Annotated in this window: 58 protein-coding genes and 1 pseudogene (2 of these 59 only partly in view); 26 read left to right on the top strand and 33 right to left on the bottom strand. The window is 68.8% G+C overall.

The features are described from left to right. On the top strand, window positions 1-454 hold the 3' portion of the coding sequence (locus ABZ824_RS23840; protein ID WP_355076592.1) for a PAS and ANTAR domain-containing protein. It extends 233 nt beyond the left edge of the window; only the last 454 of its 687 coding nucleotides appear in the window; its start codon lies off the left edge, out of view; its stop codon occupies window positions 452-454. 9 nt (window positions 455-463) lie between these two features. Here ABZ824_RS23840 and ABZ824_RS23835 read toward each other — a convergent pair whose 3' ends face one another. Next, window positions 464-1,540 (bottom strand): hypothetical protein, encoded by a 1,077-nt coding sequence (locus ABZ824_RS23835; RefSeq protein ID WP_356965402.1) that lies wholly within the window; start codon window positions 1,538-1,540, stop codon window positions 464-466. 747 nt (window positions 1,541-2,287) lie between these two features. On the opposite strand from ABZ824_RS23835, the gene ABZ824_RS23830 reads away from it, so the two are divergent. Beyond that, the gene (locus tag ABZ824_RS23830) at window positions 2,288-2,446 is read left to right on the top strand and encodes a hypothetical protein (protein WP_355076589.1); all 159 of its coding nucleotides are present in this window, start codon (window positions 2,288-2,290) and stop codon (window positions 2,444-2,446) included. Between the two features lie 468 nt (window positions 2,447-2,914). Here the strand turns inward: ABZ824_RS23830 and ABZ824_RS23825 are convergent, their stop codons facing one another. Further along, window positions 2,915-4,390: an MFS transporter gene (locus ABZ824_RS23825; protein WP_356965401.1), complete on the bottom strand. Its 1,476-nt coding sequence runs from the start codon at window positions 4,388-4,390 to the stop codon at window positions 2,915-2,917. Window positions 4,391-4,503: 113 nt separating this feature from the next. Between ABZ824_RS23825 and ABZ824_RS23820 the strand changes: the two genes are divergently transcribed. Next, window positions 4,504-5,160, top strand: coding sequence for an EthD domain-containing protein (locus ABZ824_RS23820; protein WP_356965400.1), 657 nt, complete (start codon window positions 4,504-4,506; stop codon window positions 5,158-5,160). 4 nt (window positions 5,161-5,164) lie between these two features. Here the strand turns inward: ABZ824_RS23820 and ABZ824_RS23815 are convergent, their stop codons facing one another. Further along, window positions 5,165-6,040 carry a LysR family transcriptional regulator gene (locus tag ABZ824_RS23815; protein ID WP_356965399.1) on the bottom strand — a complete coding sequence of 292 codons (876 nt, stop codon included), beginning with the start codon at window positions 6,038-6,040 and terminating at the stop codon, window positions 5,165-5,167. A 71-nt stretch (window positions 6,041-6,111) separates the two neighbouring features. On the opposite strand from ABZ824_RS23815, the gene dapA reads away from it, so the two are divergent. After that, the gene (dapA, locus tag ABZ824_RS23810) at window positions 6,112-7,047 is read left to right on the top strand and encodes a 4-hydroxy-tetrahydrodipicolinate synthase (protein WP_356965398.1); all 936 of its coding nucleotides are present in this window, start codon (window positions 6,112-6,114) and stop codon (window positions 7,045-7,047) included. Next, complete coding sequence (locus ABZ824_RS23805; protein ID WP_355076580.1) at window positions 7,044-8,582, top strand: DHA2 family efflux MFS transporter permease subunit; 1,539 nt, start codon at window positions 7,044-7,046, stop codon at window positions 8,580-8,582. The genes dapA and ABZ824_RS23805 overlap by 4 nt, the downstream gene beginning before the upstream one ends. A 75-nt stretch (window positions 8,583-8,657) precedes the next feature. On the opposite strand, the gene ABZ824_RS23800 is transcribed toward ABZ824_RS23805, so the two are convergent. Both ABZ824_RS23800 and ABZ824_RS23795 read right to left on the bottom strand, forming a co-directional pair. Continuing rightward, window positions 8,658-9,476 (bottom strand): alpha/beta fold hydrolase, encoded by an 819-nt coding sequence (locus tag ABZ824_RS23800; RefSeq protein WP_356965397.1) that lies wholly within the window; start codon window positions 9,474-9,476, stop codon window positions 8,658-8,660. Between the two features lie 19 nt (window positions 9,477-9,495). After that, the gene (locus ABZ824_RS23795) at window positions 9,496-10,050 is read right to left on the bottom strand and encodes a helix-turn-helix domain-containing protein (RefSeq protein WP_356965396.1); all 555 of its coding nucleotides are present in this window, start codon (window positions 10,048-10,050) and stop codon (window positions 9,496-9,498) included. A gap of 85 nt (window positions 10,051-10,135) precedes the next feature. Here ABZ824_RS23795 and ABZ824_RS23790 point away from each other — a divergent pair, with 85 nt between their 5' ends. Next, the gene (locus tag ABZ824_RS23790; protein WP_355076575.1) at window positions 10,136-10,852 is read left to right on the top strand and encodes an SDR family NAD(P)-dependent oxidoreductase; all 717 of its coding nucleotides are present in this window, start codon (window positions 10,136-10,138) and stop codon (window positions 10,850-10,852) included. Between the two features lie 9 nt (window positions 10,853-10,861). Here the strand turns inward: ABZ824_RS23790 and ABZ824_RS23785 are convergent, their stop codons facing one another. Then, entirely contained in the window at window positions 10,862-11,293 is a 432-nt protein-coding gene (locus tag ABZ824_RS23785; RefSeq protein ID WP_067809684.1) for an SRPBCC family protein, read from the bottom strand. Window positions 11,294-11,941: 648 nt separating this feature from the next. Here ABZ824_RS23785 and ABZ824_RS23780 point away from each other — a divergent pair. From ABZ824_RS23780 to ABZ824_RS23740, 9 genes are all read left to right on the top strand, one after another. After that, window positions 11,942-13,294 carry a sensor histidine kinase gene (locus ABZ824_RS23780; RefSeq protein WP_355076571.1) on the top strand — a complete coding sequence of 451 codons (1,353 nt, stop codon included), beginning with the start codon at window positions 11,942-11,944 and terminating at the stop codon, window positions 13,292-13,294. After that, window positions 13,294-13,719 carry a roadblock/LC7 domain-containing protein gene (locus tag ABZ824_RS23775; protein WP_355076570.1) on the top strand — a complete coding sequence of 142 codons (426 nt, stop codon included), beginning with the start codon at window positions 13,294-13,296 and terminating at the stop codon, window positions 13,717-13,719. The genes ABZ824_RS23780 and ABZ824_RS23775 overlap by 1 nt, the downstream gene beginning before the upstream one ends. Window positions 13,720-13,792: 73 nt before the next feature. After that, window positions 13,793-14,143 (top strand): DUF742 domain-containing protein, encoded by a 351-nt coding sequence (locus ABZ824_RS23770; RefSeq protein ID WP_039805398.1) that lies wholly within the window; start codon window positions 13,793-13,795, stop codon window positions 14,141-14,143. Then, window positions 14,118-14,723 (top strand): ATP/GTP-binding protein, encoded by a 606-nt coding sequence (locus ABZ824_RS23765; RefSeq protein ID WP_356965395.1) that lies wholly within the window; start codon window positions 14,118-14,120, stop codon window positions 14,721-14,723. The genes ABZ824_RS23770 and ABZ824_RS23765 overlap by 26 nt, the downstream gene beginning before the upstream one ends. Further along, complete coding sequence (locus ABZ824_RS23760) at window positions 14,720-15,991, top strand: cytochrome P450 (protein WP_356965394.1); 1,272 nt, start codon at window positions 14,720-14,722, stop codon at window positions 15,989-15,991. The genes ABZ824_RS23765 and ABZ824_RS23760 overlap by 4 nt, the downstream gene beginning before the upstream one ends. A gap of 13 nt (window positions 15,992-16,004) precedes the next feature. Continuing rightward, window positions 16,005-17,234: a cytochrome P450 gene (locus ABZ824_RS23755; protein ID WP_356965393.1), complete on the top strand. Its 1,230-nt coding sequence runs from the start codon at window positions 16,005-16,007 to the stop codon at window positions 17,232-17,234. Window positions 17,235-17,533: 299 nt separating this feature from the next. Next, window positions 17,534-18,826 carry a cytochrome P450 gene (locus ABZ824_RS23750; protein ID WP_356965392.1) on the top strand — a complete coding sequence of 431 codons (1,293 nt, stop codon included), beginning with the start codon at window positions 17,534-17,536 and terminating at the stop codon, window positions 18,824-18,826. A gap of 344 nt (window positions 18,827-19,170) precedes the next feature. Continuing rightward, entirely contained in the window at window positions 19,171-20,292 is a 1,122-nt protein-coding gene (locus tag ABZ824_RS23745) for a cytochrome P450 (RefSeq protein ID WP_356965391.1), read from the top strand. Between the two features lie 10 nt (window positions 20,293-20,302). After that, a complete protein-coding gene (locus ABZ824_RS23740) occupies window positions 20,303-21,529 on the top strand; it encodes a cytochrome P450 (protein WP_356965390.1) in 1,227 nt (408 codons plus the stop codon). A gap of 39 nt (window positions 21,530-21,568) precedes the next feature. On the opposite strand, the gene ABZ824_RS23735 is transcribed toward ABZ824_RS23740, so the two are convergent. Then, window positions 21,569-22,516 (bottom strand): hypothetical protein, encoded by a 948-nt coding sequence (locus tag ABZ824_RS23735; RefSeq protein WP_356965389.1) that lies wholly within the window; start codon window positions 22,514-22,516, stop codon window positions 21,569-21,571. Between the two features lie 60 nt (window positions 22,517-22,576). On the opposite strand from ABZ824_RS23735, the pseudogene ABZ824_RS23730 reads away from it, so the two are divergent. Next, window positions 22,577-23,836, top strand: a pseudogene (locus tag ABZ824_RS23730) (MFS transporter); the annotation flags it as partial. A gap of 430 nt (window positions 23,837-24,266) precedes the next feature. Next, window positions 24,267-24,767 carry a flavin reductase family protein gene (locus ABZ824_RS23725; protein WP_355076557.1) on the top strand — a complete coding sequence of 167 codons (501 nt, stop codon included), beginning with the start codon at window positions 24,267-24,269 and terminating at the stop codon, window positions 24,765-24,767. Between the two features lie 32 nt (window positions 24,768-24,799). On the opposite strand, the gene ABZ824_RS23720 is transcribed toward ABZ824_RS23725, so the two are convergent. Together ABZ824_RS23720 and ABZ824_RS23715 are read right to left on the bottom strand one after the other, a co-directional pair. Next, window positions 24,800-25,663 carry a TIGR03619 family F420-dependent LLM class oxidoreductase gene (locus ABZ824_RS23720; RefSeq protein ID WP_356965388.1) on the bottom strand — a complete coding sequence of 288 codons (864 nt, stop codon included), beginning with the start codon at window positions 25,661-25,663 and terminating at the stop codon, window positions 24,800-24,802. Then, window positions 25,660-26,034: a MerR family transcriptional regulator gene (locus ABZ824_RS23715; RefSeq protein WP_355076553.1), complete on the bottom strand. Its 375-nt coding sequence runs from the start codon at window positions 26,032-26,034 to the stop codon at window positions 25,660-25,662. Before ABZ824_RS23715 ends, ABZ824_RS23720 begins: the two co-directional genes overlap by 4 nt. 137 nt (window positions 26,035-26,171) lie before the next feature. Here ABZ824_RS23715 and ABZ824_RS23710 point away from each other — a divergent pair, with 137 nt between their 5' ends. Next, window positions 26,172-27,299, top strand: coding sequence for an acyl-CoA dehydrogenase family protein (locus tag ABZ824_RS23710; RefSeq protein ID WP_356965387.1), 1,128 nt, complete (start codon window positions 26,172-26,174; stop codon window positions 27,297-27,299). A gap of 10 nt (window positions 27,300-27,309) precedes the next feature. On the opposite strand, the gene ABZ824_RS23705 is transcribed toward ABZ824_RS23710, so the two are convergent. After that, on the bottom strand, window positions 27,310-28,179 hold the full coding sequence (locus tag ABZ824_RS23705) for an alpha/beta hydrolase (RefSeq protein ID WP_356965386.1): 870 nt from the start codon (window positions 28,177-28,179) through the stop codon (window positions 27,310-27,312). 64 nt (window positions 28,180-28,243) lie between these two features. Between ABZ824_RS23705 and ABZ824_RS23700 the strand changes: the two genes are divergently transcribed. Then, window positions 28,244-28,852, top strand: a complete 609-nt coding sequence (locus ABZ824_RS23700; protein WP_356965583.1) for a TetR/AcrR family transcriptional regulator — start codon at window positions 28,244-28,246, stop codon at window positions 28,850-28,852. Here ABZ824_RS23700 and ABZ824_RS23695 read toward each other — a convergent pair whose 3' ends face one another. The 4 genes from ABZ824_RS23695 to ABZ824_RS23680 all read right to left on the bottom strand — a co-directional run bounded on the left by ABZ824_RS23695 (window position 28,853) and on the right by ABZ824_RS23680 (window position 32,062). Next, window positions 28,853-29,914: an NAD-dependent epimerase/dehydratase family protein gene (locus ABZ824_RS23695; RefSeq protein ID WP_355076545.1), complete on the bottom strand. Its 1,062-nt coding sequence runs from the start codon at window positions 29,912-29,914 to the stop codon at window positions 28,853-28,855. Between the two features lie 240 nt (window positions 29,915-30,154). After that, entirely contained in the window at window positions 30,155-30,397 is a 243-nt protein-coding gene (locus ABZ824_RS23690) for a hypothetical protein (protein WP_355076543.1), read from the bottom strand. 42 nt (window positions 30,398-30,439) lie between these two features. Beyond that, window positions 30,440-30,766 carry a plasmid stabilization protein gene (locus ABZ824_RS23685; RefSeq protein WP_355076542.1) on the bottom strand — a complete coding sequence of 109 codons (327 nt, stop codon included), beginning with the start codon at window positions 30,764-30,766 and terminating at the stop codon, window positions 30,440-30,442. A 135-nt stretch (window positions 30,767-30,901) separates the two neighbouring features. Continuing rightward, window positions 30,902-32,062, bottom strand: a complete 1,161-nt coding sequence (locus tag ABZ824_RS23680) for a lipase family protein (RefSeq protein WP_355076540.1) — start codon at window positions 32,060-32,062, stop codon at window positions 30,902-30,904. Window positions 32,063-32,545: 483 nt separating this feature from the next. Here ABZ824_RS23680 and ABZ824_RS23675 point away from each other — a divergent pair, with 483 nt between their 5' ends. Further along, window positions 32,546-32,950, top strand: a complete 405-nt coding sequence (locus tag ABZ824_RS23675; protein WP_355076538.1) for a hypothetical protein — start codon at window positions 32,546-32,548, stop codon at window positions 32,948-32,950. 29 nt (window positions 32,951-32,979) lie between these two features. Here the strand turns inward: ABZ824_RS23675 and ABZ824_RS23670 are convergent, their stop codons facing one another. Continuing rightward, window positions 32,980-34,011 carry a DUF2293 domain-containing protein gene (locus tag ABZ824_RS23670; RefSeq protein ID WP_356965385.1) on the bottom strand — a complete coding sequence of 344 codons (1,032 nt, stop codon included), beginning with the start codon at window positions 34,009-34,011 and terminating at the stop codon, window positions 32,980-32,982. Between the two features lie 46 nt (window positions 34,012-34,057). Here ABZ824_RS23670 and ABZ824_RS23665 point away from each other — a divergent pair, with 46 nt between their 5' ends. Continuing rightward, window positions 34,058-34,273: a PaaI family thioesterase gene (locus tag ABZ824_RS23665; RefSeq protein ID WP_356965384.1), complete on the top strand. Its 216-nt coding sequence runs from the start codon at window positions 34,058-34,060 to the stop codon at window positions 34,271-34,273. A 47-nt stretch (window positions 34,274-34,320) separates the two neighbouring features. Here the strand turns inward: ABZ824_RS23665 and ABZ824_RS23660 are convergent, their stop codons facing one another. Continuing rightward, on the bottom strand, window positions 34,321-34,842 hold the full coding sequence (locus tag ABZ824_RS23660; protein ID WP_356965383.1) for an OmpA family protein: 522 nt from the start codon (window positions 34,840-34,842) through the stop codon (window positions 34,321-34,323). A gap of 380 nt (window positions 34,843-35,222) precedes the next feature. Between ABZ824_RS23660 and ABZ824_RS23655 the strand changes: the two genes are divergently transcribed. Then, entirely contained in the window at window positions 35,223-36,077 is an 855-nt protein-coding gene (locus tag ABZ824_RS23655; protein WP_356965582.1) for a hypothetical protein, read from the top strand. A 57-nt stretch (window positions 36,078-36,134) separates the two neighbouring features. On the opposite strand, the gene ABZ824_RS23650 is transcribed toward ABZ824_RS23655, so the two are convergent. Together ABZ824_RS23650 and ABZ824_RS23645 are read right to left on the bottom strand one after the other, a co-directional pair. Further along, window positions 36,135-36,533 (bottom strand): NUDIX domain-containing protein, encoded by a 399-nt coding sequence (locus ABZ824_RS23650; RefSeq protein ID WP_356965382.1) that lies wholly within the window; start codon window positions 36,531-36,533, stop codon window positions 36,135-36,137. Window positions 36,534-36,595: 62 nt separating this feature from the next. Further along, window positions 36,596-37,192 (bottom strand): helix-turn-helix domain-containing protein, encoded by a 597-nt coding sequence (locus ABZ824_RS23645; protein ID WP_356965381.1) that lies wholly within the window; start codon window positions 37,190-37,192, stop codon window positions 36,596-36,598. Between the two features lie 230 nt (window positions 37,193-37,422). On the opposite strand from ABZ824_RS23645, the gene ABZ824_RS23640 reads away from it, so the two are divergent. Then, window positions 37,423-38,415: an NAD-dependent epimerase/dehydratase family protein gene (locus tag ABZ824_RS23640; RefSeq protein WP_356965380.1), complete on the top strand. Its 993-nt coding sequence runs from the start codon at window positions 37,423-37,425 to the stop codon at window positions 38,413-38,415. Between the two features lie 57 nt (window positions 38,416-38,472). Here ABZ824_RS23640 and ABZ824_RS23635 read toward each other — a convergent pair whose 3' ends face one another. Next, a complete protein-coding gene (locus tag ABZ824_RS23635; RefSeq protein WP_356965581.1) occupies window positions 38,473-38,826 on the bottom strand; it encodes a RidA family protein in 354 nt (117 codons plus the stop codon). Between the two features lie 176 nt (window positions 38,827-39,002). Between ABZ824_RS23635 and ABZ824_RS23630 the strand changes: the two genes are divergently transcribed. After that, the gene (locus tag ABZ824_RS23630; protein WP_356965379.1) at window positions 39,003-39,977 is read left to right on the top strand and encodes a WYL domain-containing protein; all 975 of its coding nucleotides are present in this window, start codon (window positions 39,003-39,005) and stop codon (window positions 39,975-39,977) included. 255 nt (window positions 39,978-40,232) lie between these two features. On the opposite strand, the gene ABZ824_RS23625 is transcribed toward ABZ824_RS23630, so the two are convergent. From ABZ824_RS23625 to ABZ824_RS23585, 9 genes are all read right to left on the bottom strand, one after another. Beyond that, the gene (locus ABZ824_RS23625; protein ID WP_356965378.1) at window positions 40,233-41,003 is read right to left on the bottom strand and encodes a glucose 1-dehydrogenase; all 771 of its coding nucleotides are present in this window, start codon (window positions 41,001-41,003) and stop codon (window positions 40,233-40,235) included. A 75-nt stretch (window positions 41,004-41,078) separates the two neighbouring features. Continuing rightward, on the bottom strand, window positions 41,079-41,921 hold the full coding sequence (locus ABZ824_RS23620; protein WP_356965377.1) for a helix-turn-helix transcriptional regulator: 843 nt from the start codon (window positions 41,919-41,921) through the stop codon (window positions 41,079-41,081). Between the two features lie 27 nt (window positions 41,922-41,948). Then, window positions 41,949-43,184 carry a cytochrome P450 gene (locus ABZ824_RS23615; RefSeq protein WP_356965376.1) on the bottom strand — a complete coding sequence of 412 codons (1,236 nt, stop codon included), beginning with the start codon at window positions 43,182-43,184 and terminating at the stop codon, window positions 41,949-41,951. Then, complete coding sequence (locus ABZ824_RS23610) at window positions 43,181-44,452, bottom strand: cytochrome P450 (protein ID WP_356965375.1); 1,272 nt, start codon at window positions 44,450-44,452, stop codon at window positions 43,181-43,183. Before ABZ824_RS23610 ends, ABZ824_RS23615 begins: the two co-directional genes overlap by 4 nt. Next, window positions 44,449-45,021: an ATP/GTP-binding protein gene (locus tag ABZ824_RS23605; protein WP_356965580.1), complete on the bottom strand. Its 573-nt coding sequence runs from the start codon at window positions 45,019-45,021 to the stop codon at window positions 44,449-44,451. The genes ABZ824_RS23610 and ABZ824_RS23605 overlap by 4 nt, the downstream gene beginning before the upstream one ends. A 52-nt stretch (window positions 45,022-45,073) precedes the next feature. Beyond that, window positions 45,074-45,439 (bottom strand): DUF742 domain-containing protein, encoded by a 366-nt coding sequence (locus tag ABZ824_RS23600; RefSeq protein ID WP_355076479.1) that lies wholly within the window; start codon window positions 45,437-45,439, stop codon window positions 45,074-45,076. Then, window positions 45,436-45,852: a roadblock/LC7 domain-containing protein gene (locus tag ABZ824_RS23595; protein WP_355076477.1), complete on the bottom strand. Its 417-nt coding sequence runs from the start codon at window positions 45,850-45,852 to the stop codon at window positions 45,436-45,438. The genes ABZ824_RS23600 and ABZ824_RS23595 overlap by 4 nt, the downstream gene beginning before the upstream one ends. Continuing rightward, a complete protein-coding gene (locus ABZ824_RS23590; protein ID WP_356965374.1) occupies window positions 45,849-47,231 on the bottom strand; it encodes an ATP-binding protein in 1,383 nt (460 codons plus the stop codon). The genes ABZ824_RS23595 and ABZ824_RS23590 overlap by 4 nt, the downstream gene beginning before the upstream one ends. A gap of 485 nt (window positions 47,232-47,716) precedes the next feature. Beyond that, window positions 47,717-48,133, bottom strand: coding sequence for a hypothetical protein (locus tag ABZ824_RS23585; protein WP_355076474.1), 417 nt, complete (start codon window positions 48,131-48,133; stop codon window positions 47,717-47,719). Between the two features lie 175 nt (window positions 48,134-48,308). Between ABZ824_RS23585 and ABZ824_RS23580 the strand changes: the two genes are divergently transcribed. After that, complete coding sequence (locus tag ABZ824_RS23580; protein WP_355076705.1) at window positions 48,309-48,716, top strand: TIGR03668 family PPOX class F420-dependent oxidoreductase; 408 nt, start codon at window positions 48,309-48,311, stop codon at window positions 48,714-48,716. A 95-nt stretch (window positions 48,717-48,811) separates the two neighbouring features. Next, the gene (locus ABZ824_RS23575) at window positions 48,812-49,243 is read left to right on the top strand and encodes a nitroreductase/quinone reductase family protein (protein WP_356965373.1); all 432 of its coding nucleotides are present in this window, start codon (window positions 48,812-48,814) and stop codon (window positions 49,241-49,243) included. Window positions 49,244-49,268: 25 nt separating this feature from the next. Here ABZ824_RS23575 and ABZ824_RS23570 read toward each other — a convergent pair whose 3' ends face one another. The 5 genes from ABZ824_RS23570 to ABZ824_RS23550 form a co-directional block, all read right to left on the bottom strand. Then, on the bottom strand, window positions 49,269-50,486 hold the full coding sequence (locus ABZ824_RS23570; protein ID WP_356965372.1) for an MFS transporter: 1,218 nt from the start codon (window positions 50,484-50,486) through the stop codon (window positions 49,269-49,271). Then, on the bottom strand, window positions 50,486-51,127 hold the full coding sequence (locus ABZ824_RS23565; protein ID WP_355076469.1) for a GntR family transcriptional regulator: 642 nt from the start codon (window positions 51,125-51,127) through the stop codon (window positions 50,486-50,488). Before ABZ824_RS23565 ends, ABZ824_RS23570 begins: the two co-directional genes overlap by 1 nt. A gap of 296 nt (window positions 51,128-51,423) precedes the next feature. Beyond that, window positions 51,424-52,833, bottom strand: coding sequence for an amidase (locus ABZ824_RS23560; protein ID WP_356965371.1), 1,410 nt, complete (start codon window positions 52,831-52,833; stop codon window positions 51,424-51,426). 117 nt (window positions 52,834-52,950) lie between these two features. Next, window positions 52,951-54,396 (bottom strand): amino acid permease, encoded by a 1,446-nt coding sequence (locus ABZ824_RS23555; protein WP_356965370.1) that lies wholly within the window; start codon window positions 54,394-54,396, stop codon window positions 52,951-52,953. Between the two features lie 162 nt (window positions 54,397-54,558). Beyond that, a protein-coding gene (locus ABZ824_RS23550) for a proline dehydrogenase family protein (RefSeq protein WP_356965369.1) crosses the window boundary here: on the bottom strand, window positions 54,559-55,308 show its 3' portion. 207 nt of this gene lie beyond the right edge of the window; only the last 750 of its 957 coding nucleotides appear in the window; its start codon lies off the right edge, out of view; its stop codon occupies window positions 54,559-54,561.

Raw genomic sequence — 55,308 nt, 5'->3', positions numbered from 1 at the left:
GGCGATCGAGAAGTCGGTGCGCAACGCCGAACCGTTCTGCAGCCGTCATCGCATCATCGACACCGCGGGTGTGCCGCACCATGTGCTCGTACTGGGCGACACCATGACCGACAAGAACGGCACCGTGGTCGGCACCGCGGGCTACTACGTCGACCTGACGGCCACCATCGCCGAGGACCGCCAGGATCTGCTCGACGACACGCTGCCGCGACTCGTCGAAGCGCGCGCGCTGATCGAGCAGGCCAAAGGCGTGCTGATGCGGGTCTACCGGATCAACGCCGACCAGGCATTTCACGTGTTGCAGTGGCGCTCGCAGGAGACCAACGTCAAGCTGCGCGACCTCGCCGCCCAGCTCATCGCCGAAATCGACCGGCTGCCCCCGGCCCCGCCCGGGGTGCAGACCGCCTTCGACCACATGCTGCTCACCTTGCACGAGCGCATCCCGAAGTCGTAGGGAGCGGTCCTAGTGGTCGCGCAGCACGGCGCCGACCCCGTCGTGCAGGGCTGCCACGGCGTCGACCAGGACGATCTCGGCCCCGATCGCCAGAGCGGCCACCGGCAGCGCCTCGTCGGCGCGGCGCATCTCACCGGCCGAGCCGTTCGTGGCCGGGCCGATCAGGGGGTTCGGGGCCGACCCGGCCAGCACCAATCGGTCGCCCAGCACCCCGCGATCGAGCAGTAGCCGCTCCACGGTGGCGGCGCGCAGCACGCTGGTGGTCGCGGCCAGTCCGGCCACCGCCAAGCCGTCCGGGCGCTCGATCTCGGCGGCGAAGCGCTCGAGGACCCGGCGGCGCCGCTGCGCCGCCACCCGGTGCAGAATCTCGCGGACCTCGGCGTCGAGCGCCTCGGGGTCCGAACCCGGTGTCAGCGTGCCGGTTTCGGCGTCGATGACATCCCTGCCCTTCGCATCGAACACCGCCCGAAGTTCCGCACGTGCCAAGGCTTCCCCGGCGAGCACGACGACCTCCGCGCGCACGGTATCGGCGAGCCGGTCCAGCTCGCCCGCGAACTCGCGGACGTCGCGTCGCGCCGTGTCCTCGATTCGCTGCCGGATCGTGCGGTGCGACCAGTCGTCGCGCCGAGGCTCGAGCGCCGGATGGCCGGCGCTGCGGAGGGTGTGCCTCGTTTCGCTGCCGTGGCCGTCGAGTCCGTACAACTCCGAGCCCACTCGGCCCACGAGGGCGACGACATGCGGTACTTTCTCCGCCTGCGCCTCGATCAGCGGCAGCAGGTAGGGCAGGGGCGACACGCGGACGGTCTCGATGTCGGGCGGGCTCGGTAGACGTTCGTCGGCGAGCACCTCGGTCTCGTCGGCGATGAGCAGCCTGCCGCATCGCCCCCGCGCAGGCGGGTGCAGTTCGATCGCCTGGGCGAGCAGCCTGCGGATGCGCGGCCGGGCTCCGCTGCGGTCCAGTTCGGCGTCGATCGAACGCCAGTGCAGCTCGGTATCGCGCGCCGCGTCCTCGGTGTCGTGGGAACTGTCGAAGCAGACCGATGCGAAGGGCCCGTGCTTATGGATGATGCGGCGGAGGTCGGCCATCGGTATCACCTGGGCATCCCTGGCCGCGAAGGTGCGTGCCGGTGGTCGTCGGAAACCATCGGCGACCACTCGGTCCGTGCCGCTCGGCGCCAGGTGGCTTCGTCGTGTGTGCCGACGGCTTCGGTTCGGTGCACCACAGTCGGCGGGTACCCGGGCGTGTCGAGCCGAATCAGCGAACGCAGGTGCTCGGGCGCGGCGCGTTCGTGTAGGAGCGCGCTGCCACACGAGTTGTAGCCGAGGAATTTACGAAGCTTCCGGCTTCGCGGTCGGGTGTGACGATGCGGGGAAAGCTCCGCGGCTCCGACCGGAGCAACCGCCGCCGCTACCGCGCCGCGTTCCGGAGTCGCGTACGCGCGGCGGAGGCCGATCACTGTCAGCGCGACTGCCGTGGATGAAGGCGACGAGTTGGCCACGTGTGTTTCACCACCCGGTGCTTTTTCGGTTTCGTGTAAGAAACCCGGTCGAACCCGCTATTTCCACTGTTCAGCGCCGAAAAATGTAAACAAGCGACCGCTTGGTGTCCAGATCGTAAACCGAAAAGAGCGGTTTGTTTCACGTCGGCTGTGGTAAATGTGGGGTGTATCGGATCGACAGCGCGGTCATCCGATAAAAGGGGCGAGGAACCCGCGCTGCTCGACGTTCAGCCGATTCGACGCGCTCTGTCGCGAAACTACCGGCGCGCACGGACACGAGGGCTCTCCGCAAGTATGTGTACGGCTACGTGCACCAGCGCAGAGGAACGTCATCGTGATCGAGAAACCCGAAGCGCCCGTCGCGGACGACGAAGAACGAGATCGGATCGTATGGCCCGACCCGAGCCCGCTGAGCAGTTGGTGGGCCGAAGTCATGGCGCATCGCCGGATCACCCGGCCGCACGCCTCGGCCGCCGACCCGCGGCACAACTGACGAGCCGCGGGCTCGTCGGTTTCGCCGCGACGCGCAGAAGGCCGGCCGCCGCGGGCCGGCCCTCGGCGCGCAATTGCGGGCAGTGAGTTGTTCTACGACTTCCGCCCGAATGTGTGCAAGTGTTTTCCGCGACATAGCCGAAAGCGCCGCGCGCACAGGGCGATGAGGAATGTCGTTCGTGGCGTGAACAGTGGGCCGGGAGCGAGTTCACCGAAAACCCCGCGCGTTTACATGACATTCACATTTCGCGGAGTTCGAAATCGAGGACTCGCTCCGAGTTCGGCTCGACTTGCGAGGATGTAGCGACTCGTCCCATCCATGACCGCCCCGCGAATTCCGGGGCAGGTCCGACCTGCCTTCTGCGTGGTCGTCACGCCGTTTCCGCCGCCGCGCCGGTGGCGTTTGCGGCGAAGTGCCGTAATGGGTTTGCGGCGGGGCCATCGCGAGCGACGATCCACGGTGTCGTCCCTATCCGCTCGGCGGCGGCTGACCGGCCTCGACGCGCGCCCGCTCGGGCGTCGCGCTGAGCGGCTCGGCCAAATCCTCCAGCGACCGCCCTTCCGCACGCACCCCATACGCCAGTTCCACCAGACCGGCCGCGAACATGGCGAGCGCGCCGATGGTGAACGCCAGGGCCGTCTTCCCCGGCTCGCCGTTCGCGGTCAGCCCGGCGAACACCAACGGTCCCGCGACGCCGCCCGCGACGGTACCGATCGCGTAGAAGAAGGCGATGGCCATGGCGCGGGTCTCCATCGGGAAGATCTCGCTGACGGTCAGATACGCCGCGCTGGCGCCGCACGAGGCGACGAACAGCACCGCGGTCCAGCAGGCGGTGAGCGTGGTCGCGTTCAGGTGGCCCGCCGCGAAAAGCCATGCCGTGCCGAGCAGCAGCACGGCCGAGCCGAGGTAGCTGCCCGCGATCATGGGCTTGCGCCCGATCGTGTCGAAGAACTTGCCCAGCAGCAACGGACCGAGGAAGTTGCCGAAGCAGAGGACCGCGAAGTAATAGCCGACCCGGTCGTCCGGAATGCCGAACGATCTGGACAGGATGAGCGCGTAGTTGAACGTGACGGCGTTGTAGAGGAACGCCTGCCCGATGAACAGCGACAACCCGAGCACGCTGCGCCGCGGATAGTGCCGCACCATCACCGCCGCGATCTCCCGGAAGGAGATGCTGCGCCGCTGCCGAATCCGGATCCGGTGATCGGAGACGTCGGCGAGCGAGGCGCCCGTGTCGTCCCGGACGCGCGCCTCGATCGCGGTGACCGAGCGTTCCGCGTCGTCTTCGCGACCGTGGATGAACTGCCAGCGCGGACTTTCCGGCACATGTCTGCGCACCAGCAGGATGATCAGGCCGAACACGGCGCCGAGCGCGAAGGTCAAGCGCCAGCCCACATTCGGCGGGAACAGATTCGTGTTCAACGCGACGATGGACAGCAACGCGCCGCCGACCGCGCCGAGCCAATAGGTGCCGTTGATGACGATGTCGATGCGTCCGCGGTACTGCTTGGGGATCAGCTCGTCGATCGCGGAGTTGATCGCCGCGTATTCGCCGCCGATGCCGAAGCCGGTGAGGAAGCGGAACAAGACGAACCACCACATCGAGAACGACAAGGCCGTCATGGCGGTCGCGAAGAGGTAGATCGCGAGCGTGATCAGGAACAGCTTCTTGCGGCCGAACCTGTCGGTCAGCCAACCGAAGAAGAGAGCGCCCGAGCCCGCGCCCGCAACGTACATCGCCGCCGCGACGCCGGAAACCTGTGCGGCCGTGATGGTCAGGCCGCTGCCCGGTTCCGAAAGCCGCGCGGCCACGCTGCCGACGACGGTCACTTCGAGCCCGTCGAGGATCCAGACGGACCCGAGCCCGATCACGATCATCCAATGCCACCGAGACCAGGGCAGGCGATCCAGCCTGGCTGGTATGTCGGTCGATATGGTTCGCACGGATCACCACCTTCGCAAGCCTGAGGGTCGGATACCCCGAGCCCGAGCGGCCAACCGCGCGGGTGGGTTAGGCTCGAACACGAGTGAAACGTGTTCTAGAAAGTGGCCTGTCGATGAAGACCATCTTTGCGCTGTGGGGCGTCGGTGACCTGCTCGCGGCGGACTTCGCGCCGCTCCTGACCGGGGCCGCCGCGGTGCAGGCGAACATCTCCGACGCGGCGGTCGAGACGGCGATGCTGCGCATCACGTCGTTCCACGAACCGGTGCGAGCCGTCGTCAGCGTCTGGTGGGCGGACGCGCCGCAGGCGGAGGCGGCCGCGCGGGTGCTCAGCACCGTGGCCGAGCGGGTGGAAGGCTGGCATGTCGAGGAGGTGACGCCGATTCTCCCGCCGGTCACCGCGGTGCTCGAGCGTGCGCCGGGCCTGTCGAACTTCGCCTTCTTGCGTAAACCGGACGACCTGTCGCATGCCGAGTGGCTGGATCGCTGGCGCAACCAGCACACCGCCGTCGCCATCGAGACCCAGGCGACCTTCGGCTACGTGCAGAACGTCGTGACCGGGCCCGCGACGGCCGGTGCGCCGGAGATCGCCGGGATCGTGGAGGAGCTCTTCCCGCTCGCGGCGCTCACCGATCCGCACGCCTTCTACGGCAGCGGCGGTGACGGAGCGGAGCTGGCGCGCCGCATCGATCGGCTGATGGCCAGCGTCGCGACCTTCGGCGGTGACCGGAACTTGGATGTCGTGCCCACCAGCCGATATCGGCTGCGCTGAGGGTTCAGCGGCCGGAGCGCCCCGCCGATTCGCGCAGCGCGACGCGTGCGGCGCGCACGGCGGGATGGTCGCCCGTGCCGCGCCGGTAGGCGAGGTGCGTGCGCCGTCGCATCGGCAGCGCGCCGAGGATGACGCCCGGCGGGCAATCCCGCGTACCGAATTCCGGGACCAGCGCGACACCCTGACCCGCGGCCACGAGCGCGAGGACCGTGCCGAAGTCGTCGGCGTGATGCCGGATCCTGGGCGTGAAGCCCGCCGCCTCGCAGGCACGCATCGTCATGGTGTGGCACATTGTGCCGGGAGTGCTTGCGATCCAAGCGCTTTCGCGATGATCGGCGAGCGGTTCGGCGGTGCGCGCGGCGAGATGGACGATCTCCTCGAACAACGGCTCGCTGTGCAACGCGGGATCGGTGGGGACCGGAGCGTAGTCGTACTCCTGGATCAGCGCGACGTCCAGCGTCTCGGCGCGCAGCGCGTCGGGCGCCAGCGCCGGGTCCAATTCGGTCACACGCAATTCCAGCCGGGGATGCGCGCTGCTCAGCGCGACGAGCGCGGGGGAAAGGATGGTCCGCACCGCGGTCGGAAACGCGCCGATGCGCAAGGTTCCGGTGAGTTCGGTGCGGATCGTGGCCAGTTCGGCGGTGGCCTGCTCGAGCACCGCGAGAATCCGCTCGGTGTGCCCGACGAGCGCCACGGCCGCCGGGGTCAGCGTCACTCGCCTGCCCGTCCGCGTCAACAGTGGCACGCCCGCTTCCCGTTCCAGTGCGGCGAGTTGCTGGGAGACCGCCGAAGGGGTGTAAGCGAGGGCCTCCGCGACCGCCGCGATGGTCTCGCGGTGCGACAGTTCCCGCAGTAGCCGGAGTTTGCGGACGTCGAGCATAAGTTCAGCTTATGGTCTGCGACAGAAACGTGAACTGGATCTGATGAATTCCAGCGGCGAGGCTGATCGTCATGACGCTCGCAGGTCTTTTCGTTCCTCTGGTCACCCCGTTCACGGCCGACGGCGCACTCGCCGCGGACGCGCTGGAGCGGCTCGCCCGCCAAGTCCTCGACGACGGCGCGACCGGCCTGGTCGCGCTCGGCACCACCGGGGAGCCCGCGACTCTGACCGCCGCAGAGCGCGCGGAAGTGATCGCCGTCTGCGCGCGCGTGTGCCGGGAACGCGACGCGCCGTTGATCGTCGGCGCCGGATCGAACTCGACGGCGGCCTCCGTCGAAGCCCTCGCCGGTCTGGATCCGCGCACCACCGCGGCGCTCACCGTGGTCCCGTATTACACGCGCCCTTCCGAGGCGGGCGTGCTCGCGCATTTCCGCGAACTCGCGGCGGCCTCTCCCGTGCCGCTGATCATCTACCACATCCCCTACCGCACCGGACTCTCCCTGGGAACCGCGACACTCCTCGCGCTGGCCGACCTGCCCAACGTCATCGGCCTGAAGCATGCCGTCGGCGCCGTCGACGACGCCACCGTCACGCTGATGGCCGCCCGGCCCGCCGACTTCGCCGTACTGGCCGGCGACGACCTGTTCGCCGCGCCGCTGCTGGCCCTCGGCGCGTCCGGCGCGATCGCGGCCTCGGCCGCCGTGCACACTTCGTCGTTCGCGGCGATGGTTGCCGCGTGGCGCTCCGGTCCGGTCGATGTGGCGCGGACGCTCGGTCACCGGCTCGCGGTATTGTCGGCCCCGTTGTTCGCCGAACCCAACCCCGCGGTGATCAAAGCGGTGCTCGCTGCGCAAGGCCGCATACCGAGCCCTGCGGTACGGTTGCCTCTGCTGCCCGCGAGCGAGGCGGCGACTCGGGCCGCCTTGGTCGCGCTGGCGGAATTTCCGGCAACGGGAACCCGTAATGACTGGTATTGCGGCCGTGAAGGTGCCACGCTTAAGCGGTGACACAACCTCCGGATACCCAGGCGGCTGGGCCCGACCCGGCCACCGACAAACTCGACGCGGCCGTCTTCAAGGTCGCCGGCGTCGTGGTGCTCGGCGCGATCATGTCGATTCTCGACATCACCGTCGTCAGCGTCGCGATCCCGACCTTCCAGCGCGAGTTCGACACGAGCTACGCCATCGCGGCGTGGACGATGACCGGGTACACGCTGGCGCTGGCCACCGTGATCCCGCTGACCGGATGGGCGGCCGACCGCTTCGGCACCAAGCGGCTGTACATCATGGCGCTGACCTTCTTCGTGCTCGGCTCACTGCTGTGCAGCACGGCGTGGAACATCGAATCGCTGATCGCGTTCCGTGTGATCCAGGGCCTCGGCGGCGGCATGCTGATGCCGCTCGGCATGACGATCATGACCCATGCGGCCGGTCCGCAGCGGGTCGGCCGGGTGATGGCGGTGCTCGGCGTGCCGATGCTGCTCGGCCCGATCGGCGGCCCGATCCTGGGTGGCTGGCTGATCGAGAACTTCAGCTGGCACTGGATCTTCCTGATCAACCTGCCGATCGGCGTGATCGCCTTGACGCTGGCGTTCATCGTGCTGCCCAGCGACAAGCCGGAGCCGTCCGAGTCGTTCGACTTCATCGGCATGCTGCTGGCCTCGCCCGGCCTTGCGCTGTTCCTGTTCGGCGTCTCCTCCATCCCGGAGCAGGGGACGGTGCTCGCGGCGCGGGTGCTGATCCCGGCCGCCATCGGCGCGGTGCTGATGGTCGCGTTCGTGTTCCACGCGCTGCGCACCGAGCACCCGCTGATCGATCTGCACCTGTTCCGCAACCGCGCGCTCACCTTCGCGGTGCTCACGATGGTGCTGTTCGCCATCGCGTTCTTCGGAGCGGGTCTGCTGCTGCCGACCTATTTGCAACAGGTGCGCGGTGAGTCGGCGCTGCAAGCCGGTCTGCTGATCGCGCCGCAGGGCATCGGCGCGATGCTCAGCATGCCGATCGCGGGCCGTTTCGTGGACAAGATCGGCCCGGGCAAGATCGTGCTGGTCGGCATCACGCTGATCTCGATCGGGACGGCCTACTTCGTCCAGCTCGACGCGGACAGCTCGTATCTCCCCATGATCGGCGCGCTGTTCGTGATGGGCCTCGGCATGGGCTGCACCATGATGCCGATCATGACCGCGGCGATCCAGACCCTCACCCACCAGCAGGTGGCGCGCGGGTCGACGCTGATGAACATCGTCAACCAGACCGCGGGCTCCATCGGCACGGCGACGATGTCGGTGGTGCTGACCAACCTGCTGAACAACCAGCCGCTGGCGCGCCCGGCGATCGCGGCCAACTTCGATCCCAGCTTGGCGAGCCAGCTTCCGCCGGGCGCCGTCGAAACCGGTCTGCAGCAGGCCGCGGAAGCGTTCAGCCACACCTATGTGGTGGCGCTGGTGCTGATCGTGCTCACCTTGATCCCGGCGTCCTTCCTGCCGCGGACCAAGCCGAAGAACCCGCAGGGGGCCGACGCGGCGACAGTGGTGCACGCCTAGCGGTACTCGTCCCGGGATCGCCTGCCGATCCCGGGACCTACCGCCGTAGGGGCCGGGCGGATGCCGCCGCGGCCCCTATTTCTTGCCGTGGGCAAGGCCTGCGGTGGGCCGCCGCCGCGCCTCGCGGAGGAACGCCAGGACGGCCGGGCTCGCCACCAAGCGGAATTCGTCGAAATACGCGTGCCGTGCGCCCTCGATCAGATGTAGTCGCGCGTCGGGGATGCGCTCGGCCAGCAGGGGAGCGTTCGCGGCGGGATTGAAGCGGTCCTCGGTGCCGTGCACCACCAGGGTGGGAACCCGTATGTCCGGCAAAACATCCCACGCATCGTGCTTGTTGCTCGCGTACAGATGCCTGCGCTTCGCGTAAACCGGCATGGCCGGGTCGCCGAGCGTGTTGTACGGGCCGGACGTGCTCGCCAGCCAGGCCGGGGTGTACATCAGTTCCAGTAGAGCCTGTCGCGCGGCGGCCGGGTCACGCTGCGCGAGCGACCTCCTGACCTCGGGACCGCGTTCGAATGCGTGCTTGCCGCCGGGGGAAGTGCAACCGAGCACCAGGGAGTGCACCCGGTCCGGATGGCGCGCGGCCAGCCACTGGGCCACCCGCCCGCCCATGGACGTGCCGTAGACGGCGGCCTGCCGCACGCCCAGGTCGTCGAGTACCGCGACCACGTCGTCGGCGAATCCCCGCGTGCTGTACACCTCGTCGGGCTTGTCGCTGTCGCCGGTGCCGCGCCAGTCGAGTGTGATGGTGCGGTGCCCGGTCTCGAAGTCCGCGCGGATGCCGTCCCACCAGTGGTGGGTGTTGGCCTGACCGGCGAGCAGGACCAGCGCGCTGCCCGTGCCCGCCACTTGATAGGCGAGGCGAACTCCGTCGGCCGCCGTTGCGTAGGGCACCTCTACGAAATCCTTTCGTTCAGCGATCGCCGCGAAGCCCGTCGAAGACGATCTCCAGGCCGCGCCGCCACGACGGCGAGCCGGTGGTCTCGCCGAGCAGCGACAGCGCCCACATCAAGTTGACGACATCCTCGTCGGTCGCGTCGGCGCGCAGCGCGCCGGCATCCCGGACGCGCGCGAGCACCGCCGACAGGTGCGACATACCGCGATGGCAGGCCTCCGCCAATTGAGCCGCCGCAGGATGATCCCCGGTGAACGCCTCGAGCAGTCCGCGATCGGCGGTGAGCCTGTTGAGCAGGTCTTCCACGAATCCGGTGAACGCCGTCCACGCGTCCGGTTCGGCCGCCGCCCGGGCGGCGATCTCGTCCACCGCCGCCAGCCGGGGCGGCAGAAGGGCATCGATCAGGGTGTCGCGGGTGGGGAAGTGGTTGTACAGCGTCCCGATACTGACGCGGGCGCGCCGCGCGATCTCCTCCAGCGAGCCGTCGAGGCCCTGCTCGGTGAGCACTTCGGCCGCTGCCCGCAGCAGATTGTCGCGATTGCGAGCGGCGTCCCGGCGCAGCGGTTTGGTCACGCGATCATCCTACAGAACCTGAGGCACGCCTCAGATTCTGTGCTACGGTGATAAATCGAGGGGGGCCTCAAATTAAGGAGAACGCATGGCGGATCAGGGAACGGCAGTGATCGTCGGTGTCGGCCCCGGCCTCGGGATGTCGATGGCCCGGCGCTTCGGACGGGAAGGGTTCCGCGTCGCGCTGATCTCGCGCAGCGATGCACGGCACGCCGGGTACCTCGCGGACCTGGCGGAGCGTGGTGTACACGCCACCGCTCACGTCGCGGACGTCACCGACCGGTCGCGGCTCGGCGTGGTACTCGGCGACATCCACAAGGAGGGACCGATCGGAATGGTCTATTACGGACCCGGTTCCACGCAGCAGCCCGTGCCGATCACCGACATCGACGCGGCCACGGCGCGATCGGCGTTCGAGTGGGTGTGGCCCGCGGTCGACGTGGTGAGCGACGTGTTGCCGGGCATGCTCGATCGTGGGAAAGGCGCATTACTTTTCGCCGGCGGGCTCTCCAGCGTCCGCCCCATGCCCATGCTCGGCCACCTCGCCCTCGCCGCGGCGGCACTGCGCAACTACGCGCTCACCTTGAACGCGGCATTGGCCGAGCGCGGTCTCTATGCGGGCACGCTGACCATCGGCGGACTCGTCGAGCGCGGGGACATCCACGCGATGGTCACCGCCGACCCGGCGCGCTTCGGCAGCGCGGACGGCCACACTCTCGATCCGGACGACTTGGCCGATACCGCGTGGGGCATGTATCGCACCCGCGACCGCGCCGAAACGATCTTCGACGCCATCGGCGTATGACGGCGGAGGTCAGCCGTACAGGGCGATGAAGCGGTCCAGGGAACGTTCGATATCGCCCTTGACGGCGCGGGCCACACCGGATCCGATGGGGCCGAACAGCGGCGCGCCGCCGAGTTCGATGTCGACGGTGACCTCCGAACCGGAGCCCTTCGGGGCGACGAGCAGCTGCAACCCCAGTTTGGTGCCGCCTTTGCCCGCGCCGGTCAGTTGCAGGCGGCGCGGCGGCTCGGCGGCCCGCACGGTCCAGGTGACCCGGTTGCGCAGGCCCTTGACCGAGGCGATGCCGACCAGTTGGGTGCCGACGGTCAATTCGGCGGGAACCTCGCCGCGCCACGCTTCGTGCATGGTCAGCCATTTGTCGAGTTCGGCGAGGTTGGAGGTGTGCGTCCAGGCCTCCTCGGGCGAGATCGGAACGTCGACCGAGACCTTCAGCTTTGCCATGGGCGCATGGTATCCGGCTCCGGCGGTCCGGTCGGTGCGAGGCACGGCCGGTCCGGGCGGACTCCCCGCACAGCGGTGGACGCTACTTCGCGGAATCGAATTCGAGCACCCGCCAATACATTTGTTGATGCGTCAGCGAACGGCCATTCCGCCTGTTCGGCTCGGCCGCCGTGGGCGTTCGGGGCCTCCGCGCCGCCACCCGCGCTTCCGGTGCTGGTCCGACGCGCGGGCCCATACGCAGGACAAATGGTCCACGGGTTGCACGGCAGCCCAACATTATTGCGCAGCTATGTCGCGATCCGCGGCACCTATCGTCCCAGTTCCGGGAATCCGGAAAGTGTCTGTGGGATCGGCAGAGAGTTCGTTGGAATGCTGCTAATGTGCGAATGGTCGGGTTCTGGTTACCGTTCGGACACGATCCGGGCGGTCGGCGATTGACATGTAATCGCCTGTCCTGCGGGCACTGTGCGGTAGGCGCTCTCGGTGAGCGCCGGTGCCGTCGTGGGATTTCCGGTACTCCGACGCGGACCCCACCGACCGGTCCGTTCATGGTCGGCAGGCGAGGGAAGGCGAGCGAAGCAGGATGGCAGTGGGCCGATTCCTCGAGACCAGTCAACGACGAAAGAACTGATGAATCAAGATATCGCCGTGGTGCTTTCATGGATCCTCGCCGTCGCTTTGGTGATCGCCGTAGCGGGGGCGTTGTACGCAGTACAGTATGCCAGGGCTCAGCGGGCCAAGCTCGAGGCTCTGGCCAGGGAACAGCGCGCGACGGAGGACACGCTCGAGCGGTTCGCCGCCACTACGCTACCCGCGGTGGCCGAGTCGATCCGCCGGTTCGAGTCCCAGGTGCCCCCGGTCGAAGTCCAGGCGGGCATGGAGAATTCGCGGCTCGCGCAGATCCTGCGGTGGATCTCCGAGCGGTATGCCGACGATCTGAGCTTGATGCGCTCGGAGACCAGGGAGCTGACCAACAACGAAGGACAGCAGGCGATCAAGGCGGCCGAGGAGGCCGCGCGCAACGAGGTCGCCTCCGCATCGCGCCAGGCGACCAGTGCCGCGGTCCGCTCGTTCGGCACCTCCGTGGTCAGCCTCGGCGCTGACGTCAGCCAGGTGGTGAGCGCCGCGCTGCGTGAGCATCGCGACGATCAGGTGTACGAAACCCTCACCCGCATCGACCACACGGTGCAGCAGATGATCCGCCAGGCGCAGTCCTACGTGATCGTCTGCGGTGGTCTGCCCGGCCGCCGCTGGCCCGCGCAGACGCTGACCGACGTGGTCGGCGGCGCCATCGGCCGTGTCCGGGAATACCTGCGGGTGCGGCCCAACCAGCTCGACCGTGTCGTGATCAGCCGCGCGGTGGAACCGCTCGTGCACACACTGGCGACCTTGCTGGACAACGCGTTGCGGTACTCGCCGCCGACTTCCTACGTGGACGTCAACTTCCAGGAGGGTCACCACGGCGTCACCGTCATCATCGATGACGCGGGCGTGCGGATGAACGCCGAGCAGATGGAGGAGGCCCGCCAGGTGCTCGCGCACGAGCGGCCCGTCGACATCCACCAGCTCGGTCCGTCGCCGAAGGTCGGCTTCCCGGGCATCGCCGCGCTGGCCCGCCGTTACGGCTTCACCGTCTACATCGACGGCCCGAACGTCTACGGCGGCATGCGCGCGATGGTCTACATCCCGGAGTCGCTGCTGGTCACCCCGCAGAACGTCCAGGAGGTCGCGCCCGTGACCGAGGCAAAACCGGAGCCGGTCACGGTTCCCGCGCAGGACGCGCCGAGCGAACAGCCCGGCGAGAACGAGCCGTCGCTGTCGGTGAGCGAGATCACCAGCGGCGGGCTACCCAAGCGGCGACGCAGGACGGTCGCACTCGCCCCGGTCGGGCCGCGCACCGAACCCGGCCTCGCTCGCCCCGAGGTCGCCGCAGCTTGGCATACCGGCTCCAAGAGCGGCCGCGCCGCCGCATCTGATGACACGGAAGGGATGACATCCTGATGGCCACACCCGTGACCGACAGCAGCAACAAACTGGGCTGGCTACTCGAAGATCTCAGCATCACGGGTGTGCGGTTCTCAGTGTTGCTGTCCGACGACGGCCTGCGGATCGCGCACTCCACGGGGATCGCCCGCGACGAGGCGGAACGCTTCGCCGCCGCGGCCTCCGGCCTGCGTTCGCTCGGCAAGGCGCTCGGCGAATTCTGCGGTGACGCCACGAACGGCGTGCGGCAGAACATCACCGAGTACGACCAGGGGATGATCCTCATCACCGCGGCAGGCGAGGGCGCGCTACTCGGCGTCGCGACCACCAACGACATCGACGTGGGCCTCGTCGCCCACCGGATGAACGAGCTGGCAGGCCGGGTCGGACGCGAGCTCGGCAGCCAGCCGCGCAGGCGCGTTGACGGCAGCGAAATGCCATGATCGAGCGCAGCGAGCGAGTCAGAGGTACTGCGCCGCTGGGCAGCACGGAGCCGAGCGAGAGCGAGGTGCCGTCATGAGCAAGCCGCGGCGCGATCCGGACCTGGTCCGGGCTTATGTGCGCACCGGAGGGCGTACGCGCCCCACTCGCGAGCTGGACCTGGTTACTTTGGTCCTGACCGCCAAAGATCCACTCCCCGGCGCGTCGCCCGATGCGCGCCGGGTCATGGCCCTGTGCAGCCGTCGGGGTGCGCTGTCGATCGCGGAGATCGCTGCGTACCTCGACCTTCCGCCGTCCGTCGTGAAGATCGTCGCGTCCGATCTCATGGACGGCGGGCACCTGGTCACCCCCACCCCGGCCGAGTCCCTGCCGGAGATCGCTCTGCTGGAGGAGGTACTCAATGGGCTCCGTGCTCTTGCCGTCTGATCGCGCTGTCGATTACGTGCCGGAGACCGTGACCCGCTCGGTGAAACTGCTGGTGGCCGGCAACTTCGGTGTCGGCAAGACCACGTTCGTGAGCAGCGTCTCGGAGATCAAACCGCTGCGCACCGAGGAGACCATCACCGAAGCGAGTGTCGGCGTCGACGATATGGCGGGGCTGCCCGGCAAGTCGCAGACCACGGTCGCGATGGACTTCGGCCGCATCACGCTCAGTCCCAAACTGGCGCTCTACCTGTTCGGCACTCCGGGTCAGCAGCGTTTCGTCCCCTTGTGGGAGGAGCTGGCCCGCGGTGCGCTCGGCGCGCTCGTGCTGGTGGACACCCGCCGCATCGAGAAGTCCGACGAGGTCCTCTCGGTGCTGGAGGAGCGCGGCGTCCCGTATTCGGTCGCCGTCAACCAGTTCGAAGGCGCCCGGCCCTACCCGCTCGACGAGGTGCGCGATGCCCTCGACCTGGAACCCGGGACCCCCCTGACGTCACTGGACGCCCGGGACCGAGGCACGTGCCTGCGTTCGCTGATCACGCTAGTCGAATTCTTGTTCCACCGTTTGGAGTCTCGCATTTGACCACGTCCCAGTCCTCGACCCACCCCGGGCACCTATCCAGCGGCGCCTGCCCGGTCGCACACGGATCGCCGATCGACACCGACGGTCCCAGAATTCCGCTCTATGCCGAGGGATTCGCGGCCGACCCCCACGGGATCTACCGGGAAATGCGCAGGCGCCACGGTTCGTTGGTCCCGATCGAACTGTCGCCAGGGGTGCCCGCCACGCTGGTGATCGGCTATCAGGAAGCCGTGCGGATCCTCAACGATCCCGAGCACTTCCCCGCCGATCCACGCATCTGGCAAAAGAACATCCCCGAGGACTCGCCCATCCGTCCGATGATGGAGTGGTACCCGAACGCGCTGCGCAACAGCGGCGCGGCGCATGCCCGCTACCGGGGTGCGTACGTCGCGAGCATCGACGCCATCGACCTGCACGAGGTGCACTCGATGGTAGAGCGCATCGCGATTCCGCTGATCAACACCTTCTGCCAGGCGGGGTCCGCCGATCTGGTGACCCAGTACGCGTTCCCGCTCGTCTTCGAAGTGCTCAACCGGATCGTCGGCTGTTCGACGGAACTGGGGCAGCGGGTCGCCACCGGCATGGCGATGCTCTTCGACACCGTCGAGGCGGCCAAGGGCATGCAGATGCTCTCCGAGGCGCTGATGGAGCTGATCCACCAGCGCCGCGCGGAGCCGGGCGACGACGTCACGTCCCGGTTGGCGCATCACCCGGCCCGCCTGAACGACGAGGAGATGCTGTCGAACCTGATCAGCCTCTACGGTGCCGGGATCGAGCCGCAGCAGAACCTGATCACCAACACCCTGCTGCTGATGCTCACCGACGACCGTTTCGGTGGCGACATGCTCGGCGGCGCGCTGTCGACGCGTGACGCGCTGGACGAGGTGTTGTTCAACGACCCCCCCATGGCGAACTTCTGCATCACCTATCCGCGCCAGCCCATCCTGATCGACAACGTCTGGTTGCCCGCGCACCAGCCGGTGCTGATCAGCCTGGCGGGGTGCAACAACGATCCGGCGATCCGCGGCGGCGACCGCACCGGTAATCGCTCGCATCTGGCGTGGGCGGTCGGCCCGCACGCCTGCCCCGCGAAGTCCGTCGCGTCCGTGGTCGTGCAAGAAGCCATCGACCAGCTGCTCGACGCACTCCCCGAAATGCAGCTGGCCGTGCCCGCGGACGAAGTGGTCTGGCGGCCCGGCCCATTCCACCGGGCGTTGGCGGCCCTGCCGGTCGTCTTCCCCAAGTCCCCTCCGTTGAACATGGTGTAAGGAGAAGCGTCCGATGTCGCAAGAGCCGATAGTCTTGGATCTGACCGGTTCCGATATCCAAGGCGAAGCGGCGCGGCTGCGCGAGCGTGGGCCGGTGGCCCTGGTGGAACTGCCCGGCGGGGTGCCGGCGTGGTCGATCACCGATGCCGTCGTGCTCAAGAGCCTTCTGGCCGACCCGCGCGTCTCGAAGGACCCCAGGCAGCACTGGGCCGCGTTCATGAACGGCGAGATCACCGAGGAGTGGCCGCTGCACCCGTGGGTGGCGGTCGACAACATGTTCACCGCCTACGGCGCCGAGCATCGGCGGCTGCGCAAGCTGGTCGCCCCCGCGTTCACGCACCGTCGTACGGTGGCGCTTCGACCGCGCATCGAAGCGATCACCGCCGAGTTGCTCGACCAGTTGGCCGCGACCCCGCGCGGCACGGCCGTCGATCTGCGTGAGGGTTACGCGTATCCGGTGCCGATCCAGGTCATCACCGAGCTGATGGGTGTGCCCGAGCATCTGGGCCCAGGCGTGCGGAAATGTGTCGACGGATTCTTCGACACTTCGTTCGGTCCGGAGGAGGCCCAGGCCAACTACCTGGAGATGTACCGGCTCGTCAGCGAACTGGTGGCGTACCGGCGGGAGGCGCCCGGCGACGACATCACCAGCGTCCTGATCGCCAGCCGGGACGAGGAGGACGGCTCACAGCTGACCGAGAAGGAACTCGTCGACACCCTGATGCTGGTCATCAACGCCGGGCACGAGACGACGGTGAACCTGCTGGATCAGGCCATCTTCGCGTTGCTCACCCGTGCGGACCAGCGCGCCGACGTGGTGGCGGGGCGGATCCCTTGGTCGGACGTGGTGGAGGAGTCGCTGCGCTACGAGGCGCCGGTCGCGCACCTGCCGCTGCGCTACGCCGTCGAGGACATCGACATCGCCGACGTCCGTATTCCCAAGGGGGAGGCGATCCTGGCCTCCTACGTGGCGGCCAACCGCGATCCGAAGGTGCACGGTCCGAACGCCGACCAGTTCGACCCGCGGCGCTCGGTCAAGGATCATGTGGCCTTCGGTTACGGGGCGCATCATTGCCTGGGCGCGCCGCTGGCCCGGATGGAAGCCGAGATCGCCCTTCCGGCCATCTTCCGGCGCTTCCCGGACATGCGCCTCGCGGTCGATCCGTCCGAGCTGGGCACCGTGCTCAGCTTCATCTCCAACGGTCATTCCGAGCTGCCGGTGTTCCTGGAGGCGACGGAGTAGGTCGGCCGGGAAGAACATCTCGATCACACCCGGCATGGGCGCTCGGCTGTCCCGCGCCGGGACTCGACAGCCCGCGTGTCCCCCGGGGATACGCGGGCGGAGGTGTTCCACCGTCGGCGTACGCACTTGGGAACACGCACGATCGCACCGTTTCGGCACACGAGATATGCTCTGCGGCAGCGGAATTCGACGTAGTGTCGAATTCGCGACGCTCGCATGGCAATTCGCTTTCCCGGGCTCCGGGACGCTTGTCGTGTGCCCACCCTGCTCGTCGAACGTTCCGACTTTGGAGTCACGTTTTGGCCCACCCACAGTCCTCGACATCGTCCTTCTCCACCGGCTGCCCGGTCCCGCACGGTTCACCGGTCGGCTCCGACGGACCCCGGGTCGCTCTGTACTCGGACGATTTCGCGGCGGATCCACACCGTGTCTATCGAGAAGCGCGCGCGAGATACGGTTCGCTGGTGCCGGTGGAGCTGTCGCCCGGCGTGCCCGCGACGCTGGTGATCGGATATCACACCGCGGTGCGCATCCTGAACGATCCCGACCACTTTCCCGCCGATTCGCGGACCTGGCAGCAGACCGTGCCCAGTGACTGTCCGGTCCTGCCGCTGCTCGAGTGGCGTCCGGCCGCGATCCGCAACTCCGGCCTGGAACACGCCCGGTACCGGCAGGCCACGGTGGCGGGCATCGATGAGATCGACCAGTTCGCGCTGCACAACACGGTGGAGCAGATCGCCGTCCCACTGATCAACACATTCTGCGGCGACGGCTCCGCCGATCTGATCTCGCAATACGCGTTCCCGCTCGCGTTCGCGGTGATCAACGCGATGCTCGGCTGCCCGCCGGAAATCGGGCAGCGGGCGGCGATGGGACTGGCCGCCATGTTCGAGGGCGTGGACGCCGAGCAGGGCAATGCGATGTTCAACGGGGCGATGTCGGACCTGGTGGCGCTCAAGCGAGCCCATCCAGGCGACGACATCGTCTCCCGGATACTGCGGCACCCTGTCGATTTCGACGACGAGGAGATGGTCCAGCAGGTGCTGATGCTGTACGGCGCGGGGATCGAGCCGCAGCAGAATCTGATTGTCAACACCCTGCGCCTGATGCTCACCGACCAGCGTTTCGCGGGCGGCATCCTCGGCGGCAGCCTGTCGACCAGGGACGCGCTGGACGAGGTGTTGTTCACCGACCCGCCGCTGTCGAACTACTGCGTCACCTTCCCGCGACAGCCGATGCTGATCGACGGCGTCTGGCTACCCGCGCACCAGCCGGTGGTCATCAGCATGGCCGGATGCAACAACGACCCCGCGATCAACACGGGCGCCTACACCGACAATCGCGCTCATCTCGCCTGGAGCGTCGGGCCGCACACCTGTCCGGCCCGGTCGGTGGCCTATCTGATCGCCCAGGACGCCATCGATCAGCTGCTCGACGCGCTGCCCGAGATGCGGTTGGGTGTTCCTGCCGAGCAGCTGACCTGGCGACCGGGTCCGTTCCATCGATCGCTGACCGCCCTGCCGGTCCTCTTCCCGGAATCACCGCCCCTGCCCGTCTATGTCCCGCAGCCGGAGGGGAGCGCGGCGCAGTAGCCGTGCTCCGTCCGGCAAGCCGCCGTCGCCGCGTTCCCGTCCAGAAGGAGGTTGCCGCTCAGAGGTCGTCGTGCACACAGCTGATGAGGGTGTGCGCCGGCCTGTCACCGATCCCCACGCATCACGCCGACCTTCGCCGTCGCGGCGCGCACGCGCCCGGTCGATCGCGTTCGTCGCATGTTCGTTCCTCTGGAGTTTCGTCTTTGACCACGCCACACTTCCCGCCGTCCACTTCCGCGAATGGGTGCCCCGTCTCGCACGGATCGCCGATCGACACCAGCGGCCCTCGTTACCCGTTGTATTCGCAGGAATACGCGGAAGATCCGCACAACGCATACCGCGAAATGCGCCGCCAGTTCGGTTCGCTCGTCCCGATCGAGCTGTCGCCGGGCGTGCCCGCCACCCTTGTGATCGGCTACCACACCGCGCTGCGCATCCTCAATGATCCCGACCATTTCCCGGCCGATCCGCGGATCTGGCAGAAGGACATTCCGGGCGAGTGCCCGGTCCTGCCGATGCTGGAGTGGCGGCCGAACGCGCTGCGCAGTGCGGGCCTCGAGCATCTGCGCTACCGCCAGGCGAACGTCGCCAGCATCGCCGGGGTGGACCTGCACGCGCTGCACGGAACCGTCGAGCAGATCGCCATCCCGCTGATCAACGCCTTCTGTGAGGACGGCGCGGCGGATCTCATCAGCCAATACGCGTTCCCGCTCAGCTTCGCGGTGCTCAATGCCATGCTCGGCTGTCCGGCGGACATCGGCCAGCAGGTCGCGACCGGTATGGCCGCCATCTTCGAAGGCGTCAACGCGGACAAGGGCAACGCGATGCTCACCGACGCGCTGTTCGAACTCGTGCAGATGAAGCGCAAGGACTCCGGCGACGACATCACGTCCAGGCTGTTGCAGCATGAGGCCGGGCTGGACGACGTCGAGATGATCCACCAGCTGGTCACGCTCTACGGCGCGGGCATCGAGCCGATGCAGAACCTCATCGTCAATACCCTGCTGCTGATGCTCACCGACGAACGTTTCGCGGGAGACTTTCTCGGCGGCAGCCTCTCGACGCGCGACGCCCTCGACGAGGTGCTGTTCAACGACCCGCCGATGGCGAACTACTGCGTCAGCTTCCCGCGCCAGCCGATCCTCATCGATGATGTCTGGCTACCCGCGCACCAGCCGGTGCTGATCAGCATGGCCGGATGCAACAACGACCCGGCGATCGGCGTCGGGCAGCGCACCGACAGCCGTGCCCATCTGGCGTGGAGCGTGGGCCCGCACGCCTGTCCAGCCCGGTCGGCCGCGTACCTGGTGGTGCAGGACGCGATCGATCAGATCCTCGACGCCTTGCCCGAGATGCGGTTGGGCCTGCAGCCCGGTCAGTTGAGCTGGCGGCCGGGACCGTTCCACCGTGCGCTGGTGTCCCTGCCGGTCGTCTTTCCGAAATCCCCTCCACTGACCGTCTTCTAAGGAGTCATCGATGGACACACAACCCCTGGTCCTCGACCCGCTGGGTGCCGACATTCAGGGTGAGTCCGCCCGTATTCGTGCGCGCGGGCCGGTGACCCCGGTCGAATTGCCGGGCGGCGTGCGAGCGTGGTCGGTCACCGACGCCGACGTGCTCAAGCGCTTGCTGGCCGATCCCCGGGTGTCGAAGGACGGCAAGCAGCACTGGCCCGCGTTGATCAACGGCGAGATACCCCAGGACTGGCCGTTGTTGCCGTGGGTCGCGGTGAACAACATGTTCACCGCGTACGGTTCCGACCACCGCAGGCTGCGCAAACTCGTCGCGCCCGCCTTCACGCACCGCCGCACCCAAGCGATGCGCCCGATGGTCGAGCAGATCACGACGGACCTGCTCGGCGCGCTCGCCGCGACGCCGGCGGGCGAAGCGGTCGATCTCAGGGAAGGTTTCGCCTACCCGCTGCCGATCCAGGTCATCAGCGCGCTGATGGGCGTTCCGGAATACCTGAACGCCGGTCTGCGCACATGCGTCGACGGCATCTTCGACACGTCGCTCGGGCCCGAGGAGTCCCAGGCGAACTACATGGAGATGTACCGGATCCTGGGTGAGCTCGTCGCCTATCGGCGGGAGACACCCGGTGACGACATGACCAGCCTGCTGATCTCGCACCGGGACGAGGAGGACGGCTCGCAGCTGACCGAGCAGGAGTTGATCGACACGCTGCTGCTTGTCATCAGCGCGGGGCACGAGACCACGGTCAACCTGCTCGATCAGGCCGTCTTCGCGCTGCTGACCCACCCGGACCAGCGTGCCGAGGTGACCGAGGGGCGTGCGGCCTGGTCCGATCTGATCGAGGAGGCGCTGCGGTACGAGGCGCCGGTGGCGCACCTGCCGCTGCGCTTCGCCGCCGACGACATCGAGATCGACGGCCTGCGCATCGCCAAGGGCGAACCGATTCTCGCCTCCTACGCCGGGGCCAATCGCGATCCGAAACTGCACGGCCCCACCGCGAGCGAGTTCGACGTGCGGCGAGCGAGCAAGGAACATCTGGCCTTCGGCTACGGGGCCCATCACTGCCTGGGCGCACCCCTGGCGCGGCTGGAAGCCGAGGTCGCCCTGCCCGCGCTCTTCCAGCGCTTCCCGAACCTGCGCCTGGCGGCCGATCCCGCCGAACTCGGGAGCGTGTCCAGTTTCATCTCCAACGGGCACGCCAGGCTCCCGGTGTACCTGGCGGCGGACTAGGGGCTGGCCCGCGCCTCCGGTCGCCGCCGGAGGCGCGGCTCAGCGCAATGCTTCGACCAAGCCGGACTTGCGAGCCTTCGCGAGTCCGCGCCGGGCGAGAAAACCGTTGCCGAGCAACAGGATCGTCTTGTTCGGCGGCGCTTTGAACCCGGACGCGGTGTGCGGCGCGTACACCGCCTCGGTGCCGGAAACCTCGAGCCAGCCGGTGTTCTGCCGCGATTCCAAGCCGATCAACTGGGACCGATACTCGTGGGCCAGCAGCCCGGCGCGGCGTCCGCCTTGCGGCAGGCCCGCCGGGACGGTCAACCGCACACCGTCGGCGCTGCACCCGGTCACCTGCACCGGGACGACCGCCGGGTAGCCGTCGGCCTGCCGGTAACCGAGCAGCCGGTGCGGCAGCTTCGTCGCCTGGGCCGCGGTCCGGGCGACGTCCACCCGGGGGCCCGTCCCCTTCGCCGGAGGCTGCTGTGTCGCTGGTTCGACAGAAGGCGCTGCGGCACCGAGGATCTCGGGCGTGCCCGCCGCGTCGAGGTCCGGCCATACGACGATGCGGTCGACGGTCACGGTCACGACCACTCGATCGGCGTAGTAGGCGCGCAGCCACCGGTCCCAGAACACACCGCGCCGCGGTGCGCCCAGGTAGGGCGTGGCCTGGGCGCCGAGGCGGTCCAGCGCTTCCTGGTCGGGCGTCGGGTCGAACGCCGCGGTGCCCTGCACCAGCACGAATCGCGAGTTGTCCCGGCTTCCGATGCCGTGCTCGCGCGCGTGATATGCCAGCGCCACTTTGGGTTCCCGCTTCATTCGCTCCAGCTTGCGTCCGAACCCGAGTGAAGTCGTGAACCCCACCGTGCCCGCGGCCCGGTCGCGCAGCCCGATCGGCGACACCGCCGACACCACCGCGCCGCCCGCGGGCGTCACATACGCCGCGGCGCAAGTCAGATCGCCGCCGAGAACGTCGTCCACCTCGTCCGGCCAGGTAACCGCCATGGGACGGATTTTACTGCGCCGCCCTTGACGACGCGGCCGTCCGGAGCCGAGAGTGCGCAGATGGTTTCCACCGCCGAGGCGGCAGACACGACGCTGCGCAAGGTCACGATTCGCCTGCTGCCCTTTCTCGGGCTGCTGTACTTCGTCAACTATCTGGACCGGGTGAACATCGGGTTCGCCGGGCCGAGCGGCATGAAGACCGAGCTCGGGCTCACCGAGACCGCGTTCGGATTCGCCTCCGGCATATTCTTCGTCGGATACCTGCTGCTGGAGGTGCCGAGCAACCTGGCGCTGCACCGGTTCGGCGCCCGGCGCTGGATCGCCCGGATCATGGCCACCTGGGGGCTGGTGGCCACGGCGATGGCCTTCGTACCCGACGCCACCGTGCTGTATCTCCTGCGGTTCCTGCTGGGTGTGGTGGAGGCGGGCTTCTTTCCCGGCATCCTGCTCTATCTGACCTATTGGTTCCCGCAGGCGCAACGGGCGCGGATCGTCGCGTTGTTCATGATCGCGGTGCCCATGTCCACCGCGTTGGGCGCGACGGTGTCCAGCTTGATCATTCGATACGGCGACGGCGTCTTCGGGCTCAGCGGTTGGCGTTTCATGTTCTTGGTCGAGGGGTTGCCCGCCGTCGCGCTGGCGGTGGCGACCTGGTTCTATCTGACCGACCGTCCGGAGCAGGCGGGCTGGTTGACCTCCGCCGAACGTGAATGGCTGATTCGCGAACTCGCCGCGGAGCAGGCCACGTTGCGGCGCGCGGAGCACTGGACGGTGCGTCGTGCGCTGACCCATCCGCGGGTGCTCGGCCTCGCCTTCGTCTACGGCGGCATCGTCTACGGCCTGTATGCGCTGGGATTCTTCCTGCCGACGATCATCGACGGCTTCCAGCAGCAATACGGAGCGCACTACTCGGTGGTGCAGCGCGGACTGATCAATGCGGTGCCCTACCTCGTCGGGGCCGTGGTGATGGTGTGGTGGGGCAGGCACGGCGACCGGACCGGTGAGCGGGCTCGGCACGTCGCCCTGCCCGCGCTGCTGGGCGGTCTCGCCATCCCGGTGGCGCTGTATCTCGGCGATCCGTTCGCCGCGATGATCGCGGTCACGGTGTGCGCGGTGGGCGTGCTCGCGGCGCTGCCGACGTTCTGGGCCCTGCCCGGCACCTTCCTGTCCGGCGCGGCGGCGGCGGGCGGCATCGCGTTGATCAACTCGGTCGGCAACGTCAGCGGTTTCGTCGCGCCGTACGTCACCGGTGGGCTGAAGGACGTGACCGGCAGCCAGCGCGCCGGGCTCTGGGTGGTGGGATTGTGCATGATCGCCGCTCGCGGCGGGCGTCATGACGCTGCGGCGGCGAACCGGCGAGGATCCCGTCGACCGGAACGCGGATCTGTGATCCTCGGCCTGCCCATGGCCTCGCTCGCCGCCGAGTCCGTGGCACGATCCGTGCCGCCGAACCGCGGCCGCCGAGGTGAGGGCCAGGCCGTATGCAGAGATGCGCTCGCAATGTGGCGACCGCCACCATGCGTTTTCAGTGTCGGCACGGAAGTCGTTGTGGTGGACTATCATCCACGGCAATGTAGATCGGAAAGGGCTGATCTACCGGGCCGTCGTACGGGCGTCTCACCCTTGCCGACGTCGGCGTCTCAGACGACTGGCCGCCGCGGTTGTAGGGTGAGCGCTGCTCGTTCCGGCATGTTTGCGCGACGGTCGCGCGGGCATCCGGGGAAGACGCCGCATCACGCTGGGAGGACCGATGGCTACCGAAGACCGGACCGCAGTGTTCGACGCGGTGGTCGCGGCGGCGGACTATCCCGTGCTGCTGGTCACCGTGCAGGCGGACGGCCGGCGCGCCGGTTGTCTCGTCGGCTTCGCGACGCAGGTCAGCATCGAGCCGCGCCGGTTCCTGATCGGCCTGTCCAAGAAGAACTACACCTATCGGGTCGCGCAGCACGCCGACCGGCTCGCGGTGCATTTGCTCGGCAGCGAACAAGTCTCCCTCGCACGGCTTTTCGGCGGTGAGACCGGCGACGACATCGACAAGTTCGTGCACTGCGACTGGCGCCCGGGTCCGGGCGGCATCCCGGTGCTCAGCACGGTGCCCAGCTGGTTCGTCGCTCGTATCCGCGACCGCTACGACCTCGGTGATCACGTCGGGATGCTGCTGGAACCCGAGGACGGCGCCGTGCTGCGGCCCACCGCGGAGACGCTGCATTACCACTCGGTGGCGGATCTGGTTGCGGGCCATACCGTCTGAGTTGGTTCGGGACCGCCGCCCGGGCGCGAAAGCTATTTCAGTGCGTTCGCAAGTTCGAATCGTTCGGCGAAGGCGGACAACTCGTCTCTGGCTTGCTCAGGGTCCCCTGTGCTCGCGCTCACCACGATGCGCGTGACACCCTGTTCGGCCAGTCCCTCGACCCGCTCGACCGGCATGTCGATAGATCCCCAGCGCGTGTACTCGAACGCGCCGGGATCCCGGCCCGCCGCAGCGGCCGCGGTATGGGCGATCTCCAGCTGGGCGGCGCGTTCGGTGGGCCCGAGCACCCCGCCCGGGAAGTAACCGTCGCCGCGGGAACCGGCGCGCCGCGCCGCGGCGCGGCTCGATCCACCGACATGGATCGGCAGGTCGCCGCCGAGGGGTGTCGGATAACTGCACAGGTTCTCGAACCGGAAGAACTCGCCTTCGAAGCTCACCCCGTCCGCGCCGCCGGACCACAGCAGTCGCAGCACATCGATGGCCTCGTCGGCGCGGCGGCCTCGGGAGGCGAAATCGACGCCGACGGCCTGTGCCTCCCCGGGCAGGGTTCCCACCCCCACGGTGAGCAGGCGCATCCGTCCCTTGGACAGCACGTCGATCGTCGCGAGGCGTTTGGCCAGCACCACCGGATCGTGGTAGGGCAATAGCAGCACCGCGGTGCCGAGCAGGATCCGCTCGGTCGCTGCGGCCACGAAGCTCAGCGCGTCGAGGGGGTCGGCGAACGGCACCGAGGGCGTGATCTCCATCGGTCCGACCGCGGCGCCCGGGTACAGCGCGACGTGCTCGGGCAGGTAGATCGCTTCGAATCCGCAGCGCTCGGCGTGCTGGGCGTAGGCGATCAACCGGTCCGGGTCGACGCCGAAGAAGGGAGTGCTGTAGCTGACCGCGAACCTCACCGCGGCTCCTCGATCCGGTCGAACTCGCAGGCCGCCGCGAGCCGCTCGTGCAGCTGGCCCCGTACTCGCTCCAGCCGCGCCAGGTACGAATCGACCTCGGACAGCTTGCGCCGCAAGGTGGACACCGAGTCCGGGCAGACGTCTCCGGAGCCGTTGCCCGCCCGCAGGCAGGCGACGAACGGACGGATGTCGTCGAGATCGAAGCCCGCGCCGAGCAGTTCGCGGATCTGTGCCACGATCAGCACCTCCGCGTCGTCGTACGAGCGGTAACCGTTGGCGGCGCGGTGCGGCCGCACCAAACCGTGCTCCTCGTAGTAACGCAAGGCGCGCGTGCTGGTGCCCGCCCGCTCCGCCAGTTCGCCGATGCGCATCCGTCCTCCTTGTCTCCGCTACCGCCACGCTAAACCTTCTCGTCGACGTCAAGGCAAGTCGGCGCGGGCTGCGTACCCTCGGGGGAGATCAGCCGGCGAGCTTCGCTCGCCGATTCCCCTCGACCAGAGAGCATTTCGTGACGAATGCGCATTTCATCGTTCCGGTCCGCGACGGCGAGCGGGAATTGCTCGACCGGGTCGCCGACTTGGCGACCGGATTCGCGGCCGTGGCGGCCGACTACGACGAGCGCGCCGAGCTCGCCGTCGAGCATCTGGACGCGTTGCACGAGGCCGGCGCGGATGACGCGGTGCTGCCCGAATCGGCCGGTGGCGCGGGCCTGAGCTACCTTGGCCTCGGTCGTCTCGTCAGAATCCTGGCTCGAGCCGATCCGTCCACCGCGACGATCTGGACCATGCACGCGGGGGCGGGCGTCGCCCTCGCGGAATTCACCGGCGAGAGTTCGGGATCGTTCTTCGCCGACGAGCTGCGGGCGGGTAAGCGCTTCGCGAACGCGTTGTCCGAACCGGCGAGCGGAAACCGCTTCCTCCAGCCGCAGCACGTCGCCGAGCCGACCGCGGGCGGGTGGTTGCTGAGCGGGGCGAAGCGGTTCGTCTCCGGCAGCGAGATCGCCGATTATCTGCTGGTCAACGCGCTCGTGGCGGGTGAACCCGCTTTCTTCGGCGTGGTCCCCGACGAAACGGTATCGATCGTCCCGATCTGGGACACTCTCGGCCTGCGCGCCACCCGCAGCCAGCTGCTCGCGTTCGACGACACCGTGCTGCGTGCCGAGTACCGCGGCCGCGCGCCGCGTCCGGGAGATTTCGCGGTGATCCCGGCCGGGCTTCCCGCGATTTCGCTCGGCATCGCCGATGCCGCGCTGGACGCGCTGGTGGAACACGCGCGCACCAGGGAAATTCTCGGCAAGCCCTTGGCGCACCAGCAGTGGGTGCAGTACGAGGTCGCGGACGCGCAAACCCGGCTCGCCGCCGCGCACGCGCTCTACGAACAGGCATTGTGGCAGGCCGACCATGGGATCGCGCTGTTCTTCGACAACCTGGCCCGAGCCAAGTACCTCGCGAACAAGGTGGCGGTCGAAGTGGCGCAGCTCGGCGTTCGGGTCGGCGGCGGCTCGGGGTATCTGAAGCGGTCGCCGATCCAACGTCATCTGCGCGATGCCCAGGCCGGCCAGCTCATGGCGTATTCGACGGAGGTGATCGCCGGTGTGATCGGGCGGGGTGTCCTCGGCGTGCCGGACGAAGCGTGACTCGCGGGCGCTAGCGCGGCGAGCGCTTGTCGCGCCCCGGTGCGGTGTGGTTGTCGAGCAGGAACGCCGACATCGCCTCGGCTACGGCGGCGGGCTGGTCGAGCATGGACAGTACGTACGCGTCATCGATTTCGACCAGCCGGGCCGCGGGAATGAGTTCCGCGAGCCGGGGGCCGTGCTCGCGCGGCATCACCTTGCCCGCCGAAGACCACAGGATCAGGGCGTCTCCACGGAAGTCGCGCAGCGCTTCGGTATGGGCGATCAATTCTCGTTTCGGGAACGCCGACTTGGTGTAGGCGAGCAGGTCCCGCCGGATCCGTGCGTCGCGCAGCCCCGGCTCGGTCCAGCCGCGCACCAGCGCATCGGGCAATGGGCGCCGCGCCATCCAGCCGAACAGCAACGGCGAGCGGCGCAGCCACCCGACGCGCAACTGCCGCAGCGCCAGCGAGATACCGCCGGGGAGGTGAGTGGCGACGGTGGCCATCTTGCCCGGCAGGCCGGGCGGGAAGTTGTCGAACGCCTCGCACGGCAGCACGATCAGCCTGCCGACGCGTTCGTCCAACCCGTAGGCGGTGAGGAACAGCGCACCGCCCCAATCGCTGTGTACGAGCGTGACCTCGCGCAGGTCGAGTGCGGCGAGGAAGTCGGCGATCAGGTGGTTCAGGCCGCGCAAACTCAGGTCGACGCCGGGGCGCAGCGGCAGGGGATGGGCGCCGAGCGGCAGGTCCGGCAACAGGTACCGGAAGCCCTCGGGGAGGGCGTCGATCACCTGGTCCCAGACCGTGTGGTTCATCAGGAGGCCGTGCAGCAGGACGACCGGAGGTCCCTCGCCGCGCTCGACGTAGTGCACCCGTCCCGCGGGCAGTTCGATCACAGGCATGTCCGCCTCCATTCGAGCGATCACTCTAGAGTGCTTGCTCTAGTCTGGAAGGGTGACCGAGAAAATGTCAACCAGCACCCGGGAGCGCCTCGTCACCGCGATGGCCGAGTTGATGCGCACGCAGGGCTATGCGGGTACCAGCGTCAAGCAGCTCACCGTCGCCGCTCAGGCTCCGATGGGGTCGCTCTATCACCACTTTCCCGAGGGCAAACCGCAGATCGCCGCCGCGGCGCTGCGCACGTCCGGGGCCGCGTACATCCAGTTGCTCCCGCTGCTGCTCGACGCACACGACGACTTGCGCGAAGCGATACCCGCCGCCTTCGCGGCGGCCGCCGAACAGATCGAGCAGACCGGCTGGATCAACATGTGCCCGGTCGGCACCGTCGCGGGTGAGATCGCCGACAGCGAACCCGCGCTGCGCGACGTCGCCGCCGAAGTCATCGCCTCCTGGATCGACGAGGGCACCGACTACTTCGTTCGCCGCGGCCTGTCCACGGCGGACGCTCGCGATCTCATCCTCGCCGTTCTCACGAGCCTCGAGGGCGCTTTCGTCCTCAGCCGCACGCTGCGCTCGACGGAACCATTGCACGCGGCCGGCCGGTCCACGAGTGCCCGTATCGAACAGGTACTGGCCGGGGCGCGCGGTCAGCGCGCCGCGCACTCGGCCGAGTGACTAGCCGACGCCGATTTCGCGGCCACCGACTCCCGAGGTGAACTCCTTCCAGCGCCATGGCCCGCCCGCGTCGCTGGCCAGCGGCGGGGTGTCTTCCCCCGCGCCCGCCCGCAACCCGGAGATCAGGTGCCGGAGTGCGTCGACGGCGGTGAACCGAGGAGTCCAGCCCAGCTCCGCCCGCGCGCGGCCGGTGTCCATGATCGGCAGGTGCATCACCCCGTCCAACAGGTCCGGCGTAGCGGGCAGTGTCCGCGCGTGCCAGCCCATCGCGAGTGCGGCGCGGATCACCGAGGGCGGAACGGACACCACCCGGGCATCGAAGACCGCGGCCAGCCAGGAGCGATCGATCACCGGCTCCGCGGCCAGGTTGAACGGGCCACGGGCATCGGTCGCGATCGCGAGCGCGTACGCGCGTCCGACGTCGGCGCTGTGCACCGCCTGGAACCGCAGGCCGCGCGGAATCGGCAGGATCGGCGGGAGGCCCGGGCGCATCAGGCGGTTCGGCAACAGCGGACCGGCGAACAGACGCCGTTGCTGACTGGCGGTGTGCCTGCGGAAGATGAACGCCGGACGCATGCGAACCACGCGGCGATCCGGATTCTCGGCCTCGAACCGATCGAGCAGTCTTTCGACGTAAGCCTTCTCCCGCATGTAAGCGGCGGGTGGCCAGCCGTCGGTCGGCCAGCTCTCCGGCACCGGCTCGTCGCTCTGGCAGGGGGAGTAGGCGCCGACGGAGGAGGCGTAGACCAACGCGGGGACCTGCGCCGCGGCGACGGCGCGCAGCACGCGTTCCGTGCCGCCGACATTGGCGCGCCACGTGACCATGGGCTGATGGGTGGGCTGGAACAGCCATGCCAGATGCACGACCACGTCGGCTCCGTGGAAATGGGACTCCAGGTCGTCGGTTCGCACATCCGCGCGCACCCACTCCACACCCGGGCGAGGGATGCCCGGCACGCGCCGCGCGATCCCCACGATCGAACTGACTCCCGCTTCGGCCGACAGTGTCTCCAGCACGCTCGTTCCGACGTTTCCGGTGGCACCGACCACGACGACGCGCATATCTGCTCCTTGGCTCGGTGACGAGGTTCGAGAGCGACTTACCCAGGATGTCGGCGACGACACCGCGGTAGACCGGTGAATCGGATTCTTCCCGGCCGGGCCCGGCGACCGCCGGGTGCGGTAGCCCGAAGGCGCGGCCAGGACCGCGTCACGACGGGCGGGTGCGCATCCGGACGACCTGCGAACCAGCGGCGGACGGGAACCCGCTCGGGCTCCCGTCCGCCGCTCGTCTGCAAAACGTCACATATTCGATTGGGCGAGACGGTTGGCAAGCAGTTCCTTACCCATCCGGCCGCCCTTGCGGCTGTCGGCCTGCGCCTTGCGGAAGAACTCCACCAGCTCGGTGTCTCCGGCGCGTTCCGCGTCCTGGATGAACGTGTCCAGACGCAGTGCGTTCTCGAGGGACGCCTCGACGAACCAGATCAGGTTGTAGTCCTTGTCCCTGGTGCCGGTGATGGTGCCCGTTTCCTGCTGCTTGGTCATCTCCACTCCTTTCGCTTCTTCGTCGCCGAGCCGCGCGTCGCGTCAGTCCCGTCCGAGCGCGTGCGCCAGCTCCTTCTTCGTCATCTTCGAGCGGCCTTCGACATTGCGCTTCTTGGCCTCGTTGTACAGCTGGTCACGGGTCGGCCCTTGGGCGCCGCTGTGCGAACGCTGACCACCGCGCTGCTGCGGGGACTTGTCGTCGGTCGACGTCTTGCTCGCGGTCTTGGATTGTCCGGACTGGGCACGGTTCTTGTTGACCGTGCGAGCGGCGATCTCCTTCGCGCGCCCGGTGCTCGCGCCCCGGGATTTCGCCGAGTCCGCGATGTGCTCGTACTGGCGTTCCTGCTTGTCGGTCCAAGCCTTCGGCATGTCATCACCTCCTGTATCTGCGGTCTACCCCGGGAATCTCCGCGCAATCCGGATCGGGCCCGAATCGTCCGCCGGGCCCGGCCATCCGAAGCTTCCGAGAGCGCGACCGCTACTCCGGGAGGTGGTGAGTTGACGTCAGCAGGTGCTGGGCGCGGGCTCGCCGCGAACCCGGCCTTGGAGCCACGGCAGCACCGAGGGGGCGCCGAGGACCGCTGCGGTCAGATGCTCCACGTCGGCCACGCGCAGTGTCTGCACGGGCACCCCGGCCGAGCACCAATGGCGATTGGTGTTGTCGATGGCATCGATCGGAATCAGCCCATCGCTAGGTGAATGCCATTCGAAAATGGGGATTTCCGGGGCGCTCGGGTAGAGCTCCACACTGTTCTCCTCGACCACCGACCATGCGGCCGGAGTGTCGAAGACCGACGTGGAGGTCACGTAGTCGCGCGCGCTGCCGTTCACGCCCGCGGCGAGGATGTCGTTGGTGCAGCTGTTGGCCATCTGGTCGCGAAGCGCCAGACCGCGCTCGTTGAGTGACTGGCTGGTCGGCACACGGTCCGGGTACTCCCGTTCCAGGCCGATCGCCGTCGCCATGGCCAGGCCGAACGCCGGATGCGGTTCGAAACCCAACGCTTTGGCCATCGTCACCAGGTTCATCGGGGCACCGCCGATGGCCGCGCCCGCGAGCCGCAGGTCGGGCGCGTAGGTCGGTTGCAGCTCGGCCGCCCATGCCGTGGCGAGACCGCCGCCGGAGTAACCGGCCAGCGCGGTCGGGCTGCTCTGCAAGCCGAGTTCGGGTAGCTGTTTGGCCGCGCGGATACCGTCCAACGTGATCTGGCCGCCCAAACGCCCGGCGCCGAGCGCGAACTGCGGTCCGAGATGGTCCGGCAGCGCTACCGTCCAGCCCTGCGCCAGCATGACGTTCAACATCGGCGTCGTCAGCGACAGGTTCGGATCGTTGTGGTAGAGCAGGTGCGACACCGCGCAGTGCGTGCCGAGCGAGTTGATGAAGTGCTGGTACGACAGCAGCGGCATGCCGGGCCGCTGGCCGAGGGGGGTGAGGATCGTTGTCGTCGCCGAGATCGGCGCGCCCCGCGAATTCGTGGACCGGAACTCGACCAACCGGACGGTGGCGCCGGGGAACAGCGGAAGCGGTGGCAAGACGCGCGCGTCGAGTATGTCACCGGGACGGTGCGCCGCCAGATCGGCGGGCGCGGCGTAGAACGGGTCCGGATCGGGCTGCGGATAGAGCGGGTCCGCGGTTGCCGCCGTCCCGAGCAGAAGAGTGACTGCCATTCCGCAGCACGCGCCGATGGCACGGGCGGAACCGATGCGTTTACTGCCGAGCAAACGAAGAAACGGACGAGTCACGACCTTGACCTCCAGGGGTAGTTCGCCGCATTCGCCGAACAGTGGCGGGCATAAGAGTGCATCGTCGGCAAACTATCAGCAACCTGAAGTGGTGAGTTCGTGAATGCGCGAAAAATCTACTGGCCTCGAAGATAACTGGCGATTTTGGGGCGCTTCATTGTGGGTATCGTGATGCATAGCAACTGAACAGCCACTACTGGGAGAATCCCAGGGTCCGAAGCGGAGACCGCACATCCGCGCTGGGCATCCGATCCGCCGTCGGCCATGGCCGCGAACGTCCGGCGGTGTCCGTTCGTTTGTCACTTCGCGACCGAACGCATCCCGACGAGGGGTTGCGATGCGGGGCGAGCACGGCTTGGCTGGATCACATACACAGCGACGAGGTGCAGGGCGCAGGAAGGAGCGGTCATGGCCAAGACAGCAACCGAGAAGGTCCGCGAGTCCGGTTCCGAATCACCGGAGAAGGCACGTTCCGCGCCGCCCACCGAGACCGAAGCGCCGACCGGCTCCGACACCGCGACCGCAGAGCGCGGCGGGGTGCGTGTCCCGGTTCCGACGCTCGGGATGCGGATGGCGCGAGTTCCGCTGCCGCCAGGGCCGCGCAGCGTGGCGACCGGTGTTTCCTCGGCGACCACGGCGGTGCTCAATCGAGTACCGGACCGGGAGTCGTTGCTCTATTTCGGCGGGCTCGGGGCGGCGGCGGTCACCGGGCTGGTCTCGTGGCCGGTCGCCGGGGCGATCGGCGTCGGCGTCTGGGTGGCCGAGCATGCCCGTCGTTCGCCGGTGCCTGCGGGAGACGGGGCCGAAAAATGACCTGACACGCGATGCCACCTAGCGCCGCCTCAACCGCGCCAGCTTTCGAGGACGCGGTCGACGGTGGGCCGGATACGAGCCCTGGCCTCCGAGCGGGGGATGCCGGTCATGAGGAGATGGTCGTAGTCGGTGTCGCGGTGGCGGATGGAAGCTATCACGGCGAGGGTGAGCGCTTCGGCGGACAGGAGTTTGGCGGCGGCGGTGCGGCCTACGCGGCCGCTGCCGCGGGCGGCGGCGTGTTCGGCGATCTCGGTGGCGCGGTCGGCGGGGCAGCGGGGGAACAGCCGCCGGATCTCGTCGGACATTCGGGCGCGGTATTCGACGTCCTCGGCGGCGCGGCGCACGCGGTCGCGGTCGCGGCGGCGGGAACGGGCCTCTTCGTCGGCCAGGCATTGCTGTTCGGCGCGGGTGAGGGCGGCTTCCTCGACGAGGATGCCCAGCCGTTCGTAGCGTTTGCGCCGCCGGTTGAAGCGGACGACCACGGCGGCGAGGGTGCTCTCCTTCTTGGCGCGCCGGCTCAACGCCGCGTTCCCGGCCGGCAGGAACTCCAGATGATCCAGGTCCGAACAGGTGAGGCACAGCGGCCCGGCCGCGGAGGTGATCAGATACGAGCCGGTCTCGGCGCATTCCGCGCACGTCCAAGGTTCAGCGGCCTCGACCACCGTCAGATCCGGGGCCCGGTTCTGGCGCTGGACGACCTGCTCGCGCCGCGCCGGGCTGAGCTCCGCCGAGAGCCAGTGCACCCGGAACACCGTGTCGTCGCCGTCGTCGACGAACCGCAACGCCTCGCGGTCGCGGCCGCTCGACAGATACGCCGCTGTGCTCGCGTTCAGCCCGTGCTCGCGGGCCCACTCGCCCAGCAGATCCGCCGCTTCGAGCATTCGTCGCCCGTCCACCGCCGTGACCTGCTCCAGCGACGGCGCCTGCCCCTGTCGCCAGCGATCGACCTGACCGGACCGCACCCACCCCAGGACGGCGAACACATCGACCGCCGACACGTATTCGCGTTGGGCCAGCGCCGCTTCCGCAGCCTCGACCACCCGTCGCCGCAGCTTGGACACGAGTTCGAACCCTAGCGCACGCCGCGATGGGCGCAGGACGGTGCCGATGCGGCGGATTCGACTTCGCGAAAACCTAGGCGTCGGCGCGTCTCTGGGCATTCGACTGGAGACCGCGGGCGACGGCTACACCCGGTACTACCTCGACCCGAACCCGGCCACGATCAACGCGATGTTCACCGTGCACGGCGGTGTGCTGGCCACGTTGATGGACACGGCGATGGGCAGCGCCGTCTTCACCGAACTCGGTGACGGCGTGGCCTAAACGACATTGGAGCCGTCGGGCCGGGGAACGGCCCGATGGCAACACGGTCAGCTGCCGACCACCTCGATCTTCGCTTCGTCGACCTTGATGTTCTGGTCGGTCGGGTTGCCCTGGGGTTTCACGGTGAGGCGCGACTTCTCGACGCCCGCGGACTCGAGTTCTGCCGCGATGTTGTCGCCCCTGGCCTTGGCCACGGATTTGGCGGTGGCGGGGTTCTCGTCCTCGGCGTAGGTCGTGATCTCCACCTTGGCGTCGTTGCCTTTCAACGGGACTGCCACCACTTTGATGGTGGCGACGTCCGTCCCGCTGAGGTCGGAGCTGCCGCTGTCGAAGGTGATCGGCGCGGCGGCCAGCGCCGCGTTGATCGCGTCCTGGATCACCTGCTGCGCGGTGTTCAGGCCCGAGCGCACGGCCGAGGACGCGGTCGCGGCCAGGCTGCTGCGCAGGGGGTGGGTCTGCTCGGTCGTCGTCGCCGAAGAATTCGAGCCGTCGTCGGACCCGCACGCCGCGGTCACGAGCAGCGCGACGGCCACAGCGGCGATTCCACTGACGCTTTTCTTGGAAATCATCTGCCTACTCCTGTTTCGGTGGAGAAATCCCGTGTGCGCCATTCGGTGCGATGCGTGGAATTGCCCGGGAACAGGCCCGCACGCATACGTGTGTCCAATGCTGTCGGTGCACTCGATCCTTGCACAGGCACGCGGCCCCGGAGTGCCGTTTCGCGGGTCGCCGCATTTCCCGGTCACGAGCGGCGCAATTGTTGCCGGAATGTGCGCGAGTCGCCATGAGCACGGCGTAGCGTCGATTCGGCGAAATGCGGAAGTTCTCCTGGCCGGGCGACGACCGGTTCCGGATGGACGTCGAGACGGAGCGGACCAGTCGCGCGAATCCGCCCCTCGCGGCCGGATGAGCAGAGGAAGTGAATCGCGGTGCGGTGGTGAAGTTGTCCGTGGCATTGGCCCGGGAAGTCTCGCTGGCACGGAGCCGGGCAGCGACCGGATGGCTGCGCGGAACGCCCCAGGGCCGCACCGTGCGCCGGATGATCGATGGCTTGGCGGAGGTCCAGATCGTCGATCGGTCGATGGTGCTCGCCGCGCAGATCTTCACCTCGGTGCTGCCGGTGATCATCGCCGCGTCCGTGTTCAGCGGGTGGCATGCGGCGGCGGAGACGATCAACGACCAGTTGGGGTTCGATTCCGGCTCTCTGGGCGCCGAAACCGGCACGAGTTCGGGCGACCCGACGCTGGCGGCGTTCGGTGTGGTCGGACTGCTCATGGTCGTGCTCGGCGGCACCTCGTTCGCGCGCGCGCTCGCTCGCGTCTACGCGGCGGTATGGAAGGTGCCGACCCTTGGCCCGCGCGATGCGTGGCGCTGGCTCGCCGCGCTGCTCGCCGTCGCCATCGCGGTGGCGCTGGTGGGGCAGACCAGGGAGCTCACGCGAATCCGGTACGCGGGTGGACCGCTCGCCCTGGCCGGTGAGCTGGTCGTCTGGGCTTGCGTCTGGACGGTCGCGCCTTTCCTGCTCACGAAGGGAGCGCTGACCGGGCGGCCGTTGTGGGTGTCCGGAGTGCTCACTGCGGCCGGTCTGACCGCGATGCACGCGGTGGGGCGGGTGGTGCTGCCGCGGACCACGGCGAACGCCGAAGCGCACTTCGGTCCGCTCGGGCTGGCCTTCACCACGGTCAGTTGGCTTTTCGTCCTGTCGATGGTGATCGTGGGCGCGGCGGCGGTTGTCAAGGCGCTCGCTCTGGACGAGACCGCCGTCGGTCGTTTTCTGCGCGGTCCGCAGCAGAACGGCGCGTGATGCGGCAGGGAGCTCGCTCTTCTCGAAAACCTCTGTGTATCAGGCCTTCTCGGTGAGCTACCAGTCGACCTCGCCGAGTTCGTGCAGCCTGCGGAAGACCAGCATCGAGCCGGGTGCGACGTGGTCCATGGCGGCGTACTCGCGCACGGTGAAGTAGCGCAGTTCGGCGATCTCGCTGGTGGGTCGCGGATCCCCGTCGAGTTCCGCGGTGAAACAGGTCATGTGCAGCTGGGTGCCGGGGGCGTGCCCGTACGCCTCGGCCCGGAACACGCCGAGTTCGTCGTAGGCGACGACGCCGACGCCGAGTTCTTCGCGCACCTCGCGGTGCAATGCCGCCTCGGGCGTCTCACCCGGGTCGATCTTGCCGCCGGCCATGTAGAAGACGTCCTTGCCGACCGAGCGCGCCTGCAGCAGGCGGCGATCCCGGACATGGGCCAGCGCGGCGGTGCGAATCACCGGCCCACTGTACTGAGCGGACCGAACGCGACGTCAACCGGATTTCCGGCGGTTCGGGCCGCTCAGTGCTCGAGCACGGCGCGGTGCAGGAGCTCGCCGATGCGCCGGTGGATCAGCGCGGTGTCGTCACCGTCGGCGACGAACTCCAGGAACAGCGCCGCACCGGCCGCCAGCGCGATGACGGCCCTGGCATCCAGTTCGGATCGCGCACGCGATTCGGTGTCGCCCGCGGCGAACAGCGCGGCCGCGGGGGTGCTGAATCCGGCCCACAGCCGGTCGCGCAATTGCCGATCGCGATCGAGCGCGGTCAGCAGGCCGGGCACGGCCGCGCGAACATCGTCCCGCGCGAACAGTTCCCGGCTGCCGCGCAGCACCCACTCGATCCATCCCTTCCGATCGGTTCCCTCGAACGGGCCCAGATCCGGCGTCTCACCGAGGACGGCGTGCAGCACCAGTTCGGCCTTCGATTGCCAGCGGCGACCGATGGACGCCCGGCCGACCCCCGCGCGTGCCGCCACCGCCCGCACGCTCAATTCGTCCCAACCCACCTCGACCAGCATCTCCCGCACGCTCGCCAGCACGCGCTGCTCGACCGACTCGTCCCGGGGCCGGCCCGCGCTCCGGGTCGCCGACTGCGGGTCCTGCGCCGTTTCGCCCATGCCGCTCCCTGACCTCCATTACGATGCCGCTGGCATCGAATTCGTATCGATGCTTCCGATGTGCGGCCATTGTCGCGTGCGCCGTGGGCGCGGCGGTGGTGGACCGGACGGTGGAACCCGTGGTGACGAAGGAATGAGATGGGCGGACCGAAAGACATACCGGCTGATACCGGCTCGGCGGCCCGAGCGGCGAGCGCGTGTACGACCGGAAGCGACGAGGGGTAGCCGGTATGCGAATCGCGGTCACCGGCGGCACCGGCTATCTCGGTGCGCACACCGTTTCCGCACTATTGCGGGACGGGCATCAGGTCGTTCTGCTGGTCCATCCGAGTGAGTCCCTCGCCGCGGTGGTAGGCATGTTCGACGCCACGCCGGACATGCTCTCCGTGCTGCCCGGTGACATCAGGGACCCGCAGACCGTGGAGAAGTTGCTCGTCGGATGCGACGCCGTTCTGCACGCGGCAGGCGTGGTCGGCACCGACAACCGGCGCGAGCAGTTGATGTGGGAAGTCAACGCGGACGCCACTGCGATGGTGCTCGCCCGAGCGACGGCGCTCGGGCTGGACCCGATCGTGCACGTGGCCAGCTACAGCGCACTGTTTCCCAGCCCCGATCCGGTCATCACGCCGGACAGCCCCACCGCACCGGGTCGCAGCGCCTACGGCCGTACCAAGTCGGCCGCCGATCGGATCGCGCGGGCATTGCAGGCCACCGGCGCTCCGGTGGTGATCACCTATCCGTCCAGCGTCGTCGGCCCCGGTCTCGGGGCGCAGGCCGGGATCACCTCCGACGGTTGGGGCGCCATCCTGCGAGCCCGCGTCGCTCCGCGAATCCGGGGCGGGATGCAGATGATCGACGTCCGGGACGTGGCCGCCGTGCACGCCGCCGTCATGCGCCCCGGTCTCGGACCGAGGCGCTATCTGTGCGGCGGTCACCTGGTGGCCTTCGACGAGATCGTGGACATCTTGGAAAGCGCTGCCGGGCAACGGATCCGCCGGATACCGGTGCCGAAGGCCGCCCTGCTGGGAATCGGACGGCTCACCGACGCCGCCGCCCGATTCCTCCCGATCAGCGCGGGCCTCAGCTACGAGGCGGCGTGGTTGCTGACCACCGCCACGCCGACCGACGACTCCCGCACGCTGGCCGAGCTCGACCTGCGGTGGCGGCCCATCAGGGACGCCATCATCGAATCCGTGCGCCGCGAAACCGATTCCCACACCTGATGGGGCACGGGCCGGTCGGACCAGTTCCCGGCGGTCATGTGCTCGCCGGAGGCGGCATCACGCGACGGCAGTTCCCTCGAGCTCGACCAACTGGCCCGGTATCGCCAGCCGTGTGACCCCGAGCATCGTGGTAGTCGGTGCCACCCCGGAAGCACCCAATCTCGACGCCAGCACACCGTAGTGCTGGAAAAGCAGATCGACGTCGGTGGTGTAGACGTTGAGCCGGACGAGGTTCGCGAGAGACATGTCGGCCTCGCCCAGCACGGCCTCCAGGTTGTCCAGGCTCAGCGCCAACTGCCCCGCCATGTCACCGTCATGCTTGGGCTTGCCGTCGCCGCTCATCGCGGTCTGCCCGGAGCAGTACAGGGTCCGGGTGTGGCCGCAGACGAGCTCGCCCTGGTTGAATCCCATCTCCACCGACCACGTCACCGGGTTGACTGCCGTTCGTTCGACTACCACATCAGCTCCCATTCGATTTCGAAGTACGTACGTCCTGTCGGCCCGGTAGCCGCTGTCCATGACGTCGTGGTGCTGAGCCTCCCAGCGAATCACGACATCCTGTGTCGTGTATTCGTTAGAGTTTTCGTATGCGCGCCGACCGGTTGGTCTCGCTGGTGCTACTGCTGCGCCAGCGCGGTCGGCTGACTGCGACCGAGCTGGCCGACGAGCTGGAGGTGTCGACCCGCACCGTGTTGCGCGACATCGAGGCGCTGTCCGCGGCCGGTGTCCCGGTCTACGCCGAACGCGGCCGACACGGCGGTTACGCGTTGTTACCCGGGTTTAGGACCGAGCTCACCGGGCTGAACCACGACGAGGCGCTTGCCCTGCTGATCGCCGGATCACGGCGCGGCGCGCAGGCATTCGGCCTCGGCTCGGCGCTTGCTTCGGCGATGCTCAAGGTGATCGACGCGCTACCCGAGAGCTACCGGGACACCGCGGCTGACGTGGCCGAGCGATTGCTCGTCGACCCGCAGACCGATCTGCTGTCGCGTCGGCTGATCGCTGAGGAAGTGCCCGACACCATATCGGCGGAGATCCGGCGCGCGGTGTTCGCCGGACACAAGCTGCGCATCCACTACGCGGCCGTGGACCAGACCCCGAAGTGGCGCACGGTGGACCCGATCGGCCTGGTCATCGTTCGCGACCAGGGTTACCTGCTGGCCACGAGATCTGGCGCGGACCGCACCTACCGGCTGTCGCGGGTGCTGGCTGCGAAGGAACTCTCCGAACCGGCACAGCGACCGGGCCGGGTCGATCTGGACCGGGCGTGGCAGGAACGCAGCACGCGGTTCCGGACCGGCGGCGACCGAATCGCCGTGCTGGTACGGGTGAACCCAGCCCGGCGAGAGGAACTCGTGAGCACCGCAGTGGCCGTCCGCACCGAGGAAACCGACACCGACGGCTGGCTGCGGCTGGAGCTGATATTCCAAGACTCGCGACACGCCGAATGGGCGCTGTGGCAGCTCACCACAGACGTGGAAGCACTGGCCCCGCAGTCGTTGCGCACTTCCCTTCGCTACCGCGCCGCCGCGATCGCCACCTACTACGGGGAGCCATCCTGAGAGTCATCGCCTGCTGACGTCACCCCGGTGAGTATCGCGATCCGCTCGCCGCAGGCACGGGCGACCGCCGTCGGCCCACTGTAGGCAGACCGACGGTCCTTCGACGTGAGCCGAACCTGGCGGGACCACCGCCACGCCGACCCACGACTCCCGCACCCCGGCAGAACTCGGCCTGCTCTGGCGGCCCATCCGGAAAGCCATCATCGAATCAATGCGACGCGAACGGGTTCCCGCCCGCGACGGGGTTCGGTCCGGTCAGATCATTTCCCGGGAAATGGCCGCGACCAAACCGCCGTCGATGATCAGATCCTGCCCGTTGACGTAGGACGCCTCGGCGGACGCGAGGAAGGCCACGGCGTCGGCCACGTCCTCGGCGGTGCCGAGTCGGCGGCTCGCCACTTCGGCGAGCACGGCGGTGTGCGCGTCGGGGCTGACGTTGTCGTGGAACATCGGAGTCTCGATATAGCCGGGGCTCACCGAGTTCACCCGGATCCCTCGGGGGCCCAGCTCCGCCGCGAGGCTGCGGGCCAGGTTGTGCACGGCCGCCTTGGTGGCCGCGTACAGCGACGCGCCAGGCAGGCCGCGGTGCAGGGTCCACGACGCGTTGATGACGATCGCCGCGTGCACGGACAGCAGCGGCAGCGCCTTCTGGACGGTGAAGAACACGCCCTTGAAGTTGATGTCCACGACGCGCGCGAACTCGTCTTCGCTGATCTCGGCGTTCGGCCGGAAGGACGCGACGCCCGCGTTGGCGAACACGACGTCCAATCGGCCGTGCCGGTCGCGGACGGCGGCGGTGAGCGCCTCGAGATCGGCCGAGCGCGCCGCGTCAGCCTGGACCGCGAGCACCCGGTCGCCGCCGCGCAGTGCGTCGACCGCCGCGTCCAGTCTGGCCTTGTCCCGGCCGGTGATGACCACCTGTGCGCCTTCGGCGAGCAGCCGTCGTGCGGTAGCCAGCCCCATGCCGCTCGAGCCGCCGGTGACGAGTGCGATCTTGCCGCCGAATCGGGAGATGTTGTGCGTCATGGGAATCAGCGTGCCGAAGGTCCGGGCGGGCGAACAGTGTCCAGTCGACCTAGGTGTGGCGCCACCAGGCTGCGGTCACCCCGGGGCGGTGAGCGCGACGCGCATCAGATCCTCCACCCGCTCCGCGCTCTCCGGCTGCGGGTTGTAGAGCACCAGGAACCAGCCGGGGTGGTCGGTCACCGCGAGGGTGGTCGTGTCGAACACCAGGTCGCCGGCGTCGGGATGGCGTACCGCCTTCACGGCCTGGACGGCGGCGTCCACGTCGTGGCGGGCCCACAACCGGGCGAATTCTGGGCTGGCGGCGCTGAGTTCGCCGACCACCCGGCCGAATTCCGGATCGTCGGGAGCGTAGGCGGCGTCGGCGCGGAAAGCGGCCACGACGGCGGGCGCGATCGCGGTCCAAGCCACGTGCATGCCGCGATACCGGGGGTTGCGGAAGAAGGAGACCAGGCAGTTGTGGTCGGCGGCGGTGAATCCGAAGACGGTGCGCGCCGTGTCGTTGACCGCGAGCAGATTCCAGTAGCGGTCCCGCAGCACGGCGGGCCGCGCTCCCCAAGCGTCGAGCAGTCGGCGCAACTGCGGGGTGACCTCGGCGTCACGCGCCGGGCCCGGCGGCGGCGGATTGAGACCGGCGAGCAGATACAGATGCCGTCGCTCCGGGCCGGACAGGCGCAGCGCCGCGCCGACGGCGTCCAGCACCTCCGCCGACACCGTGATGTCGCGTCCCTGCTCCAGCCACGTGTACCAGGAGACGCCGACCCCGGCGAGCATCGCGACCTCCTCCCGCCGCAGGCCGGGCGTCCGCCGCTTGCCCACGGTCGGCAGACCGACGTCGCGCGGCGTGAGCCTGGCTCTGCGGGTGCGGAGGAAGTCGCGCAGCTGCGCGCGCCGGTGCGGCGCCGGGGAATCACTGGCCATGGGCACGGTAACAACCCGTGCGCCGAATCAGTTCCCCAGATACACCGGGAACGCTTCGAGGTCGTTCTGGGTGAGCACCGGCAGGTTGCGGATCTGTTCGACCGGCACGGCGAAGCGCAGGCCGGGGAAGCGGGCGAACAGGGCGGGCAGCGCGATGCCCGCTTCCATGCGGGCGAGCGCGGCGCCGGGGCAGATATGCGGGCCGTAGCCGAAAGCCAAGTGCCGGTTGGCCGTCGGGCGGGAGACGTCGAAGTCGTCGGCGTCGTTGCCGTGCACGGCGAAGTCCCGGCCGATCGCACGGTAGGACATGACCACACCCTCGCCCTTCTCGATGACGGTGTCGCCGACGGCGATGTCCTCGGTGGCGAAGCGCATGAGCAGATGGGTGACCGGGCTGTCCCAGCGCAGGGTCTCCTCCACCGTGGCGTCCCAGGTGTGGTCACCGGCGTGGACGGCGCTCAGCTGCTCCGGCCGCGCCAGCAGGGCGCGCACGGCGTTGAGGATGAGGCCGATCGTGGTTTCGTGCCCGGCGGCTACCAGCGCCTTCAGGTTGCCGACCACTTCCTCTTCGGTCAACGGCTCGGCGTCGTCGCCGCCGACGATGAAGGCGCTGGTCAGGTCGTCGGTCGGGTCGGCGGTCTTCTTGCGCACCAATTCGGTGAAATACAGGTCCAATTCGTCGATCACCCGCAGCCGCTCGTCCTGCGGCGTCAGCAGCGAGAAGAACGCTTTGTACCGGTCGAGCAGCATCGGATGGTCGGCGCGGTCCACGCCCATCAGCTCGCTGACGACCCGCATCGGCAGCGGGTAGGCGAACACCGTCTTGAGGTCGACCGCCGCGCCGTCGCGTCCGGCCTCGGCCAGGTCGTCGAGCAGTTCTGCGGTCATCCGCTCGACCGCGGGACGCAGCGCGTCGAGCCTGCGCTTGGTCAACGCCTGGGTGGTCTTGATCCGCAGCCTGCGGTGCTCGGGACCGTCGACGGTGAACATGGAACGGCCCGCGTCGACCATGCCGATCAGCGGCCACTGCCTGGTCACCGCGCCGGACTGCCACAGCGACCAGGCGTTGATGTCCTTGACCAGCCTGGTGTCGACGAGCAGCTGCCTGGCCAGTGCGTGCTGGGTGACGGTCCAAGCGGGCACGCCGAGCAACTCGATCCGGGTGAGCGGACCCGCGGCGCGCAGCCTGCTGGTCTCTCCGCCCAGGTCGCCGACCATCGGATCGATGACAAGGGCTGCTGCGTGTGGGCATTCTCTGCTCACGGGGTACCTCCGACGGCGCGAACGGGTGTGAAGCGGACGGGCAGGGATGTCATGCCGCGCAGGAAGGCCGACGGTCGCCGGACCAGGTTCTGGGCGGGCACCGCGAGATCGAGGTCGGGCAGCCGGTCGAGCAGCACCTCGATGCCGGTGCGCGCGACGACCTCGGCGATCTCCTGCGCGGGAAACGGGCAGCGGTATTCGCCGTAGCTGAACGCGAAGTGCGCGCTGTTGCCCGAGTGCGCCGGCTCGGCACCGTCGGAAACATGCTGGCGCACATGGGGATCGGCGTTGGCCGCAGCCAGGCCGAGCAGCAGCATGTCACCGGCCCGGATGACCTTGTCGCCGAGCCGCGTGTCGCGGGCTGCCCACCGTCCGGCGAGGATCTGGGTCGGGGTGTCCTCCCACAGCACTTCGTTCATCGCCTGGCCCACACTGTGTCGCCCGCCGCCGAGCGCCGCGGCGAACCGGTCGTCGGTGAGCATGAGCCGCACCGAGTTCCCGATCCAGTCGGCCGTGGGCAGGTATCCGGCGGCGGTGATCGCCATCAGGTCGAGGACGTATTCCTCGTCGGAGAACGGACCGGGATGCGCCAGCATCCAGGACACCAAATCGGCGCCTCGCGCGACTTTCTTGGTCGCGAGCAACCGCCCCATGTGCTCGGCGAACTGCTGATGCGCGGCCTGGGCGTCGGCCCCGCCGTCGGCGAGCGTCTTCATCGTCCACGCCAGCCGCGGTCCGTCCGCGTCGGGGAAGCCGAGGATCCGCGCCAGGGCCAGCACCGGCAGCGGTTCGGCGAAATCGGCGACCAGCTCCGCTTCGCCCCTGCCGCAGAACGCGTCGATCAGGCGGTCGGCCAAGTCCTCGCAGGTGCGGCGCAATTCGAAGGTGTCGACCGTCTCCAACGCCGGTTCCACCATCGCCACGTGCCTGCGGTGCTCCGCGCCCGCGGTGAAATAGATCGACGGCATCGGCTGCCCGACCATCGGCAGCAAGGGCCAGTCCGGCGGGATGTTCGGCCACTGGTTCCACCGCCCGACATCGCGGGGGAACAACTCGGGATCGTTGGTCACCTGATGCAATTCGCGGTAGCCGATGACCAGCCACGCGGGGACGCCGCCGGGCAGCTCCACGGCGACCACCGGTCCGTGCTCCCGGCGCATCTCGTGATAGAGCTGATGCGGGTCGGTATGGAAACGCGGGCCGCTCAACGTGACCGGTGCGGTGCGGACGGGGCAGCTGTCGGTGGAACTCGGCGCGGGCGTGGTCATGACGCGGCCTCCGGAGTCGGGAACAAGGGGCGCCGGGCCGCCGGGGACGGCGCGCGGGAATAGAGGTGCTCGACGAGGGTGATGAGGACGCCCTTGCCGGACTCGCGGGAGCGGGCGTCGCAGTCGATCACCGGCACGTGCCGATCGAGGTCGAGCGCGTCGCGGACCTCGTCGGGGCGGTGGCCTTCGCCGAAGTCGTTGCAGGCGACGACGAACGGCGTCTTCTGGTGTTCCAGCCGGTCGACCGCGTACCAGGAATCCGCGATCCGGTGCGGGTCGACGAGCACGATCGCGCCGAGCGCGCCGGTGAACAGCCGATCCCAGAGGAACCGGAACCGCTGTTGTCCCGGTGCGCCGAACAGGTACAGCACGTGCTCGTCGTCGATGGTGATGCGCCCGAAGTCGAAGGCGACGGTCGTCGTCGATTTGCCCGGCGCGCCACTGGGATCGTCGACCTCCAGCCCCTCGTCGGTCATGATCGCCTCGGTATCGAGCGGCCGGATCTCGCTGACCGCGCGGACCATCGTCGTCTTGCCGACGCCGAAACCGCCGACGATGACGACCTTCAGTCCCCGCGTGGTCGCACGGTGCAGGGGCGCGTCCGCGCGGGCGGGACGCGGATCAGAGCTTGCGGAGTCCAACGAGCACCTTCTCGAGCGTCGTGGTGTCGGGCAGGCAGTGCCATGGCGAGTCGGATGGACCGGCCTGCGGAGGACGCACGGTGATCTTGCCCGCGTGCAGCAGGTCGGACAGCAGGATGGTCGCGATGCCGACCGGAATCCGCAGCTCGGCCGCGATTTCGACGACGGCGGTCGGAGCTCGGCACAGGTCGAGGATCGCCACGTGCTCGGACTGCATGCCCGGCGTCGGCGCGCACTCGCTGACCACCAGGGTGACCAGATCGAAGGTGTCGGAGTCCGGTTTGCTGCGCCCGCCGGTCAGCGTGTATAGCCGATCGGGGTCGTCGTCGCGGCCTGGTCTGCTCACGACACGCCCGCTCCCGGGAAGCGCGGCGTGGCCGCCAAGTGTTCGCCGAGCTGTTCCACCAGCTCCCGCATATTGTGCCCGACCAGCCCGGCGTCCGCGTCCTCTGCGGCGACGACCGCGATGTGCGCGCCGAGCCCGGCTTCGACGATGAACAGGATGCCGCCGTAGAACTCCGTCATCGACTGGCGCACCCCGGGCCGGCCGTCGCCGAATTCCACCGACGCGCCGTGCGAGAGGCTCTGAATGCCCGCCGAGATGGCGGCGAGCTGGTCGGCTCCGTCCACGGTGAGTTCGGGCGTGTGGCAGATCTTCAACCCGTCGCTGGACAGCAGCAGAGCGTGCCTGGTGCGCGGTGTGCGGGTGAGCAGCTGTTCCAATAGCCAGCTCAGCTGGGCGGTCTCGGAGGTCGTCATCGTTCGTTCTCCATGGAGACGGAAGGGGCAGGGGGAGTGGTGGTGGCGCTGCCGGTCGTGGGCCCGGACACCGCGCGCTGGAACGCGCCGAGCGAGTCCGGTCGTGCCGGAGGAGGAGTCGGTGCGGCGGCCTCCGGCGCGCTGATGCCCTCGGGATGGACAGCGGCCAGCGTGCTGCCGCGACGCCGCTTGGGCAGCGCTCGGGGCGCGACGGCGGGAGCGTCCAGCGCGGGCGACGGACGCACGGCCTCCCGATCGGCGGATTCGTGGTCGAGCGGCGCGGCCGCGCGAGACCGCTCCCGCGCGACGGGCAGCGTGCCCGTGGTGGTGGACGGCTGCGGCCGTTCCGCGCGGGTGGTGAGGTCTCGCGGGATCACCACGACCACGGCGGTGCCGCCGATGGCGGAAGGCCGATAGGAGACGGTGAGCCCGTGCTTGCGCGCCAGATTGCCCACCACGGCGAGGCCGAGCCTGGTCCCGGTCAGTGAGGACAGGTCGGCTCCGGCCCCGCGGGCGTCCGGCGCGCCTGCCGAGACCGCCGCCTCGGCCCGGCGCAACGCCGACTCGCTCATGACCAATCCGCTGTCCTCGATGGTGATGATCACGCCCGCCGGAACCTCGGCGGCGTAGACGTGCACCTCGGTGGTGGGCGGGGAGAAGTTGCAGGCGTTGTCGAGCAGTTCCGCGAGCGCGTGCATGACGCCTTCCGCGGCGTGACCGGAGACCGCGATGTCGGCGATCGCGCGCAACCGGACTCGCTGATAGCCCGCCACACGTCCCATCGCGCCACGCAGAATCGATTCCATCGCAATGGGTTTGGCCCAGCGGCGGCCGGATCGCGCGCCGCTGAGCACGGCGATGCTGTCGGCGAGCCTGCCCGCCTGGGCGGTGCGGTGATCGAGCTGCAGCAGATCGGCGAGCACGGTGGGGTCGCCGTGGCGGTGCTCCATCTCGCGCAGCTCCGCGAGCATGCTCGTGGTCATCGCCTGCATGCGGCCCGCCGCGCCCGCGAAGGCCGCCATGGCCGCGGCGCGACGACTGTCACTGCTCTTCGCGCGCGCTTCGTATTCGGCGACCGCCGCGCTCGCGGCGGTGACCTCGGCCTCCGCGCCGCTGGCGACGAGCGCTCGGTCGTCCCTGGCCCGGCCTGCGTCCCGCCGGGCGTGCCGGGCCTGCCGACGGAAGTGGACGGCCGCCGTGGTGGCGGCGCACAGGGCGACGGCGGCGGCGGTGGCGCCTGCCGCGAGTGGGATCCGGAATTCGGCGGGCGCGTAGTACACCGCCGCCGTGACGACGGCAGCGGTCGCGACAACGCAGGCCCACAATGTCGCGTACGGCGGTTTCGGATGCCGGACGGCGTCTTCGCCGGGCTCATTCACCGCCGGATTCAACAACTCTGACAAGTTCCGTACTTCCGCACTCGCGCTTGCCGCCGGGAAACGGCACAGCTGCCCCCTTCTGCGTGCCTCGGCACCCCAAATATGCAGACCGACAAGCAGTTTCGAAATATCGCGGCCCGAGCATAGCGGGGTGGGCGGTGCGGCGCCACTCGGGCGTATTTCACGGGAAAGCGGCGCGGGCGGATATTCCGCTGCCGTGTCGATGCTCGGATTACGCTGACGACGCGCCGAAAAGTGCTACACGGCGACGCGCTCGGTGCGAAATGGGGAAATTAACGTTTGCCTAGAATTCACTATCGGTATGCCGGGGCGTCCTACGTGCGGCCGTATTACCCGATGCGATATTGCAAGCTTGGATTATCGACGCGTCATGCGATCGCGTCCGCGAGTGGCGGTGGCGCCGGGGCGGTGTGGCCGGCCCGCCGGGCTTCCCGGGGGGCCGTAGCCGAGCCGCTGTCGTTCGATCAGAGTTGTGCGGTTTGCTCGCACGGGGGCAGTCCGTCGGCCTGGCGGAGCACTTCGGCGACGGACTCCAGGTACAGCAGGGTGCGCAGCGATACGCCGTTCACGGCCTGTCCGAGGCGGCGCAGGGCCGAATTGTCAAGGTGCGCGATCACTTCGGCGTCGCATGCCCGGTCGGGACCGGGATCGAACACGAAATAGTTGGGGTCGAGCCCGAACACGTGGGCCAGCCCGGCGCGGGTCTGCTCCGGGAGCGTGGCGACCTGACCGCGTCGAACTTTCGTCAGGTGACCTGGTTCCAGGTCGTACCCGGCTGCGGTCACCCATGTCTCGACCGTATCGTCGGCGAGCGGGCGCCCGTGCGCACGCTCCCACATCTCGAACGCTAGGTTCAGCCGGGCAGTGATATCGATTTCCACAACCGCCTCCACCTTCTGACGACATAGCCTCTTGACGGGTCACACATTGACTCGACCGTAGCGTGGTAGTAGTCGATCGCCGTGATTTCACGGCAAATGTCCGGTTGCATAGGGGGCGGAACATACTCGATCCCCGATTTCCGGGGACGGCGAGCTCGAGGAGGCGGGTGTGCGGCTGAGTTCCGAGGAGGCGCGCAAACGATTCGCGACCAGTCCGGTCGCACGGTTGGCAACGGTTTCGCCGCAACTGCGCCCGCATTTGGTGCCCATAGTCTTCGCAGTGGCGGGGGAGGTCGTCTACACCAGCGTCGACGCGAAACCGAAGACGACCACGGCGCTGCGCCGCCTGGACAATATCGCGGCCAACCCCGCGGTCGCCGTGCTCGTCGACCGGTACGGCGACGACTGGACCCAGCTGTGGTGGGCTCGCGCCGACGGTGCGGCCCGCATCGCGGACGGCGCCGAGGCGCAGGCGGCGATCGGTCACTTGACCGCGCGTTACTCCCAGTACGAACAGCAGCCGCCCCCGGGCCCGGTGATAGCCATCGATGTGGCCCGGTGGTCGGGGTGGTCCGCCCGCTGAGCGAGCCGCGCCGATTCGGGTACAGTCCGATTCGTGATCTCCCGTTGCGGGGGTCGTCGAGCCGAACCACCCGTCGAGCCGATCGTGAGGATCGTATGCCCTCGAATTTCGCGCTGAAGGCCATGAATACGGCGCATCGCGTCCTACTGAAGATCAGCTTCGGGAAACTGGGCAACGACTTCTCCGGCATGCCGTCGCTCGAGCTCACCACGACCGGCCGCAAATCGGGCCGGCCGCACGCGGTGATGCTCACGGCGCCGATCGTCGACGGTGACACCTATGTCGTGGTCGCTTCGCGGGGCGGCGACCCCGTCCACCCGGCGTGGTTCCTGAACCTGCGCGACAACCCGGACGTCGTCGTGTCGGTGCGCAACGGGCCGAAGGTGCCGATGACGGCTCGGGTGGCCACCGGCGAGGAGCGGGCGGCGTTGTGGCCCCGGGTCACCTCCGCGCAGTCGGTCTACGCCGGTTATCAGACGAAGACCACGCGCGAGATTCCGCTCGTCCTGTTGACGCCGAAGGGTTGAGAGCGGCGCGCCGGATCGGTGACCGTCAGGCGCGATAGTCGCGCAGCACCGGGCCGAGGCATCCGGCCGCCGCGAGCGCGCCCGCACCGAACATCGCCGGATAGCCGAGACCGAACGTGTCGTGCAGGAACGAAAGCAGGGCCGGGGTGCCGAATCCCAGGTAGCTCGCGGAGTAGAACACGGCTGTCAGCCCGGCCAGATCGTCCGGGCGGGCGATGCGTTCGATCTCCTGCAGCCCGGCCACCAGACCGATGCCGTAACCGGCTCCCAGCACCACGGCGGCGGCCACCGTCGCCCACAGGGTCAACAGACCGGAAGCCGTCGCGGCGAGCGCCATCCCGATCGTGACCGCGAGCAGTGCCACCGCCGCCGCCCGCGCGGTGCCGGGCCGGTCGATCCGGCGCGCGACGGACTGGACGGCGAACCCGCAGCCGAGGGTGATGACACAGATCATGGCGGAGAACGCGATCGGCGCCGCGCCGACCCGAGGCGCCATCAGCGCGGGCAGCACCGCGTAGGCCGCCGCGGCGGAGGTGAACAGCCACAACGCGGCAGGCAATGCCACCGTGCGGAAGCGCCGGTGCCCCGCCGCGGGAATGCGCAGGTCGTCGCGGAGGCTCCCCGGATTTCGCCGCCCGGAGACGGTTTCCGGGGTACGCCGGACCCACACGGCGGCGATCAGGCACAGGCCTACGTTGATCAGATACGCCAAGGTGTTCGGCCACGGCGCCCATTGCGCGAGTACACCGGCGCAGCAAGCGCCGATGGCGAAGCCCGCGGTGAGGCTCATCGCGGAGCGGCGCGCGCCCGTGCCCGCGGGAAGCTGCGGACTATAGGGCGGTTGTGCCAGCTCTTTGAGCCAGCTGCCGCCGACCGCCATCGCCAGCCCGAGCGCGATGCCGCACAGCACCCGTCCCGCCGACAGGAGCGGCACCGAAGCGGACCCGACCGCGAGCAGCAGTGAACCTGCCGCGGCGATCAGCGGCGCCGGCCGCAGCAGGGCCCGGCGGCCGTGGCGATCCGACAGCGGGCCGCCGATCAGCAACGCGGGCACGATGCCGAGCACGTAATAGAAAAGCAGCAGGTCGACGGTCGTGGCCGCCAGCCCGTCGCTCTTGTACATCACCAGCAGCGGTGTGAATTCGTTTCCGCCCCAAGCGATCGCGAACATCGCGGCGGCGACGCCCGGCCATCGGCTCGAGACGACCCGGTCGCGGGGCGCGGTGACGGTGAGTGTCGCCATCACCGGCCTCGTAGTTCCAGTTGGTGCACGCCGGACAGGTGCTCGACCAGCGCGTCGGCGAACCCGTCGACGTCCGAGGACGCGACGAGGTCGGCCAGCCGCGCGTGCTGCTCGATGATCCGGGTGATGTCGACCGGGCCGCGGTGCAGGGCGACGCTGTTCATCCGGCGCTGGCGTTCCCGCAGCGAGTCGTAGAAACCCGACAGCAGGGGATTGCCACCGGCCAGGACGTAGGTGCGGTGGAAGTCGGTGTCGGCGACCGCGAATCCGTCGAGATCGCCCGCGGCGGCCAGCTCGCGCTGCCGCCGGATCGAGGAACGCAACGCCTCGACCAGCATGCCGGGGTCGTTCGCGGTGGCGCTGCGGACCGCGGCGGTCTCCACCACGTACCTGGCATGCGCGACGTGCTCGGCCTCGTCGGGCGGGATCGGCGCCACCAGCGCGCCGCGCTTCGGGTACAGCTTCATCCACCCCTCGGTCTCCAGCCGCAGGAACGCCTCGCGCACCGGCGTGCGGGAGGTGCCCAGGTCGGCGGCGATCTCGCCCTCGCTGATCAGCTCCCCGCCCGCGAGCGCGCCGGACAGGATGCGCTCCTTCACGGCGCGATAGGCCTGCTCAGCGGATGAATACGTCTTAGACACAAGTTGTATCTTAGCCTCGCGTTCGCCAGGAGTTCGCGAGGGGTGGACCGACCGGCCGCGTCCTACCAAGCAGCGATCGCGGAAGGTCCGTGGCGAGCATTGGCATGGCGTACCCGGGCACTGACCGCCCCACGTGCGGTCGGACGAGCAGGACGCGGCGGCCCCCGCGACAGGTGGCTCCGTTCACCGACCGGGTGGTGCGGCGGATGTCACGTTCGGACCGGACCGCGCATTCGGGCGCGCCGACGCTGCTGCCGGGAACGGTGGGCCTTCCGGCTCTGGCGACGCCGTGCAGGCTAGCGGTGCGAAAGGGCGACCGGGCGGGGATGCGGGCGTGCCTGCTCGAGTTGCGCGGCGACCGGAAGAATCGTCGTCTCGCCGTTCGTGGGGCCCACCAGCTGCACCGACAGCGGAAGCCCGTCGTCGCCTACGCCCGCGGGCAGCGAGGCGGCGGGGTGACCGGTGACGTTCCACAGCTCGGTGTAGGCGACCATCGGAATCGAGGCGAGCTGGGCTCGTACCGTGTTCGCCCCGTCGAGCACGCCGAGCCGCGGCGGGCGGATCGCGATGGTGGGAGTCAGCAGCAGATCACATTCGGTGAAGACGCGGTCCATCTTGCGCGTCAACGCCTCACCGCGCCGGATCGCCCATTCGACGACCGGCCTGCGCGCCCAGGCGCCGACTGCCATCGTCTGCTTGGTGCGGCGTTCGAGCAGTTCCGGATGATCGATCTCGGCCAGTTCCGCGCGCACGCCGCCGAAGAACTGCGGGAAGAACGCGTGCATGGATTCGGGATAGTGCGGGTCGATCTCGGCCACCGTGTGGCCCAGTTCGGTGAGCAATTTCGCGGTGTCGCGGACGGCGCGCACATACTGCGGATCGAGTTTCACCATCAGGGCGTGCGGTTTGGTGCTGTAGCCGATGCGCAGCGGACGGGCCGGTTCGCGCGCCGCCGCCTCGAACGAGGTCGGCGGTTCCGGAGCCCGGAATCGGTCGGTGGGGGTGCTGCCGCGGATGACGTCGTAGACGACGGCGGAGTCCAGCACGCCGCGGGTCAGCGGCCCGGCGGCACCCAACGCCCACCACAGGTGCTCGTTCGGGGACATCGGCACACGCCCGCGTTGCGGCTTGAGACCGAATAATCCGCAGCATGCCGCCGGGATCCGGATCGACCCGCCGCCGTCGCCTGCGAGTGCGACGGGCACCAGCCCGGCCGCCACCGCGGCGGCCGACCCGCCGCTCGATCCGCCCGGAGAGCGGCTCGGGTCCCACGGATTGCGGGTGACGCCGAACGTGCTGGACTCGGTGAACGGCCACTGCCCGAATTCCGGCATCGCGGTCTTGCCGACGATGATCGCCCCGGCCGCGCGCAGCCTGCGCACGGCTTCGGCGTCCGCCACGGCCGGCGTGGCATTCGCCCTGGTGCCGAAGGTGGTCACCACACCGGCGACATCGAACTCGTCTTTCACCGCGACCGGCACCCCGTGCAACGGGCCGACCGGCTCGCCCGCCGCGCGCTCGCGATCCCGCTCGACGGCCGCCGCCTTGGCCTCATCCCGCAGGACATGGGTGAACGCGCCGAGATCCGCCGCGGCATCGATTTCGTCGAGCGTCGCCTCGACCAGTTGCTCCGCCGAAAGCGCGCCCTGGGCCAGTAACTCGCGCTGTTCGAGCACACCCGCCGACACGGCCTCGCGCAGGTCCATCCGCCACCGCTCCTTCCGAGCCGCGCGACGTCGCGGCTGTCGCCGATGCCGACGTTTTCGACCGTAAGCAGTCGAGCGACCTTTCCGCAATGGTGTACCCGCCGACGGCCCGCGTGGTCAGGAAGTCGCCGGGCCTTCCGCCGCGGCGGGCCGGGGCCGCTCGAGCCTGGAATGGGTGCGCGAGTAGGTGAAGTAGACGATCAGGCCGACGACCAGCCAGATCACGAAACGCGCCCAGGTCTCCCACGGCAGCGACCAGATCAGATACACCGAGAACCCGACGCCGATCAGCGGCACGACCGGCATGAACGGCAGGCGGAACTCGCGCGGCTCGTCGGGGCGGGTGCGCCGCAGCACGATCACGGCTACGGACACCACGATGAACGCCATCAGGATGCCGATATTGGTCAGTTCGGCCACCACGGTGATGTCCAGCAGACCGGCCATCAGCGCGGCTCCGATGCCGACGATCCAGGTCACTCTGGTGGGCACCTTCCGGACCGGATGGGTCTTGGCGAACCATTCCGGCAGCAGCCCGTCGCGGCTCATGGCGAACCACACGCGGGTGACGCCGAGCATGAAGGTGAGCACCACGGTGACGATGCCGATGATGGCGCCGATCGCGATGATGTTCGCGACGCCCGGCTGCCCGACCGATTCGAACGCGGTGGAGAACCCGCTGGTCGGGCTGATCTCGGTGTACTTCTGCATGCCGGTGAGCACCAGGGTTGCCAGGACGTAGAGGACCATGGCGATGGCCAGTGAATAGATGATCGCCTTCGGCAGATGCTTCTTGCCCTCGGTGGACTCCTCGGCGGCGGTGCTCATCGCGTCGTAGCCGAACACGGCGAAGAAGACGGTGGCCGCGCCCGTCCACACCGCGCCCGTGCCGAACGGGAAGTAGGGGGTGTAGTTCGAGCTGTCGATGTGGAACACGCCGAGCGCGATGATCAGCACGACGAGGGCCACCTTGATGCCGACGGCGACGGTCTCGAACCGGCCGACGCTGCGGATGCCGCGCGAGAGCAGCCAGGCCGTACCGAGGCAGAACAGCATGGCGAACACGTCGACGACGTGGCCGTCACCCGTTCCCGCCGCGCCCAGCATCCAATCCGGCACTGCGATGTCGACCTGTTCCAGCAGGAATTTGAAGTAGCCGGAGACGCCGATGGCCACCACCGCCGCGACCGCGACGTACTCCAGCAGCAGATCCCAGCCGATGAACCAGCCCGCGATCTCGCCGAGCGACACGTATCCGTAGGTGTAGGCGGACCCGGCCTTGGGCACCATCCCGGCGAACTCGGCGTAACACAGCGCGGCGGCGGCGCTGGCCACACCCGCGATGAGGAACGAGATCAACACCGAAGGCCCGGTGACCGAGTGCGCCACCGCGCCTGCCAAGGTGAAGATGCCCGCGCCGATGATGCCGCCGACACCGATCGCGGTGAGCTGCCACAGGCCGAGCGACCGCGACAACTGCTCGTCGGCCGCGGCGGCTTCGTCGTCGACCTCGCCGAGCGGCTTTCGGCGCGTCATCTGGGCGCGTAGGTGAGCGAGGACCATGCTGTTCCTTAAAGCTGTATTCGTTTCTCCAGCGCCGACGGCACGTACTCGGTCGAAACCGAGTGTTCCGCCAGTATGGTCGCGTGGCGTCGCAAGTGGCGGCGAAAAGCGTGCCAGTGCTGGTGACTCGGTTCAGTGGGCTTCGCCTGTCCGCGCTCCCGCTCAGCGGTCGCGGAAGGAGCGCAAAAAGAACGCGATGTTGGCGGGGCGCTCGGCCAGCCTGCGCATGAAGTAGCCGTACCACTGGTCTCCGTAGGGCACGTAGACGCGCAGTGTGTGGCCCACTCCGGCCAGGCGCCGCTGTTCGGTGTCGCGGATGCCGTGCAGCATCTGGAACTCGAAATCGCCTGATTTCCGGCCGCTTTCCCGCACGTGGCGCAGCGCGGCATCGATCAGCGCCGGGTCGTGCGTGGCGATCATCGGATAGCCCTTGCCTTCCATCAGAACCCGCAGGCACCGCAGATAGGACTCGTCCACGGCGGAACGGCTCTGATAGGCCACCGACGCGGGTTCGCGATAGGCGCCCTTGCACAAGCGGATCCGCGATCCCGGGCCCGCGAAGGTGCGGCAGTCCTCCTCGGTGCGTTTGAGATAGGCCTGCAAGACCGTGCCGAGCCATGGGAAGTCCAAACGCAGCTCGCGCACGATCGCCAGCGTCGCGTCGGTCGTGGTGTGGTCTTCGGCGTCGACGGTCACCCAGACCCCGGCGGACTTCGCCGCCGTGCAGATCTCGTAGGCGTGCTCCCGGGCGATCGCGTATCCGTTCTGCGGGAGCGACTGGCCCAGCGCGGAAAGCTTGAGCGATATCTCCAGCTGCGGCACCGGAGCATCGTTCACGGCCCGCAGTTCCGCCAGCGCCGACAGCAACCGCAGGTAGTGCACGACGGTGCCGCGGGCGCTGTCGAGATCGGT

Origin of the sequence: Nocardia sp. NPDC047038 (assembly GCF_040644075.1) — a bacterium.
Classification (GTDB): Bacteria; Actinomycetota; Actinomycetes; order Mycobacteriales; family Mycobacteriaceae; genus Nocardia; species Nocardia sichangensis.
Note: the sequence above shows the minus strand (reverse complement) of the source record. Positions and strands in the feature narration are given on the sequence as shown.

Bases quoted from the DNA above. Each gene is read 5' to 3' on its own strand.
- ABZ824_RS23835 (WP_356965402.1), bottom strand. From the start codon at position 1,540: ATGGCCGACCTCCGCCGCATCATCCATAAGCACGGGCCCTTCGCATCG.
- ABZ824_RS23820 (WP_356965400.1), top strand. From the start codon at position 4,504: ATGAAGACCATCTTTGCGCTGTGGGGCGTCGGTGACCTGCTCGCGGCG.
- ABZ824_RS23815 (WP_356965399.1), bottom strand. From the start codon at position 6,040: ATGCTCGACGTCCGCAAACTCCGGCTACTGCGGGAACTGTCGCACCGC.
- dapA (WP_356965398.1), top strand. From the start codon at position 6,112: ATGACGCTCGCAGGTCTTTTCGTTCCTCTGGTCACCCCGTTCACGGCC.
- ABZ824_RS23790 (WP_355076575.1), top strand. From the start codon at position 10,136: ATGGCGGATCAGGGAACGGCAGTGATCGTCGGTGTCGGCCCCGGCCTC.
- ABZ824_RS23785 (WP_067809684.1), bottom strand. From the start codon at position 11,293: ATGGCAAAGCTGAAGGTCTCGGTCGACGTTCCGATCTCGCCCGAGGAG.
- ABZ824_RS23775 (WP_355076570.1), top strand. From the start codon at position 13,294: ATGGCCACACCCGTGACCGACAGCAGCAACAAACTGGGCTGGCTACTC.
- ABZ824_RS23770 (WP_039805398.1), top strand. From the start codon at position 13,793: ATGAGCAAGCCGCGGCGCGATCCGGACCTGGTCCGGGCTTATGTGCGC.
- ABZ824_RS23765 (WP_356965395.1), top strand. From the start codon at position 14,118: ATGGGCTCCGTGCTCTTGCCGTCTGATCGCGCTGTCGATTACGTGCCG.
- ABZ824_RS23755 (WP_356965393.1), top strand. From the start codon at position 16,005: ATGTCGCAAGAGCCGATAGTCTTGGATCTGACCGGTTCCGATATCCAA.
- ABZ824_RS23745 (WP_356965391.1), top strand. From the start codon at position 19,171: ATGCGCCGCCAGTTCGGTTCGCTCGTCCCGATCGAGCTGTCGCCGGGC.
- ABZ824_RS23740 (WP_356965390.1), top strand. From the start codon at position 20,303: ATGGACACACAACCCCTGGTCCTCGACCCGCTGGGTGCCGACATTCAG.
- ABZ824_RS23735 (WP_356965389.1), bottom strand. From the start codon at position 22,516: ATGGCGGTTACCTGGCCGGACGAGGTGGACGACGTTCTCGGCGGCGAT.
- ABZ824_RS23725 (WP_355076557.1), top strand. From the start codon at position 24,267: ATGGCTACCGAAGACCGGACCGCAGTGTTCGACGCGGTGGTCGCGGCG.
- ABZ824_RS23715 (WP_355076553.1), bottom strand. From the start codon at position 26,034: ATGCGCATCGGCGAACTGGCGGAGCGGGCGGGCACCAGCACGCGCGCC.
- ABZ824_RS23705 (WP_356965386.1), bottom strand. From the start codon at position 28,179: ATGCCTGTGATCGAACTGCCCGCGGGACGGGTGCACTACGTCGAGCGC.
- ABZ824_RS23700 (WP_356965583.1), top strand. From the start codon at position 28,244: ATGTCAACCAGCACCCGGGAGCGCCTCGTCACCGCGATGGCCGAGTTG.
- ABZ824_RS23695 (WP_355076545.1), bottom strand. From the start codon at position 29,914: ATGCGCGTCGTCGTGGTCGGTGCCACCGGAAACGTCGGAACGAGCGTG.
- ABZ824_RS23690 (WP_355076543.1), bottom strand. From the start codon at position 30,397: ATGACCAAGCAGCAGGAAACGGGCACCATCACCGGCACCAGGGACAAG.
- ABZ824_RS23685 (WP_355076542.1), bottom strand. From the start codon at position 30,766: ATGCCGAAGGCTTGGACCGACAAGCAGGAACGCCAGTACGAGCACATC.
- ABZ824_RS23680 (WP_355076540.1), bottom strand. From the start codon at position 32,062: ATGGCAGTCACTCTTCTGCTCGGGACGGCGGCAACCGCGGACCCGCTC.
- ABZ824_RS23675 (WP_355076538.1), top strand. From the start codon at position 32,546: ATGGCCAAGACAGCAACCGAGAAGGTCCGCGAGTCCGGTTCCGAATCA.
- ABZ824_RS23665 (WP_356965384.1), top strand. From the start codon at position 34,058: ATGCGGCGGATTCGACTTCGCGAAAACCTAGGCGTCGGCGCGTCTCTG.
- ABZ824_RS23660 (WP_356965383.1), bottom strand. From the start codon at position 34,842: ATGATTTCCAAGAAAAGCGTCAGTGGAATCGCCGCTGTGGCCGTCGCG.
- ABZ824_RS23645 (WP_356965381.1), bottom strand. From the start codon at position 37,192: ATGGGCGAAACGGCGCAGGACCCGCAGTCGGCGACCCGGAGCGCGGGC.
- ABZ824_RS23640 (WP_356965380.1), top strand. From the start codon at position 37,423: ATGCGAATCGCGGTCACCGGCGGCACCGGCTATCTCGGTGCGCACACC.
- ABZ824_RS23635 (WP_356965581.1), bottom strand. From the start codon at position 38,826: ATGGGATTCAACCAGGGCGAGCTCGTCTGCGGCCACACCCGGACCCTG.
- ABZ824_RS23630 (WP_356965379.1), top strand. From the start codon at position 39,003: ATGCGCGCCGACCGGTTGGTCTCGCTGGTGCTACTGCTGCGCCAGCGC.
- ABZ824_RS23625 (WP_356965378.1), bottom strand. From the start codon at position 41,003: ATGACGCACAACATCTCCCGATTCGGCGGCAAGATCGCACTCGTCACC.
- ABZ824_RS23620 (WP_356965377.1), bottom strand. From the start codon at position 41,921: ATGGCCAGTGATTCCCCGGCGCCGCACCGGCGCGCGCAGCTGCGCGAC.
- ABZ824_RS23610 (WP_356965375.1), bottom strand. From the start codon at position 44,452: ATGACCACGCCCGCGCCGAGTTCCACCGACAGCTGCCCCGTCCGCACC.
- ABZ824_RS23595 (WP_355076477.1), bottom strand. From the start codon at position 45,852: ATGACGACCTCCGAGACCGCCCAGCTGAGCTGGCTATTGGAACAGCTG.
- ABZ824_RS23575 (WP_356965373.1), top strand. From the start codon at position 48,812: ATGCCCTCGAATTTCGCGCTGAAGGCCATGAATACGGCGCATCGCGTC.
- ABZ824_RS23570 (WP_356965372.1), bottom strand. From the start codon at position 50,486: ATGGCGACACTCACCGTCACCGCGCCCCGCGACCGGGTCGTCTCGAGC.
- ABZ824_RS23560 (WP_356965371.1), bottom strand. From the start codon at position 52,833: ATGGACCTGCGCGAGGCCGTGTCGGCGGGTGTGCTCGAACAGCGCGAG.
- ABZ824_RS23555 (WP_356965370.1), bottom strand. From the start codon at position 54,396: ATGGTCCTCGCTCACCTACGCGCCCAGATGACGCGCCGAAAGCCGCTC.